Origin of the sequence: Pseudomonas knackmussii B13 (assembly GCF_000689415.1) — a bacterium.
Taxonomy (GTDB): domain Bacteria; phylum Pseudomonadota; class Gammaproteobacteria; order Pseudomonadales; family Pseudomonadaceae; genus Pseudomonas; species Pseudomonas knackmussii.
On the sequence record NZ_HG322950.1, the window covers coordinates 5,412,981 to 5,469,466 of the forward strand.

The 56,486-nt window shown below is 66.3% G+C and carries 54 protein-coding genes (2 of these 54 cut by a window edge); 39 read left to right on the forward strand and 15 right to left on the reverse strand.

Going from position 1 to position 56,486, the window contains the following annotated elements:
* Positions 1 to 35 carry the 3' portion of a MocR-like pyridoxine biosynthesis transcription factor PdxR gene (gene pdxR / locus PKB_RS25405; protein WP_043255607.1) on the forward strand. It extends 1,384 nt beyond the left edge of the window, so only the last 35 of its 1,419 coding nucleotides appear in the window; the start codon falls outside the window, past its left edge; its stop codon occupies positions 33 to 35.
* Between the two features lie 118 nt (positions 36 to 153).
* On the opposite strand, the gene speA is transcribed toward pdxR, so the two are convergent.
* From speA to PKB_RS25425, 4 genes are all read right to left on the reverse strand, one after another.
* Positions 154 to 2,067, reverse strand: a complete 1,914-nt coding sequence (speA, locus tag PKB_RS25410) for an arginine decarboxylase (protein WP_043255609.1) — start codon at positions 2,065 to 2,067, stop codon at positions 154 to 156.
* Between the two features lie 230 nt (positions 2,068 to 2,297).
* On the reverse strand, positions 2,298 to 2,669 hold the full coding sequence (locus tag PKB_RS25415; RefSeq protein ID WP_043255611.1) for a translation initiation factor Sui1: 372 nt from the start codon (positions 2,667 to 2,669) through the stop codon (positions 2,298 to 2,300).
* A 242-nt stretch (positions 2,670 to 2,911) separates the two neighbouring features.
* A complete protein-coding gene (locus PKB_RS25420; protein ID WP_043255612.1) occupies positions 2,912 to 3,451 on the reverse strand; it encodes an NUDIX hydrolase in 540 nt (179 codons plus the stop codon).
* Positions 3,451 to 4,518 (reverse strand): DUF2333 family protein, encoded by a 1,068-nt coding sequence (locus PKB_RS25425; RefSeq protein WP_043255614.1) that lies wholly within the window; start codon positions 4,516 to 4,518, stop codon positions 3,451 to 3,453. The genes PKB_RS25420 and PKB_RS25425 overlap by 1 nt, the downstream gene beginning before the upstream one ends.
* Positions 4,519 to 4,769: 251 nt before the next feature.
* Here PKB_RS25425 and PKB_RS25430 point away from each other — a divergent pair, with 251 nt between their 5' ends.
* Entirely contained in the window at positions 4,770 to 6,389 is a 1,620-nt protein-coding gene (locus tag PKB_RS25430; protein ID WP_043255615.1) for a GGDEF domain-containing response regulator, read from the forward strand.
* Between the two features lie 100 nt (positions 6,390 to 6,489).
* Here PKB_RS25430 and speB read toward each other — a convergent pair whose 3' ends face one another.
* Positions 6,490 to 7,455 carry an agmatinase gene (gene speB / locus PKB_RS25435; RefSeq protein WP_043255616.1) on the reverse strand — a complete coding sequence of 322 codons (966 nt, stop codon included), beginning with the start codon at positions 7,453 to 7,455 and terminating at the stop codon, positions 6,490 to 6,492.
* Positions 7,456 to 7,598: 143 nt separating this feature from the next.
* Between speB and PKB_RS25440 the strand changes: the two genes are divergently transcribed.
* From PKB_RS25440 to ureC, 23 genes are all read left to right on the forward strand, one after another.
* Entirely contained in the window at positions 7,599 to 8,513 is a 915-nt protein-coding gene (locus PKB_RS25440; protein ID WP_043255618.1) for a LysR family transcriptional regulator, read from the forward strand.
* A 141-nt stretch (positions 8,514 to 8,654) separates the two neighbouring features.
* Positions 8,655 to 10,517: a protein-disulfide reductase DsbD gene (gene dsbD / locus PKB_RS25445; RefSeq protein WP_043257796.1), complete on the forward strand. Its 1,863-nt coding sequence runs from the start codon at positions 8,655 to 8,657 to the stop codon at positions 10,515 to 10,517.
* A 142-nt stretch (positions 10,518 to 10,659) separates the two neighbouring features.
* Positions 10,660 to 11,103, forward strand: a complete 444-nt coding sequence (gene aroQ / locus PKB_RS25450; RefSeq protein WP_043255620.1) for a type II 3-dehydroquinate dehydratase — start codon at positions 10,660 to 10,662, stop codon at positions 11,101 to 11,103.
* Between the two features lie 25 nt (positions 11,104 to 11,128).
* Positions 11,129 to 11,596, forward strand: a complete 468-nt coding sequence (gene accB / locus PKB_RS25455; protein ID WP_043255622.1) for an acetyl-CoA carboxylase biotin carboxyl carrier protein — start codon at positions 11,129 to 11,131, stop codon at positions 11,594 to 11,596.
* 18 nt (positions 11,597 to 11,614) lie between these two features.
* A complete protein-coding gene (gene accC, locus PKB_RS25460; RefSeq protein ID WP_043255623.1) occupies positions 11,615 to 12,964 on the forward strand; it encodes an acetyl-CoA carboxylase biotin carboxylase subunit in 1,350 nt (449 codons plus the stop codon).
* Between the two features lie 90 nt (positions 12,965 to 13,054).
* Positions 13,055 to 13,933 carry a 50S ribosomal protein L11 methyltransferase gene (gene prmA, locus PKB_RS25465; protein WP_043255625.1) on the forward strand — a complete coding sequence of 293 codons (879 nt, stop codon included), beginning with the start codon at positions 13,055 to 13,057 and terminating at the stop codon, positions 13,931 to 13,933.
* Between the two features lie 76 nt (positions 13,934 to 14,009).
* On the forward strand, positions 14,010 to 15,494 hold the full coding sequence (locus tag PKB_RS25470) for a DUF3426 domain-containing protein (protein WP_043255626.1): 1,485 nt from the start codon (positions 14,010 to 14,012) through the stop codon (positions 15,492 to 15,494).
* A 229-nt stretch (positions 15,495 to 15,723) separates the two neighbouring features.
* Complete coding sequence (dusB, locus tag PKB_RS25475; protein ID WP_043255628.1) at positions 15,724 to 16,722, forward strand: tRNA dihydrouridine synthase DusB; 999 nt, start codon at positions 15,724 to 15,726, stop codon at positions 16,720 to 16,722.
* The gene (fis, locus tag PKB_RS25480; RefSeq protein WP_026078947.1) at positions 16,719 to 17,039 is read left to right on the forward strand and encodes a DNA-binding transcriptional regulator Fis; all 321 of its coding nucleotides are present in this window, start codon (positions 16,719 to 16,721) and stop codon (positions 17,037 to 17,039) included. The genes dusB and fis overlap by 4 nt, the downstream gene beginning before the upstream one ends.
* A 112-nt stretch (positions 17,040 to 17,151) precedes the next feature.
* Complete coding sequence (gene purH, locus PKB_RS25485; protein WP_043255631.1) at positions 17,152 to 18,759, forward strand: bifunctional phosphoribosylaminoimidazolecarboxamide formyltransferase/IMP cyclohydrolase; 1,608 nt, start codon at positions 17,152 to 17,154, stop codon at positions 18,757 to 18,759.
* A gap of 236 nt (positions 18,760 to 18,995) precedes the next feature.
* On the forward strand, positions 18,996 to 20,285 hold the full coding sequence (gene purD / locus PKB_RS25490) for a phosphoribosylamine--glycine ligase (protein WP_043255633.1): 1,290 nt from the start codon (positions 18,996 to 18,998) through the stop codon (positions 20,283 to 20,285).
* A 150-nt stretch (positions 20,286 to 20,435) separates the two neighbouring features.
* Positions 20,436 to 23,240 (forward strand): hybrid sensor histidine kinase/response regulator, encoded by a 2,805-nt coding sequence (locus PKB_RS25495; RefSeq protein WP_043255634.1) that lies wholly within the window; start codon positions 20,436 to 20,438, stop codon positions 23,238 to 23,240.
* Between the two features lie 204 nt (positions 23,241 to 23,444).
* On the forward strand, positions 23,445 to 24,041 hold the full coding sequence (locus PKB_RS25500) for a MarC family protein (protein WP_043255636.1): 597 nt from the start codon (positions 23,445 to 23,447) through the stop codon (positions 24,039 to 24,041).
* Positions 24,042 to 24,295: 254 nt separating this feature from the next.
* On the forward strand, positions 24,296 to 25,564 hold the full coding sequence (urtA, locus tag PKB_RS25505; RefSeq protein WP_043255638.1) for an urea ABC transporter substrate-binding protein: 1,269 nt from the start codon (positions 24,296 to 24,298) through the stop codon (positions 25,562 to 25,564).
* Between the two features lie 75 nt (positions 25,565 to 25,639).
* On the forward strand, positions 25,640 to 27,226 hold the full coding sequence (gene urtB / locus PKB_RS25510; RefSeq protein WP_043255640.1) for an urea ABC transporter permease subunit UrtB: 1,587 nt from the start codon (positions 25,640 to 25,642) through the stop codon (positions 27,224 to 27,226).
* Entirely contained in the window at positions 27,223 to 28,302 is a 1,080-nt protein-coding gene (gene urtC / locus PKB_RS25515) for an urea ABC transporter permease subunit UrtC (protein WP_043255642.1), read from the forward strand. Before urtB ends, urtC begins: the two co-directional genes overlap by 4 nt.
* A complete protein-coding gene (urtD, locus tag PKB_RS25520) occupies positions 28,299 to 29,144 on the forward strand; it encodes an urea ABC transporter ATP-binding protein UrtD (RefSeq protein WP_156958078.1) in 846 nt (281 codons plus the stop codon). The genes urtC and urtD overlap by 4 nt, the downstream gene beginning before the upstream one ends.
* A gap of 76 nt (positions 29,145 to 29,220) precedes the next feature.
* A complete protein-coding gene (urtE, locus tag PKB_RS25525) occupies positions 29,221 to 29,919 on the forward strand; it encodes an urea ABC transporter ATP-binding subunit UrtE (RefSeq protein ID WP_043255644.1) in 699 nt (232 codons plus the stop codon).
* A 282-nt stretch (positions 29,920 to 30,201) separates the two neighbouring features.
* A complete protein-coding gene (locus PKB_RS25530; protein WP_043255645.1) occupies positions 30,202 to 31,035 on the forward strand; it encodes an urease accessory protein UreD in 834 nt (277 codons plus the stop codon).
* A gap of 214 nt (positions 31,036 to 31,249) precedes the next feature.
* On the forward strand, positions 31,250 to 31,552 hold the full coding sequence (locus PKB_RS25535; protein WP_043255646.1) for an urease subunit gamma: 303 nt from the start codon (positions 31,250 to 31,252) through the stop codon (positions 31,550 to 31,552).
* 49 nt (positions 31,553 to 31,601) lie between these two features.
* Positions 31,602 to 32,114: a GNAT family N-acetyltransferase gene (locus PKB_RS25540; protein WP_156958079.1), complete on the forward strand. Its 513-nt coding sequence runs from the start codon at positions 31,602 to 31,604 to the stop codon at positions 32,112 to 32,114.
* Positions 32,111 to 32,416 carry an urease subunit beta gene (locus PKB_RS25545; RefSeq protein WP_043255649.1) on the forward strand — a complete coding sequence of 102 codons (306 nt, stop codon included), beginning with the start codon at positions 32,111 to 32,113 and terminating at the stop codon, positions 32,414 to 32,416. The genes PKB_RS25540 and PKB_RS25545 overlap by 4 nt, the downstream gene beginning before the upstream one ends.
* Before the next feature lie 34 nt (positions 32,417 to 32,450).
* On the forward strand, positions 32,451 to 34,151 hold the full coding sequence (gene ureC / locus PKB_RS25550; protein ID WP_043255651.1) for an urease subunit alpha: 1,701 nt from the start codon (positions 32,451 to 32,453) through the stop codon (positions 34,149 to 34,151).
* 174 nt (positions 34,152 to 34,325) lie between these two features.
* Here the strand turns inward: ureC and PKB_RS25555 are convergent, their stop codons facing one another.
* Positions 34,326 to 34,592, reverse strand: a complete 267-nt coding sequence (locus PKB_RS25555; RefSeq protein ID WP_043255653.1) for a DksA/TraR family C4-type zinc finger protein — start codon at positions 34,590 to 34,592, stop codon at positions 34,326 to 34,328.
* 177 nt (positions 34,593 to 34,769) lie between these two features.
* Here PKB_RS25555 and PKB_RS25560 point away from each other — a divergent pair, with 177 nt between their 5' ends.
* Entirely contained in the window at positions 34,770 to 35,438 is a 669-nt protein-coding gene (locus tag PKB_RS25560) for a type III effector HrpK domain-containing protein (protein WP_043255655.1), read from the forward strand.
* A gap of 284 nt (positions 35,439 to 35,722) precedes the next feature.
* Entirely contained in the window at positions 35,723 to 36,385 is a 663-nt protein-coding gene (locus PKB_RS25565) for a hypothetical protein (RefSeq protein ID WP_043255657.1), read from the forward strand.
* A gap of 4 nt (positions 36,386 to 36,389) precedes the next feature.
* Here the strand turns inward: PKB_RS25565 and PKB_RS25570 are convergent, their stop codons facing one another.
* Positions 36,390 to 37,253, reverse strand: coding sequence for an isocitrate lyase/PEP mutase family protein (locus PKB_RS25570; RefSeq protein ID WP_043255658.1), 864 nt, complete (start codon positions 37,251 to 37,253; stop codon positions 36,390 to 36,392).
* 216 nt (positions 37,254 to 37,469) lie between these two features.
* On the opposite strand from PKB_RS25570, the gene PKB_RS25575 reads away from it, so the two are divergent.
* From PKB_RS25575 to PKB_RS25585, 3 genes are all read left to right on the forward strand, one after another.
* Entirely contained in the window at positions 37,470 to 38,735 is a 1,266-nt protein-coding gene (locus tag PKB_RS25575) for an Hsp70 family protein (RefSeq protein WP_043255660.1), read from the forward strand.
* Positions 38,736 to 38,946: 211 nt separating this feature from the next.
* Positions 38,947 to 39,153, forward strand: coding sequence for a hypothetical protein (locus PKB_RS25580; RefSeq protein WP_043255662.1), 207 nt, complete (start codon positions 38,947 to 38,949; stop codon positions 39,151 to 39,153).
* A 31-nt stretch (positions 39,154 to 39,184) separates the two neighbouring features.
* Positions 39,185 to 39,634, forward strand: a complete 450-nt coding sequence (locus tag PKB_RS25585; protein WP_043255664.1) for a GyrI-like domain-containing protein — start codon at positions 39,185 to 39,187, stop codon at positions 39,632 to 39,634.
* 3 nt (positions 39,635 to 39,637) lie between these two features.
* Here PKB_RS25585 and PKB_RS25590 read toward each other — a convergent pair whose 3' ends face one another.
* A complete protein-coding gene (locus PKB_RS25590; RefSeq protein WP_043255665.1) occupies positions 39,638 to 41,695 on the reverse strand; it encodes an AsmA family protein in 2,058 nt (685 codons plus the stop codon).
* A gap of 470 nt (positions 41,696 to 42,165) precedes the next feature.
* On the opposite strand from PKB_RS25590, the gene PKB_RS25595 reads away from it, so the two are divergent.
* Entirely contained in the window at positions 42,166 to 42,774 is a 609-nt protein-coding gene (locus PKB_RS25595; protein ID WP_043255666.1) for a hypothetical protein, read from the forward strand.
* 320 nt (positions 42,775 to 43,094) lie between these two features.
* Complete coding sequence (locus PKB_RS25600; protein ID WP_043255667.1) at positions 43,095 to 43,652, forward strand: hypothetical protein; 558 nt, start codon at positions 43,095 to 43,097, stop codon at positions 43,650 to 43,652.
* 303 nt (positions 43,653 to 43,955) lie between these two features.
* Here the strand turns inward: PKB_RS25600 and PKB_RS30630 are convergent, their stop codons facing one another.
* Together PKB_RS30630 and PKB_RS25610 are read right to left on the reverse strand one after the other, a co-directional pair.
* Positions 43,956 to 44,915, reverse strand: a complete 960-nt coding sequence (locus PKB_RS30630; RefSeq protein ID WP_156958080.1) for a hypothetical protein — start codon at positions 44,913 to 44,915, stop codon at positions 43,956 to 43,958.
* 84 nt (positions 44,916 to 44,999) lie between these two features.
* Positions 45,000 to 46,301, reverse strand: a complete 1,302-nt coding sequence (locus tag PKB_RS25610) for an MFS transporter (RefSeq protein ID WP_043255668.1) — start codon at positions 46,299 to 46,301, stop codon at positions 45,000 to 45,002.
* A gap of 204 nt (positions 46,302 to 46,505) precedes the next feature.
* Here PKB_RS25610 and PKB_RS25615 point away from each other — a divergent pair, with 204 nt between their 5' ends.
* The 3 genes from PKB_RS25615 (at position 46,506) to PKB_RS25625 (ending at position 49,241) form a co-directional block, all read left to right on the forward strand.
* Entirely contained in the window at positions 46,506 to 46,751 is a 246-nt protein-coding gene (locus PKB_RS25615) for a DUF6868 family protein (RefSeq protein WP_043257801.1), read from the forward strand.
* Positions 46,752 to 47,144: 393 nt separating this feature from the next.
* Positions 47,145 to 47,597 (forward strand): BRO-N domain-containing protein, encoded by a 453-nt coding sequence (locus tag PKB_RS25620; protein ID WP_043255670.1) that lies wholly within the window; start codon positions 47,145 to 47,147, stop codon positions 47,595 to 47,597.
* Positions 47,598 to 47,855: 258 nt separating this feature from the next.
* A complete protein-coding gene (locus PKB_RS25625) occupies positions 47,856 to 49,241 on the forward strand; it encodes an APC family permease (RefSeq protein WP_043255672.1) in 1,386 nt (461 codons plus the stop codon).
* Positions 49,242 to 49,310: 69 nt separating this feature from the next.
* Here the strand turns inward: PKB_RS25625 and PKB_RS25630 are convergent, their stop codons facing one another.
* The 5 genes from PKB_RS25630 to PKB_RS25650 all read right to left on the reverse strand — a co-directional run bounded on the left by PKB_RS25630 (position 49,311) and on the right by PKB_RS25650 (position 53,937).
* Positions 49,311 to 49,571 (reverse strand): BrnA antitoxin family protein, encoded by a 261-nt coding sequence (locus tag PKB_RS25630; protein ID WP_043255673.1) that lies wholly within the window; start codon positions 49,569 to 49,571, stop codon positions 49,311 to 49,313.
* Positions 49,549 to 49,827 (reverse strand): BrnT family toxin, encoded by a 279-nt coding sequence (locus PKB_RS25635; RefSeq protein ID WP_043255675.1) that lies wholly within the window; start codon positions 49,825 to 49,827, stop codon positions 49,549 to 49,551. The genes PKB_RS25630 and PKB_RS25635 overlap by 23 nt, the downstream gene beginning before the upstream one ends.
* Before the next feature lie 94 nt (positions 49,828 to 49,921).
* Positions 49,922 to 51,613, reverse strand: a complete 1,692-nt coding sequence (locus PKB_RS25640) for a ShlB/FhaC/HecB family hemolysin secretion/activation protein (protein WP_043255676.1) — start codon at positions 51,611 to 51,613, stop codon at positions 49,922 to 49,924.
* A gap of 126 nt (positions 51,614 to 51,739) precedes the next feature.
* Entirely contained in the window at positions 51,740 to 52,819 is a 1,080-nt protein-coding gene (locus tag PKB_RS25645) for a fatty acid desaturase family protein (protein WP_043255678.1), read from the reverse strand.
* A gap of 20 nt (positions 52,820 to 52,839) precedes the next feature.
* Positions 52,840 to 53,937, reverse strand: a complete 1,098-nt coding sequence (locus PKB_RS25650; RefSeq protein ID WP_043255680.1) for a ferredoxin reductase — start codon at positions 53,935 to 53,937, stop codon at positions 52,840 to 52,842.
* Between the two features lie 147 nt (positions 53,938 to 54,084).
* On the opposite strand from PKB_RS25650, the gene PKB_RS25655 reads away from it, so the two are divergent.
* From PKB_RS25655 to ureG, 4 genes are all read left to right on the forward strand, one after another.
* Positions 54,085 to 54,720, forward strand: a complete 636-nt coding sequence (locus PKB_RS25655) for a TetR family transcriptional regulator (RefSeq protein ID WP_043255681.1) — start codon at positions 54,085 to 54,087, stop codon at positions 54,718 to 54,720.
* Between the two features lie 321 nt (positions 54,721 to 55,041).
* Positions 55,042 to 55,542, forward strand: a complete 501-nt coding sequence (ureE, locus tag PKB_RS25660) for an urease accessory protein UreE (RefSeq protein WP_043255683.1) — start codon at positions 55,042 to 55,044, stop codon at positions 55,540 to 55,542.
* A complete protein-coding gene (locus tag PKB_RS25665; RefSeq protein WP_043257802.1) occupies positions 55,542 to 56,213 on the forward strand; it encodes an urease accessory protein UreF in 672 nt (223 codons plus the stop codon). Before ureE ends, PKB_RS25665 begins: the two co-directional genes overlap by 1 nt.
* A gap of 11 nt (positions 56,214 to 56,224) precedes the next feature.
* On the forward strand, positions 56,225 to 56,486 hold the beginning of the coding sequence (gene ureG, locus PKB_RS25670; RefSeq protein ID WP_043255684.1) for an urease accessory protein UreG. The gene runs 353 nt beyond the window's last position; only the first 262 of its 615 coding nucleotides appear in the window; its start codon is at positions 56,225 to 56,227; its stop codon lies off the right edge, out of view.

A 56,486-nucleotide genomic window follows, 5' to 3' on the forward strand; every position in this document is an offset into this window, starting at 1 on the left:
TGGCCAAGCGCGTGGCGGAGGTGATGGAAATGTAGGAGCGAGCTTGCTCGCGAACGGCTCCTTCGCGGAGCTCGGTTCGCGAGCAAGCTCGCTCCTACGAAGAGCAAGAGCCGCGCCGCAAAGGAAAGGCCCCGCCGAGGCGGGGCTTTTTCATCAGGACGACAGGTACGCCGAACGGGTCAGGCCCAGGCGCAGCGCGTCGAGGAACTGCGTGCGTTCGCGCGCGGTGAGCTTGGCCCCGGCCACCTTGTCGCGGTAGTGGGTCATCAGCTCCTCGGGCGACAGGTGCACGTAGCGCAGCATGTCCTCGATGGTGTCGTGGGTCTCGATGCCGGCGTGGGAGAAGCTGCCGTCGGCGTTCTGGTAGACGTTCACCGAGTCGGTGTCGCCGAACAGGTTGTGCATGTCGCCGAGGATCTCCTGGTAGGCGCCGACCAGGAACACGCCGATCATGTAGTCCTCGCCTTCCTTCACGTCGTGCACCGGCAGGCTGGTCTCGATGCTCTGCTCGTCGACGTACTGGGTGATCTTGCCGTCGGAGTCGCAGGTCAGGTCCTGCAGCACCGCGCGGCGCAGCGGCTCCTCGTCCAGGCGATGGATCGGCAGGATCGGCAGCACCTGCCCGATCGCCCAGGTGTCCGGCAGGCTCTGGAACACCGAGAAGTTGCAGATGTACTTGTCGGCGAGCTTGTCGTTGAGCTCGTCGATCACCTGGCGGTGCGAGCGCTGGCGGGCCTTGAGCTGGTTGTGCAGGCGCCGGCAGATGGCGAAGTAGCACTGCTCGGCCAGGGCCTTCTGCGCCAGGTTGATCTTGCCCTCGGCGTACTGCGCGGCGGCATCGCTCATGTAGTGGGTGGCGCGCCAGTAGGTCTCGGTGACCATCTCGGCGTCGGTCGGGCCGAGCAGGTCGGCCAGCCACTGGACGATTTCCGGCTGTTCGGCGAGATCGCTGATCTTGGGTTGCTCGTCGTTGTGCCGCTCGACGTCGGTGACCTGGGTGATCAGCACCGCGTGGTGCGCGGTCAGCGCGCGGCCGCTTTCGGAGAAGATGTGCGGATGCGGCAGGCCCTGCGCGTCGCAGAACTCCTTGAGCATGCCGACCACCACACCGGCGTAGTCGTCGATGTCGTAGTTGATCGAGCTGGCATTGCGCGAGTGGGTGCCGTCGTAGTCCACGCCCAGGCCGCCGCCGACGTCCACGTGGTCCACCGGCAGGCCGAGGGCACGCAGTTCGCCGTAGTAGCGGATGGCTTCCTTGAAGCCGTGCTGGTAGTCGGCCAGGTTGGCGATCTGCGAGCCCATGTGGAAGTGCAGCAGGCGCACGCCCTGGTCCAGGCCGGCCGCGCGGAAGCGCTCGACCACCGACAGCAGCTGCGCGGCGGAAAGACCGAACTTGGCCTTCTCGCCACCGGTATCGGCCCATTTCGAGGACGCCAGCGAGGACAGCCGCACGCGCAGGCCAACCTGCGGCAGCACGCCGATGTGCTCGGCTTCCTCGATCACCAGCTGAACCTCGGACTCCTTCTCGATGACGATGAAGACGTTGTGCCCGAGCTTCTGCCCCATCAGCGCCAGCTTGATGAACTCGCGGTCCTTGTAGCCGTTGCAAACGATGGTGCCGCCCTTGGGCGCCAGCGCCAGCACCGCCATGAGCTCCGGCTTGGAGCCGGCTTCCAGGCCGATGGAGACGTTCTGCGTGGCGATGATGCTTTCCACCACCGCTTCCTGCTGGTTGACCTTGATCGGGTACAGCGCGGTGTAGCGGCTGCTGTACTCCAGGCGCGCGATGTTGGCGTCGAAGGCGCCGGTCAGCTTGCGCACGCGGTCCTGCAGGATGTCGGGGAAGCGCACCAGCAGCGGCAGCGACAGGCCCGCCTCACGCAACTGGCCGACCAGCGCGTGAAGATCGATCGGCTGGGAGTCGGAGCCCTGCGGGCGCACCTCGACATTGCCGGCTTCGTTGATCGCGAAGTAGCCAGCGCCCCAATGGCGAATTCCATACATGCTGCGGCTGTCCGCCACAGTCCAGTTGCTGCCGTCGTCTTTGCGGGTCCGTCTAGCGGCCATGCGCGCGTGTCTCCTCAAAAAAGGTCGGGCGCCCGGCGGGATGTGCGCGGGCACCGATAAGCCTAAACGTCGGGTATGACGTTGCCGTGTTGACCACCACCACTGGCGGTAGTTTAGGAAAGCGCGACGAACTCGCGAGCGCGACGCATCTCCCATCTAGGGAACGGGCTGGCCGGTGTGCGCGACAAAAGCCACGACACCTAACCCGTTCCCTGCAGGGGAGAGGCGGATCAGCCGCCGGATTTCTTCGCCTTGAGCCCGCGCTTGGTCAGCTCTTCGAGGAGCAGTTCGACGTGGTCGCCCTGGATCTCGATGATGCCGTCCTTCAGCGCGCCACCCGTTCCGCAGCGTTTCTTCAGGGCGGTGGCCAGGTCCTTCAGGGCGTCTTCGGCCAGCGGCACGCCGCTCACCGTGGTCACGGTCTTGCCACCGCGGCCCTTGGTTTCACGGCGCACGCGGGCAATGCCGTCGCCGGCCGGGATCACGGCCTGCTTGCAGATGCACGCAGCAATGGGCTGATTGCAGTCCGGGCAATGCCGGCCGGAATCAGTGGAGTAGACGAGCCCGCCAAGGGCGGACAGGGAGGAAGCTTTCTTGACCACCGGGCGTTTCCCCAGGATTGGCCTCTAAGGGCCAGGTCAACGAATGATCGGCTGGCGCCGACCGCGACGCCCCACTCAGGCAGGGGCTGCGCTATTCCCGCCGGAGGACCCGGGCGGAAAGGTCGCGCAATGTACCAGCATTGCGGCCGATTGCTAAGGGCAGAAATGCGTCATTGATCGGTGATTTGGCGACATGTCCGAAAACGCCCTCTCCCGCGAGCGGGAGAGGCGCTCTAGAGAATTCAGACCTGCGACAGATAAAGCCGCAGCGATTGCAGCGAGTCCGGGCAGTAGAGCGCACCGGCCTCGGCTTCGGCGAGGGCCAGCCGCGGTTCGATGAACTTCGCCTCCAGCACTTCTTCCGGCTGCAGCCGCAGCGGACCGTCCCAGACCGCGGAGAACACCGCGCACCACAGGCGGTTGCCCGGCTCGTCGAAGAGGAAGGTGCCGTGCTCGCGCAGCTCGACGCCACTCACACCCAGCTCCTCTTCCAGCTCGCGGCTGGCCGACAGCGCGTAGCTTTCGTCGGCCTGCACCATGCCGCCGGCGGCGGCGTCCCAGTAGCCCGGGTACACCGCCTTGCTCAGGCTGCGCCGGTGCACGCAGAGCTGCCCGGCGGAATTGAACAGCAGGATGAAGGTGCCACGGCCGATCAGCCCGCGTTCGCGCAGCTCGGCGCGCGGCAGCGAACCGAGCAGTTGGTCACGCTCGTCGACCCAGGCGATCTGCTCGCGGTCCGAGGCCGCGCGATGGGCGGCCTCGGCAGCGCTGATGAGGTCCATCAACCCTGCGCCAGCAGTTGCCGCAGATCGATGATCGCGGCGTTGGCGCGGGAGATGTAGTTCGCCATCACCAGCGAGTGGTTGGCCAGCACGCCGAAGCCACTGCCATTGAGCACCATCGGGCTCCACAGCGGCTCCTGGGTCGCCTCCAGTTCGCGGATGATCTGGCGCACGCTGACGGTGGCGTTCTTCTTCGCCAGCACGTCGGCGAAGTCGACCTCGATGGCGCGCAGCAGGTGCGACAGCGCCCAGGCCTGGCCGCGCGCTTCGTAGAAGACGTTGTCGATCTGCAGCCACGGGGTTTCCTGCAGCTCTTCGTCGACTTGCGGCGCCTGGCCGGGAGCCAGCGGCGTGGTGGGCTTGATGTTGGTGTTCAGCTTGACCCGGCCGACGCTGGCCGAGAGCCGCTGCGACATCGAGCCCAGACGGGTGGAAACGTCGCCCAGCCAGTTGTTCAGGCTGTCGGCGCGAGCATAGAACTGCGCCTTGGGCTCTTGCGCGGAAAGCCGCACGAGGTACCGATCGAGCGATTTGACGCCTTCGCCGTACTCCGACTCGGAAGACGGCAGCGCCCAGCTCTTGTTGTCGAAGTTGAAGCGCGGTTCGGCGCGCGCGAGGTCAGCGTCCTCGGTGGACTGCGACTGCGAACGGGCGAAGTCCTTGCGCAAGGCGCGGGAGAAGTCGCGCACCTGGACCAGCACGCCGTATTCCCAGCTGGGCATGTTGTCCAGCCACAGGCCCGGCGGGAAGATGTCGTTGGAGAGGTAGCCGCCCGGCTTGTTCAGCAGGACCGTGACCACTTCCTTAAGGGTTTCCACGGTGGTGTAGCCCACCACCATCTGCCGGCTGGCACGCTCGGCCGCCTGCTGCGCATGCTGCTGCACGGGGAAGAGATCCGGCTCGCGGCTCCAGTACCAGCCGACCAGGCCGGCGGCGACCAGGTAGGCGCCCAGCAGGCCGCCGAGCACTCGGGTCAGCCAGGGGCCGCCGAAATAGGCGCGCACATCGTCAACCCTGTCGTCGACCTGTTCGCGCACCGAGCTGCGGCGATTCTTCCAGTTCCACATGGCAAAGTCCTTGCGTATCGAATAACGGAAAGGGTTGGACCACGCATCGCGCCAGCGGTTGCCCACGACGCCCGGCGATCCAGGGGCCACTAGGATGCCGCACTCGGCTCCCGAAGGGCAGCCTACCCTCTGCATGGCCTGTGTGACGATCCTTGACCGACATCACTGGCATTGCCCGCGCCAACTGGTAGCATGATGCCATCATAGCGGCCGTTTCCCCGACGGCCGCGCCATTTTATAAGAAGCGCGCCATGACCGAGCACGACGATCCCAGCCGCGACCGTTTGAAGCACCATTTCGCCCAACGCGTGATTCACCAGGCCCGACACCTGCTGGAGATCTGGCAGAACCTCTCGCGCTCGGAATGGAACAGCGCCGGCATGGCCGACCTGCGCGAGGCCGCCCTGCGCCTGCAGCGCCACGCCGAGCGCTTCGAGCAGGCCGAGCACGCGCAGCTGGCAGCATCGGTATGCGCTTGCCTGGATGCGGTGCAGGACAACCGCGGCCGCCTGACCAGCGAGCTGATCAGCGAATTCAACCGCCTGATGCAGCGCCTCTCGCGCACCGGGCTGCGGCATGGCGACCAGCTCGAACAGACCCAGCTGCCGCCCCTGCGCAAGCCGGTCTACCTGGCGCTGCAGGACGTCGAACGCGCTGAGCGCCTGAGCCAGCAGCTGGAGTTCTTCGGCCTGCACGCGCAGCCCTGCGACAGCGCCAACGCCTTCCGCTCGGCCATGGCCGAACGGCATCCCGCCGCGCTGGTGATGGACATCGACTTCGCTGGCGCCGGCAACGGCCTGGGCCTGGCCGAGGAAGTCCAGGCAGGCCTGGCGCATAAACTGCCGGTGCTGTTCTTCAGCCACACCGAGACCGACACGCCGACCCGCCTGGCAGCCGCGCGCGCCGGCGGCCAGGACTTCTTCAGCGGCACCCTGGACGCTTCTGGGGTCCTGGAGAAGATCGAGACCCTGACCCGCGTCGCCCACTACGACCCGTTCCGCGTACTCATCGTCGATGACTCGCGGGCCCAGGCCACGCACACGGAAATGGTCCTCAACGGCGCCGGTATCGTCACCCGCGCCCTCACCGCGCCGCTGTCGGTGATGGCCGAACTCGCCGAGTTCCAGCCCGACCTGATCATCCTCGACATGTACATGCCCGAGTGCCTGGGCACCGAGCTGGCCAAGGTGATCCGCCAGCACGAGCGCTACGTCAGCGTGCCGATCATCTACCTGTCGGCCGAGGACGACCTGGACAAGCAGCTGGACGCCATGAGCGAAGGCGGCGACGACTTCCTCACCAAGCCGATCAAGCCGCGCCACCTGATCGCCACCGTGCGCAACCGCGCGGCGCGCGCCCGCAGCCTGAAGGCGCGGATGGTGCGCGACAGCCTCACCGGGCTGTTCAACCACACCCACACCCTGCAGCTGCTCGACGACGCCTGCTATCGCTCGCGCCGCGAAGGCCAGCCGCTGACCTTCGCCATGCTCGATATCGACCACTTCAAGAAGGTCAACGACACCTACGGCCACCCCATGGGCGACCGCGTGATCAAGAGCCTGGCGCTGTTCCTCAAGCAACGGCTGCGCAAGACCGACCACATCGGCCGCTATGGCGGCGAGGAGTTCGCCGTGGTGCTGCCGGACACCGACGCAGAGTCCGCGGTACGGGTGCTGGAGGAAATCCGCCAGCGCTTCGCCGAGATCCGCTACCCGGCACACCCCAACGACCTGACCTGCACCTTCAGCTGCGGCATCGCCCAACTGATCGACCCGATGGACGTCACCACCCTGGCCAAGCGCGCCGACGAGGCGCTGTACCGCGCCAAGCACGGCGGGCGCAACCGGGTGGAGCTGTTCGAACACCTGTAGGAGCGAGCTTGCTCGCGAACGGGCCTCGCTGCGGAATCGGTTCGCGAGCCAGCTCGCTCCTACGAAGAGCCCGCCATTTGCGGCTTTACGCCGTCGTCTATCAGGTGCGCTCGCCCAGCTTGTGCCGCGCCGCGTACAGGCAAACCATCTCCATCGCCAGGGTCGCACCGGCCAGCGCGGTGATCTCGGCGTTGTCGTAAGGCGGCGCCACTTCGACCACATCCATGCCCACCACGTTGATGCCGCGCAGGCCGCGGAGGATCTCCAGCGCCTGGCTCGAAGTCAGGCCGCCGCACACCGGCGTGCCGGTACCGGGGGCGAAGGCCGGGTCCAGGCAGTCGATGTCGAAGGTCAGGTACACCGGGTTGTCACCGACCCGCGCGCGGATCAGCTCGGCGATCTGCTCGGGGCCCTGGCGATGCACCTGGCGCGCATCCAGCACCTGGAAGCCCATCACGTCATCGTTGGTGGTGCGCAGCCCCACCTGCACCGAGCGGGACGGGTCGACCAATCCCTCGCGGGCCGCGTGATAGAACATGGTGCCGTGGTCGATGCGCTGCACTTCCTCGTCCGGCCAGGTATCGCTGTGCGCATCGAAGTGGATCAGCGACAGCGGGCCGTGCTTGGCGGCGTGGGCCTTGAGCAGCGGATAGCTGATGAAATGGTCGCCGCCCAGGGTCAGCAGGCCGCAGCCGGCGTCGAGGATGCGCGCGGCGTGAGCCTGGATGGCCGCCGGGGTGTCCTGCGGGGTGCCGTGGTCGAAGGCACAGTCGCCGTAGTCGATCACTGCAAGGTGATCGAAGGGATCGAACTCCCAGGGATAATGCCGGGCCCAGGCCATCTGCACCGAAGCCGCACGAATCGCCCGCGGTCCGAAACGGCTGCCCGGACGGTTGGTGGTGGCGGTGTCGAAGGGCACGCCGCTGACCACCAGGTCGACGCCGCGCAGGTCGCGGCTGTAGCGCCGGCGCATGAAGCTGGTGATGCCGGCATAGGTGGATTCCGCAGCGGTGCCGTAGAGGCTGTCGCGGGTGAGCGCCTGGTCGTTTTCGTGGGCCTGGTCCATGGGATTCCTCAGCTAGGCAGTCATTTCGAATAGGGGCTTCCGTCGAAGCGGGCCTTGGGGACAAGATGCCCGGCGCTTTACTTTGCAAAAATACAAAGTTAATAAATTTGGCATTTCGCCAAGCCAATGATTGGAATCCCGCCATGCTCAGCCAAGTGCGCGACCTCGACCTGCAGCTGCTGCGCCTCTTCGTCACCGTCGTCGAATGCGGCGGCTTCAGCGCCGCCCAGGGCGAGCTTGGGCTGAGCCAGCCGAGCATCAGCATCCAGATGGCCAAGCTGGAGACACGCCTGGGCTACCGCCTGTGCGAACGCGGCAAGGGCGGCTTCCGCCTGACCACCAAGGGCGAAAGCCTGCTGCAGGCCACGCGACGACTGTTCGTCGCCATCGAAGGTTTTCGAAGCGAGGCCCAGGGCGTCGCCGAGAAACTCCTCGGCGAGGTGCGCATCGGCATCTCCGAAGGGCTGGACGCCAGCGTGCTGCTGAAGGTCTCCGAGGCCATCCGCGTATTCCGCCAGCGCGACCAAGCGGTAACCCTGGAGCTTCTTAGCGGCATGCCGGCTGAGCTCGAACGCCTGCTGCTGCAGGGGCGCCTGCACCTGGCCATCGGCTATTTCTCCGGCTACCAGGGCGCGCTGCAGCACCAGCCGCTATTCGTCGAACAGCAGTCTCTGTACTGCGGCAAAGGCCATCCGCTGTTCGAGCAGGATGAGCCGGCGCCCGAGTTGATCGCCGAAGCCGACATGGTCCGCCACCCCTACCGCTTCGTCGCCGCCGCCGAGCCGCTGCAGGCCCGCCTGAGCAGCGCGCGCAGCGAACAGGTGGACGGCTGCCTGGCCTTCATCCTCTCGGGCCAGCACATCGGCTACCTACCGGTGCACGTCGCCGCGCCCTGGGTCGAACGCGGACTGTTGCGCGCGCTGCGTCCGGGCGAGCTGGATTTCCGCGTGTCCTTCAGCCTCACCCGGCACCGCGGACGACAAGCCGATGCGGCCGAGCGCGCGTTCGTCGAAGACCTCTGCGCAACCTTCGGCGTCGAGCCCGGCGCGGCGGAATGACGCGGCTGGGGAACCCCGAGGCGCCAACGCCTGTCGCACTGCCGCCGCCCACTCCCTGACACACCCGCGCCTCGCCGGGCTGGCCAGGGCCCGGGCGCATTCGGCTATCATGCCGCCACCCGGAAAGACCGCGAGATGTCCATGCGCCGCCTGTTGCCTCTTCTCCTGCTCCTCCTTGCCCTGCCCGCCAGCGCCGGCCTGTTCGACAAGCCCGCCCCGAGCAGCGGCGGCTTCAGCGTCTCGGCGCCAGCCGAAGGCAAGTTCCTGCCGGTGGCCGAGGCCTTCCGCCTGAGCGTCGAGGACAGCGACAGCCAGCAGGTGCAACTGCGCTTCATCAACGCCGAGGGCTACTACCTCTACCGCCACCGCATGAAGTTCCAGGTCGAACCGGCCTCGGTGACGCTAGGCGACGTGCAACTGCCCGCGGGCAAGGCGCACCACGACGAGTACTTCGGCGATTCCCAGGTCTATTACGCGATCACCGACGTCAAGGTGCCGGTGAACAACCCTCAGAAACTGCCGTTCCGCCTGACCGTCAGCTACCAGGGCTGCGCCGACAAGGGACTGTGCTACGCGCCGGAAACCGCTCACGTGGATGTCTCTGCCGACGGCCAGGCGCGCCTCGCCGGCAAGACCGCCCCCGCCCCGCAAGCCAGCGCGGCCGCGCCTTCGGGCGAGCCTGGCGTGGTCGACGACCTGCTGGCGATGCTCAAGGGCGAAGGCAACGGCAAGGTCCACAAGCTCGGCCGTGGCCTGCTGATCGCCTTCCTCGCCGGCCTCACCCTGACCTTCACGCCCTGCGTGCTGCCGATGCTGCCGATTCTTTCCGGCGTGGTCCTGCGCGGCCGCCCCGGCGGCATGCGCGGCTTCACCCTGTCGCTGGCCTACGTGCTGCCGATGGCCGTCTGCTACGCCGTGCTCGGCGCGCTGATGGGCCTGTTTGGCGCCAAGCTCAACCTGCAGGCGATGCTGCAGTCGCCCTGGGTACTGGTACCCTTCGCCGCCTTCTTCGTGGCCTTCGCCGTGGCCATGTTCGGTGTCTTCGAACTGCGCCTGCCGGGCTTCCTGCGCGAACGCCTGGACCGCATGGCGGCCGACACCCGCGGCGGCTCCATCGCCGGTGCCGCAACCCTCGGCGTGCTTTCCAGCCTGCTGGTCTCGCCCTGCGTCTCGGCGCCGCTGGCGGGCCTGCTTCTTTATATCGGCAGCACCGGTGACGCCCTTGGCGGCGGCCTGCTGCTGTTCGCCCTGGGCCTGGGCATGGGCACGCCGCTGGTGATCTTCGGCGCCGGTGGCGGCGCCGTGCTGCCAAAAAGCGGCGCGTGGATGACCCACGTGCGCAACTTCTTCGGCGTGCTGTTGCTGGCGGTGGCCATCTGGCTGCTCGAGCGCGTGCTCTCCGGCCCGGTGAGCCTGGCCCTGTGGGGTGCGCTGGCCGGCGGCATCGCCCTGGCCATGGGCACCCTGGAGCTGGTCAAGAAGACCCCGCTGCAGCGCGCCGCGCAGCTCGTCGGCCTGATGTTCCTGGTCTACGCCCTGGCCGCCTGGACCGGCGCCCTGCGCGGCGAGTCGGACCCGACGCACCCCCTGGGCCGCTTCGAACCCTCCGCGCATGCCGGCCCACCCAGCTCCGTGCCCGGCCAATGGCAGAACCTCACCACCCCCGCACAACTCGCCGCGGCGCTGGACGCGGCGCGCGCCGCCGGTCGGCCGGTGCTGCTCGACTGGTACGCCGACTGGTGCATCAGCTGCAAGATCATCGAGCGCCAGGTGCTGCCCGCCGAGGAAGTCCAGAGCCAACTCGGCAAATACCAGCTACTGCGCTTCGACATGACCGCCAGCACCGAGGAACAGCGCGCGCTGCTGGATCGCTACAACCTCTTCGGCCCGCCGGCGATCCTGCTGTTCGCCGCCGACGGACGGGAGCACAGCGATCTGCGGATCATCGGCGAAACCGACGCGACCACCCTCTCCAAGCGTCTGCGCGAGGCCGCTTCGCGCTGATCCGCGCCTCATATTTCTGCAGCAATCATCAGGCAACATGCCGACATCTACAGCAAAACCGGCATGACTGGACAGTCACGCCGGCTTTCCGGCATAGTCCCGGCCTATTCCTACCCCGTCCGAACGAGAGAACAAGACCCAGATGGCCACCTTACTGGTATTGCACGGGCCCAACCTCAACCTGCTGGGCACCCGCGAACCCGGGGTCTACGGCTCGGTCACCCTCGAGCAGATCAACCTGGACCTGGAGCGCCGCGCCCGCGAAGCCGGCCATCACCTGATGTACCTGCAGAGCAATGCCGAGTACGAACTGATCGACCGCATCCATGCCGCGCGCAGCGAAGGTGTGGACTTCATCATCATCAATCCGGCGGCTTTCACGCATACAAGTGTCGCGCTACGTGACGCATTGCTCGCAGTGAGCATCCCATTCATCGAAGTGCACCTGTCCAACGTGCACAAACGCGAACCTTTCCGGCATCACTCCTACTTCTCCGACGTAGCGGTAGGGGTGATCTGCGGCCTGGGAGCCACAGGCTACCGCCTGGCCCTGGAGTCCGCCCTCGAACAACTTGAACGCCCGTGACCATTACCTGGGAGTGCGAACGCTAATGGACATCCGTAAAGTCAAAAAACTGATCGAACTGCTCGAAGAATCCGGTATCGACGAGCTGGAAATCAAAGAAGGCGAAGAGTCGGTACGCATCAGCCGCCACAGCAAGACCGCCGCTCAGCCGATCTACGCCGCCGCCCCGGCCTACGCCGCTCCGGCCGCTGCTCCGGCCCCGGTTGCCGCCGCTGCCGCCCCGGCCGCTGAAGCTGCTCCGGCAGCCGCCAAGCTGAACGGCAACGTGGTCCGTTCGCCGATGGTCGGCACCTTCTACCGTTCGCCGTCGCCGACCGCCGCTCCCTTCGTGGAAGTCGGCCAGAGCGTGAAGAAAGGCGACATCCTGTGCATCGTCGAAGCCATGAAGATGATGAACCACATCGAGGCGGAAACCAGCGGCACCATCGGCGAAGTCCTGGTCGAAAGCGGCCAGCCGGTCGAGTACGACCAGCCGCTGTTCACCATCGTCTAAGCCGCGGGGAGCCCTGCGATGTTGGAAAAAGTACTGATCGCCAACCGCGGCGAAATCGCCCTGCGGATCCTGCGCGCCTGCAAGGAACTGGGCATCAAGACGGTCGCGGTGCACTCCACCGCCGACCGTGAGCTGATGCACCTGTCGCTGGCCGACGAAGCCGTCTGCATCGGCCCGGCCCCGGCCGGCCAGTCGTACCTGCACATCCCGGCAATCATCGCCGCCGCCGAAGTCACCGGCGCCAACGGCATTCACCCGGGCTACGGCTTCCTCGCCGAGAACGCCGACTTCGCCGAGCAAGTGGAGCGTTCCGGCTTCACCTTCATCGGCCCGAACGCCGACGTGATCCGCCTGATGGGCGACAAGGTCTCGGCCAAGGACGCCATGAAGAAAGCCGGCGTCCCGACCGTACCGGGCTCCGACGGCCCGCTGCCCGAAGACGAGGAGACCGCCCTGGCGATCGCCCGCGAGGTCGGCTACCCGGTGATCATCAAGGCCGCCGGTGGCGGTGGTGGTCGCGGCATGCGCGTGGTGCACAGCGAGGAAGACCTGATCAAGTCGGCCAAGCTGACCCGCACCGAAGCGGGCGCTGCCTTCGGCAACTCCATGGTCTATCTGGAGAAGTTCCTGACCAACCCGCGTCACGTGGAAGTTCAGGTCCTCTCCGACGGCCAAGGCAATGCCATCCACCTGGGCGACCGCGACTGCTCGCTGCAGCGTCGTCACCAGAAGGTTCTCGAAGAAGCGCCTGCTCCGGGCATCGACGAGAAGGCCCGCCAGGAAGTCCTCGAGCGCTGCGTTCGCGCGTGCATCGAGATCGGCTATCGCGGCGCCGGCACCTTCGAGTTCCTCTACGAGAACGGCCGCTTCTACTTCATCGAGATGAACACCCGCGTACAGGTGGAGCACCCGGTGTCGGAGATGGTCACCGGTATCGATATCGTCAAGGAGATGCTCAGCATCGCCTCGGGCAACAAGCTGTCGTTCAAGCAGGAAGACGTGGTCATCCGTGGCCATGCACTGGAATGCCGGATCAACGCCGAGGACCCGAAGACCTTCCTGCCCAGCCCCGGCAAGGTCAAGCACTTCCACGCCCCGGGCGGCAACGGCGTGCGCGTCGATTCGCACCTGTACAGCGGCTATGCCGTACCGCCGAACTACGATTCGCTGGTGGGCAAGATCATTGCCTACGGCAAGGATCGTGACGAAGCCCTGGCGCGGATGCGCAATGCCCTGGACGAGCTGATCGTCGACGGTATCAAGACCAACACCGAGCTGCACAAGGAGCTGGTCCGCGACAAGGAGTTCTGCAAGGGCGGCGTGAACATCCATTACCTGGAGAAGAAGCTGGGTATGGATAAGCACTGAGGCCCGGACGGCGCTATCATGTGCACCCCCGAAGGAGCGGCCTGGCCGCTCCTTCGCATTTCTACCGCCTGGAAATTCCGGAGATCACACATGCCCTGGGTTCAAGTCCGCCTCGCCATCACCCCGGATCAGGCAGAAACCTACGAAGACGCCCTGCTCGAAGTCGGCGCCGTATCGGTGACCTTCATGGATGCCGAGGACCAGCCGATCTTCGAACCCGACCTGGGCACCACCCCGCTGTGGAGCCACACCCACCTGCTCGCGCTGTTCGAAGACGGCACCGACGAAGCCGCGCTGGTCGCCCATCTGCAGCTGCTGACCGGCGGTGACCTGCCACAGCACGAGATCGAGCGCGTCGAGGACCAGGACTGGGAGCGCAGCTGGATGGACAACTTCCAGCCGATGCGTTTCGGCCGCCGCCTGTGGATCGTGCCGAGTTGGCATGAGGCGCCAGAGCCGGACGCGGTGAACCTGCTGCTCGACCCGGGCCTGGCCTTCGGCACTGGCACCCATCCGACCACCGCACTGTGCCTGGAATGGCTGGACGGCCAGGAGCTGGCCGGCGATACCGTGCTCGACTTCGGCTGCGGCTCCGGCATTCTCGCCATCGCCGCACTGCTGCTCGGCGCCGAGCAGGCGCTGGGCACCGATATCGACCCGCAGGCCCTGGAAGCATCGCGCGACAACGCCACGCGCAACGGCATCGACCCGGCAAAATTCCCCGTCTACCTGCCCGCCGACCTGCCGCAGCAGCCGGCCGACGTGGTGGTGGCGAACATTCTGGCCGGCCCGCTGGTCTCACTGGCAGGCCAGCTGACCTCGCTGGTCAAGCCCGGCGGCCGCCTGGCACTGTCCGGCATCCTCGCCGAGCAGGCCGAGGAAGTGCGCGCTGCCTACGCGGACGCCTTCGACCTCGACCCGACTGCCGAGCGCGATGGCTGGATTCGCATCAGCGGCCGTCGCCGCTGAGTTCGCGAACTGGCCATCTGCCTGCCCTGCAGGCCTTGAGGTAGACTAAGCGACTGATTTCGAGCCGGACCGCCGCATGAGCGATAGTTTCATCACACAGTGCCCGCATTGCCACACCAGCTTCCGCGTCAATCAGGCGCAGTTGGGTGCGGCCAATGGCGCTGTGCGCTGCGGCTCCTGCCTCAAGGTGTTCAACGCGCTGCAGCACATGCAGCGCCCCGCCGGCCAGGCGCCCGCGCCCATTCCGGCGCCGGTTCCCGTACCTGCCCCCGAACGCGTCGCGCAGCCGGCTGTCAGCGCCCCGCCACAGCCTGCACCGCAGCCGCCAGCTCCGCGCCCCGTTGCTCCGGCTACGCCAGTCAGCCCGCCCGTCGGCGCCACCCTGGGTTGGCCGCTGGCTCCGCACAGCGCGCGCCCGGCAGCCGACAGCAATGCCGCCGAGCCTGCACCTGCACCTGCACCTGCACCTGCACCTGACGCAACTACCAGCATCCCGACCAAGCTCGTCGACGAGACGCTGTGGATCCACGACGACCTCGACCTGGACAGCCTCAACCTCGACGAGGAACTGGCCAAGCTCGACGAATTCGAGCTCTCCCAGGAATTCCGCGAGCTGAAGGCCGCGCCCAAGCCCGCCGACGCCCTGCTCGGCGCGCAGCACAAGCCGCGCGATCCGCACGACGAGCGCTGGGCCGAAGCCCTGCTGGAAGACGAACGTCACGCCCCCGGCGCGCGCCAGGAGCCGAGCCTGGGCACCCCCGAAGCGGAACCCGAGGAGCTGCCAGAAGCCCCACAGCCGATCGAACCCGAGCCCGTCGTCACCAGCGAAAGCGAGCCCGAAGAGGACGACGAGCCCCTGCCTGCGTTGAGCGCCCGACGCGACGACGACGAAATCGCCGAGCCGCTGGACGAAGACGACGAAGGGCGCGAACCGACGATCGAGGCCAACGACGAGCCTGACGAAGACGAAAAGCCGCACGTTGTGCAATCGATACGCAACGAACCGGCCCTGCGCGACGAGAGCCTGCGCGAGCTGAGCGACGAGCCGCTGCAGCTGGACTGGCAAAAGCCCAAGGGTCGCTGGGGCCGTCGCCTGCTCTGGACGCTGCTGATCCTGCTGGCCGCCGGCGGCCTGGGCGCGCAGTACGTGGTCTATCACTTCGACGAACTGGCCCGCGAGGACGCCTATCGTCCCTGGTTCGCCGAATTCTGCCCGCAGATCGGCTGCAGCCTGCCGTCGAAGGTCGACGTCGAGCAGATCCGCAGCAGCAACCTGGTGGTGCGCAGCCATCCGGACTTCAGCGGCGCGCTGGTGGTGGACGCGATCATCTACAACCGTGCCAGCTTCTCGCAGCCTTTCCCGCTGCTGGAGCTGCGTTTCGCCGACATCAACGGCCAGCTTCTCGCCAGCCGCAGCTTCAAACCCAGCGAGTACCTGGGCGGAGAACTGGCCGGTCAGACCGAGATGCCGCCGCAGACGCCGATTCACATCTCGCTCGACATCCTCGACCCCGGTCCCAAGGCGGTCAATTACAGCCTCAGCTTCCACTCCCCGGAGTAAGCGCGCACCTAGCGCAGAAGGCGATGCGGCGCCAGTTCCGCTCGTCTTCCAACCGTCGGCAATAAGCAATCTGCTGTTCAGAATTTATCCAAATTCGCCTTTATCCGGTCATCGAGAGCGGGTATCATGCCCTCCCTTTTTTGCATGCACCGGTGGCTCTTCACCGTCGCCTCCCCGAGTAGTTGACCCGCGGGAGCGGCTGGCGATTGCGCCCCATAACAGGGAAGCGATGTCGGTGGTTCGCATCGGCTCTTACACACTGCCCAACAGACTGATCCTGGCGCCCATGGCTGGCGTGACCGATCGCCCGTTCCGCCAGCTGTGCCGTCGTCTCGGCGCCGGCATGGTGGTATCGGAGATGGTCACCAGCGACGTGCGCCTGTGGAACACCCGCAAGTCGCGCCTGCGCCTGGTGCACGACGGCGAGGATCAGCCGCGCTCGGTGCAGATAGCCGGGGGCGACCCGCAGATGCTCGCCGATGCCGCGCGCGCCAACGTCGAGTTGGGCGCGCAGATCATCGACATCAACATGGGCTGCCCGGCGAAGAAGGTATGCAACAAAGCGGCAGGTTCTGCCCTGCTCAAGGATGAGGTCCTGGTGGCCGAGATCCTCGAAGCCGTGGTGGCCGCCGTCGAGGTGCCGGTGACCCTGAAGATTCGCACCGGCTGGGACCGCGACAACCGCAATGGCGTGACCATCGCGCGCATTGCCGAGCAGTCCGGTATCCAGGCGCTGGCCGTGCATGGCCGTACCCGCGCCGACCTCTACACCGGCGAAGCCGAATACGAAACCATCGCTGCGATCAAGCAGGCGGTTTCCATTCCGGTCTTCGCCAATGGTGACATCGACTCGCCGGAAAAGGCCGAACGCGTGCTCGCGCTGACCGGGGTGGATGCCCTGCTGATCGGCCGTGCCGCCCAGGGACGGCCTTGGATATTCCGCGAGATCGATCATTACCTGAGCACCGGCGAGAGATTGCCGGCGCCATCCTTGGGCGAAGTGGAAAGCATCTTGCTTGAGCACCTCGCCGCATTGCACGCGTTCTATGGGGAAGAGCTGGGTGTTCGTATTGCCCGCAAGCATGTGGGCTGGTACCTGGCGACGTTACCGGGGGCGGCGGAGTTCCGCGCCCAGTTCAATCGTTTGCAGAACACGGATGCACAGAGCGCCAGCGTCAGGCAGTTCTTCGCCGAGCGCCACAATAACGGAGAAGGGGTGGCCGCATGACAACGATGACCGAGACATTAGTGAGTGGAATGACACCCGTGAGCGACAACGCGAACCTCAAACAGCACCTGACCACACCGACGCAGGAAGGGCAGACCCTCCGCGACAGCGTGGAAAAGGCACTGCACAACTATTTTGCCCATCTCGAAGGGCAGCCGGTCACGGACGTATACAACATGGTGCTCTGCGAAGTGGAAGCACCGCTGCTGGAAACCGTCATGAATTACGTGAAGGGTAACCAGACCAAGGCCTCCGAGCTGCTCGGCCTGAACCGCGGCACGCTGCGCAAGAAACTCAAGCAATACGATCTGCTCTAACGAGCCGCACTCGCCCGTGGTCATCCGAAGCCGGGGTCGAACCCGGCTTCGAGCTTCTGGCCCGGGGCACGCGACTCCTCCCTGATCTTTCTCTCTGGACGATGGCTCTCAGATGACCGACCAAACCACCCGCCTGCCCATCCGCCGCGCGCTGATCAGCGTTTCCGACAAGACCGGCGTCGTCGACTTCGCCCGCGAACTGGCCGCCCTCGGCGTGGAAATCCTCTCCACCGGCGGCACCTACAAGCTGCTCAAGGACAACGCCATCGCCGCCGTGGAAGTGGCCGACTACACCGGCTTCCCGGAAATGATGGACGGCCGCGTGAAGACCCTGCACCCGAAAGTGCACGGCGGCATCCTCGGTCGTCGCGACATCGACGGCGCGGTGATGGAAGAGCACGGCATCAAGCCGATCGACCTGGTGGCGGTCAACCTGTACCCGTTCGAGGCCACCGTGGCCAAGCCGGACTGCGACCTGCCGACCGCCATCGAGAACATCGACATCGGCGGCCCGACCATGGTCCGCAGCGCGGCGAAGAACCACAAGGACGTTGCCATCGTGGTCAATGCCGGTGACTACGCCGGCGTCGTCGCGGCCCTGAAAGCCGGCGGCCTGACCTACGCCCAGCGCTTCGACCTGGCCCTGAAGGCCTTCGAGCACACCTCGGCCTACGACGGCATGATCGCCAACTACCTGGGCACCATCGACCAGGCGCGCGACACCCTGTCCACCGAAGGCCGCGGCGCCTTCCCGCGTACCTTCAACAGCCAGTTCATCAAGGCGCAGGAAATGCGCTACGGCGAGAACCCGCACCAGAGCGCGGCCTTCTACGTCGAGGCGAAGAAGGGCGAGGCCAGCGTCTCCACCGCGATCCAGCTGCAGGGCAAGGAACTGTCGTTCAACAACGTGGCCGACACCGACGCCGCGCTGGAGTGCGTGAAGAGTTTCGTCAAGCCGGCCTGCGTCATCGTCAAGCACGCCAACCCGTGCGGCGTGGCCGTGGTTCCGGAAAACGAAGGCGGCATCCGCAAGGCCTACGACCTGGCCTACGCCACCGACACCGAGTCGGCCTTCGGCGGCATCATCGCCTTCAACCGCGAGCTGGACGGCGAGACCGCCAAGGCCATCGTCGAGCGCCAGTTCGTCGAAGTCATCATCGCCCCGAAAGTCTCCGCCGCTGCCCGTGAAGTGGTCGCTGCGAAGGCCAACGTGCGCCTGCTCGAGTGCGGCGAATGGCCGGCCGAACGCGCCGCTGGCTGGGACTTCAAGCGCGTCAACGGCGGCCTGCTGGTACAGAGCCGCGACATCGGCATGATCACCGAGGCCGACCTGAAGATCGTCACCCAGCGCGCGCCGAGCGAGCAGGAAATCCACGACCTGATCTTCGCCTGGAAAGTGGCCAAGTTCGTCAAGTCCAACGCCATCGTCTACGCCAAGAACCGCCAGACCGTCGGTGTCGGCGCCGGCCAGATGAGCCGCGTCAACTCCGCCCGCATCGCCGCCATCAAGGCCGAGCACGCTGGCCTGGAAGTCAAAGGCGCGGTCATGGCCTCGGACGCCTTCTTCCCGTTCCGCGACGGCATCGACAATGCGGCCAAGGCCGGCATCACCGCGGTGATCCAGCCGGGCGGTTCGATGCGTGACAACGAGGTGATCGCGGCAGCCGACGAAGCCGGCATCGCGATGGTATTCACCGGTATGCGTCACTTCCGCCACTAAGGTGGATCGGACGCGCTGAAGCAGGCATCTGCGGCGTTGCCCGAACGTTCCCCAATGCTCATTGCCAGAAGGCAACTCCGCTTGGTGAACGCTCGGGCGCCTTGCATCTACCAGCTTCATCGCGCCCCTTGAGATCAGTTCGTGAAGAGCGGACTGATCGTGAGAATTCGTAGGTTGGGTGGAGCGAAGCGATACCCAACGATCCGGCTGGTCCGGAACTGTTCAGGAGAATTCCAATGAACGTACTCATCATCGGCAGCGGCGGCCGTGAACACGCCCTGGCCTGGAAAGTCGCCCAGGACCCGCGCGTCGAGAAGGTCTTCGTCGCCCCGGGCAACGCCGGCACCGCCACCGAAGCCAAGTGCGAGAACGTCGCCATCGACGTGCTGGCCCTGGAGCAACTGGCCGACTTCGCCGCGAAGAACGTGCAGCTGACCATCGTCGGCCCCGAAGCGCCGCTGGTGAAAGGCGTGGTCGACCTGTTCCGCAGCCGTGGCCTGGACATCTTCGGACCGACCGCCGGCGCCGCCCAGCTGGAAGGCTCCAAGGCCTTCACCAAGGACTTCCTCGCGCGCCACAAGATCCCCACCGCCGACTACCAGAACTTCACCGAAGTCGAGCCGGCGCTGGCCTACCTGCGCGAGAAGGGTGCGCCCATCGTGATCAAGGCCGACGGCCTGGCCGCGGGCAAGGGCGTGATCGTCGCCATGACCCTGGCCGAAGCCGAGGAAGCCGTGCGCGACATGCTCGCCGGCAACGCCTTCGGTGACGCCGGTTCGCGCGTGGTGATCGAAGAGTTCCTCGACGGCGAGGAAGCCAGCTTCATCGTCATGGTCGACGGCAAGAGCGTGCTGCCCATGGCCACCAGCCAGGACCACAAGCGCGTCGGCGACGCCGATACCGGCCCGAACACCGGCGGCATGGGTGCCTACTCGCCCGCTCCGGTCGTGACCCCGGACGTGCACCAGCGCGTGATGGACGAAGTCATCTACCCGACCGTGCGCGGCATGGCCGAGGAAGGCAACGTCTACACCGGCTTCCTCTATGCCGGCCTGATGATCGACAAGAGCGGCGCACCCAAGGTCATCGAGTTCAACTGCCGCTTCGGCGACCCGGAAACCCAGCCGATCATGGTTCGCCTGGAAAGCTCCCTGGTCCTGCTGGTCGAGGCCGCCCTGGCCAAGGCGCTGGACAAGGTCGAGGCGACCTGGGATCCGCGTCCGACCGTGGGCGTCGTGCTGGCCGCTGGCGGCTACCCGGGCGACTACGCCAAGGGTGACGTCATCGAAGGCCTGGACGCAGCCGCCGAGCTCGACGGCAAGGTGTTCCACGCCGGTACCGCGCTGAAGGACGGCCAGGTCGTCACCAGCGGCGGCCGCGTGCTCTGCGCCACCGCCATCGGCCCGACCGTCTCCTCGGCCCAGCAGCAGGCCTACCGCCTGGCGGAGCAGATCCGCTGGAACGGCTGCTTCTACCGCAAGGACATCGGCTACCGCGCCATCGCCCGCGAACGCGGCGAAGGCTGATAGCCGAGCGTGGGGAGGCGGTTGCAAGGCCGCCTCCCCCACTCCCCGCCGACCTGCAGTCGGAGTGCGATTGGCGGCGGGCACGGACGGATTACGGCGTACCTAGCACTTGGCTATAATCCGGCCACTCACCATCGAAGGGACCTCGCCGTGCGCCGGCTCTGGATTGCCACAGGACTCCTCGTTTGCCTGCTGCTGACCGCCCTGGTCGCCGGCCCGAGTCCGGCTTGGGCACAGGAGGCTGGCGGCTGGTCGCAACTGCAGGACCGCGACGGTCAGCTGCAACTCCAGGACGTCATCTCCCCTCGCCTGCGCCCCCTGTTCAGTCCCCTCGCGATCGAAGACCTGCACGCCCCAGCCGGCCCCGGCGCCACCTGGCTGCACTATCGCCTGCAACCCAGCGACACCCCGCGCCAGCTGCGCCTCTTCGCCCCGAGCCTGGACAGCCTGCAGCTCTACCTGCTGCACGACACGCAACTGCTCGAAGAGCGCCAGGCCGGCAACCTCTTCCCCGGCCAGCGCCCGCTGCTCAACAGCGACATCCTGCTCCCCCTGCGCAACAGCGCGCAGCCGCTGGACCTTTACGTGCGCCTGAGCACTTCGCAGAGCCTGCGACCGAACATCGCCCTGGAAAGCGTCGAGTATCCCGGCGGCCAACAGCGCCAGCTGCAATTCGGCGTGCTGCTCGGCTGCCTGGGCATGCTGCTCTACAACCTGGTGCGCTTCGCCTACTCCCGCGTGCGCAGCGGCCTCTGGCTGGCCGGCATGCACCTCGGCCTGCTGGTCGCCTGCCTGACCCTGTTCGGCCTGCTCAGCCCCTGGTACGGCACCCACCAGCTCTGGCAACCGCTGACCGCACAGCTGGCCCTGCTGCTGGTGCTGGCCTGCGCGCTCGGCTTCACCGCGGCCTTCTTCCGTGGCCAGCCACCGCACCTGCCGCTCAAGCGCCTGCTGTTCGGCGGTAGCGCCGGCTTGCTGCTGTTCGGCCTGCTGCTGCGCTGGACCTTCGAGCTCGCGCCCAGCGACGTGCTCTACGGCCTGGTCGCAGTGATCGCCATCGGCCTGTTCCTGGTCGCCGCCTACCACCTGCGCCAGGGCTACCGCCCGGCGCGCCTGGTGACCTTGGCCTTCGGCCTGTTCCTTGCGGTCTGGCTGATCTGCCTGCCGGCCCTGCTCGGCTATGTGGCGACCCGCAGCGACTGGCTCGGCACCGGCCTGCTCGGGCTGACCGCCGCGGTCGGTTTCCTGCTCAGCCTGGCGCTCGCCGAACGCCAGCGCCTGCGCCAGGAAGAAAGCTTCGACGCCAGCCGCCGCCGCGCCGCGACCCTGGCCGAGCTCAAGGCCAAGGGCGAATTCCTGGCGAAGATCAGCCACGAGATCCGCACACCCATGAACGGCGTGCAGGGCATGACTGAACTGCTCCTCGGCACGCCGCTTTCGGCCAAGCAGCGTGACTACGTGCAAACCATCCACAGCGCCGGCAACGAATTGCTGGCGCTGATCAACGAAATCCTCGACATCTCCAAGCTGGAGTCCGGGCAGATCGAACTGGACGAAGTGCAGTTCGACCTCGGCGCGCTGCTCGAGGATTGCCTGGCGACCTTCCGCAGCCGCGCCGAACAGCAGCAGATCGAGCTCATCAGCTTCACCCAGCCGCAGGTGCCGCGCGTCATCAGCGGCGACCCCACGCGCCTGCGCCAGGTGCTGCTGAGCCTGCTCGACAACGCCTTCAAGCAGACCGAGGAAGGCGAGATCCTGCTGGTCGTCGCCCTCGAAGGCGCACCGGCAGAGCCGCGCCTGCGCATCGCCGTGCAGGACAGCGGCCGGCCGCTGGATGCCAACGAGCGCCAGGCGCTGCTGACCACCGAACTGCACAGCCGCGACTTCCTCTCGGCCACCCGCCTGAGCGGGCGCCTCGGCCTGATCATCGCGCGCCAGCTGATCAGCCTGATGGCCGGCAAGCTCGGTATCGAGAGCGGCACCGACAGCGGCAGCGAAGCCGGCAATACCCTGTGGTTCAGCCTGCCGCTGGACCGGCAGATGCTCGACCACCCCACCGCCGACCTCGACAGCCCGCTGCAAGGCGCGCGCCTGCTGGTGGTGGACGACAACCAGACCTGCCGCAAGGTCGTGGTGCAGCAGTGCAGCGCCTGGGGCATGAACGTCAGCGCCGCCGCCTCCGGCAAGGAAGCGCTGGCGCAGCTGCGCACCAAGGCGCACCTGCGCGAGTACTTCGACGTGGTCCTGCTCGACCAGGACATGCCGGGCATGACCGGCATGCAGCTGGCGACCAAGATCCAGGAAGACCCCAACCTCAACCACGACATCCTGCTGATCATGCTCACCGGCATCAGCAACGCGCCGAGCAAGATCATCGCGCGCAACGCCGGGATCAAACGCATCCTGGCCAAGCCGGTGGCCGGCTACACGCTCAAGGCGACCCTCGCCGACGAACTCGCCCAGCGCGGCCCCAGCGGCGTCAGCAACTACCTGCCGCCGAGCGAGCCGGAACCGACGCCGCTACCCCCTCCCGGCGACTTCCGCGTGCTGGTCGCCGAGGACAACAGCATCTCCACCAAGGTCATCCGCGGCATGCTCGGCAAGCTCAACCTGCAGCCGGATACCGCCAGCAACGGCGAGGAAGCCCTGGCCGCGATGAAGGCCACGCAGTACGACCTGGTGCTGATGGACTGCGAGATGCCGGTGCTCGACGGCTTCTCCGCCACCGAACGCCTGCGCGCCTGGGAAGCCAGCGAACACCGCCCGCACACCCCGGTGGTGGCCCTCACCGCGCACATCCTCAGCGAACACAAGGAACGCGCCCGCCTGGTCGGCATGGACGGCCACATGGCCAAGCCGGTGGAGCTCTCCCAACTGCGCGACCTGGTGACCTACTGGGTCGGCGAGCGCGACAAGCGCCAGCGCCAGCAGAAGGACGAGGCGCTGCCGTCCTGACGACGGAGTTTCCCCTGTAGGAGCGGATCTCATCCGCGAATGACGCCGCACCCCAAGCAATCGCGGACAAGGTCCGCTCCTACAAAGTGCCACCCCCTTGGCCTATTTAGCACCAGGCCATGACCCCGCCCGCCGAGCCCGCTATGCTTGCGCCCCAGCCACGCCGCCGCGCGTGAGACATCTCATCTGGACGAGTTGCCCCCCATGCATGTGCTGTTCAGCGTGTACCTGAAGATGCTGGTGCTCTACAGCCCCTTCTTCGTGCTTTCCTGCTTCATCAGCCTCAGCCGCGGCTTCGCCCCGCGCGACCGCAAGCGCATGGCCTGGCGCGTGGCCCTGGCCGCGCTGATCGCCAGCGTGCTGCTGTACCTGTTCGGCCGCTACATCTTCACCCTCTTCGGCATCACCGCCGACGCCTTCCGCATCGGCGCGGGCTCGGTGCTGTTCATCTCCGCGCTGGGCATGGCGCAAGGGCGCTCGGCGGTGCAGAGCGACAACGTGCAGCAAGACGTCACCATCGTCCCGCTGACCATCCCCATCACCGTCGGCCCCGGCACCATCGGTGCACTGCTGGTGATGGGCGTCGGCCAGCCATGGGAGGACAAGCTGCTGGCCATCGCTGCCATCCTCGTGGCCTGCCTCACCCTCGGCGTCACCCTCTACCTCTCCGACAAGATCGAGAAGATCCTCGGCGAACAGGGCCTGCAGATCGTCAGCCGGCTGATGGGCCTGTTCGTCTGCGCACTGGCCGCGCAGATCATCATGACCGGCGTGCGCGGCTACTTCCTGCCGCCCACCTGATGCGCCCGAATGGGGTGCGAACGGCGACGATGGCCGCCGTTCGCACCAAAGCGGCGCACCAAAAACCCTGACCATTCCGGCAGAAATTCCCGCCGAGGCCTTCTACGACAAGACTTTGCGCTGCTTGGCACGGATGCTGCGATAGCCCTCCCGACCCGCAGGGGTCCCCTACCCACTTCGGGAGGCTGCTCGGATGGCGGCGCACACGCCGCCCGGCGCCCTCCTCGTGTCAGGAAGCCAAGGAGGCTGCCGCGATGAAACGTCGTCCCCTGTTGAAAAGCGCTCTGGCAGTGAGCGCGCTCATGCTCACCGGTCTGTTCCCCTTCAGTTCCCATGCCGCCGACACCATCAAGGTCGGCATCCTGCATTCGCTCTCCGGCACCATGGCGATCTCCGAGACCTCGCTGAAAGACATGGCGCTGATGACCATCGACGAGATCAACGCCAAGGGCGGCGTGAACGGCAAGAAACTGGAGCCGGTGGTGGTCGACCCGGCCTCCAACTGGCCGTTGTTCGCCGAGAAGGCTCGCCAGCTGCTGACCCAGGACAAGGTGGCGGTGGTCTTCGGCTGCTGGACCAGCGTGTCGCGCAAATCCGTGCTGCCGGTGTTCGAGGAACTCAACGGCCTACTCTTCTACCCGGTGCAATACGAGGGTGAAGAGCTCTCGCCGAACGTCTTCTACACCGGCGCCGCGCCGAACCAGCAAGCCATCCCGGCGGTGGAATACCTGATGAGCGAGGACGGCGGCGGCGCCAAGCGCTTCTTCCTGCTCGGCACCGACTACGTCTACCCGCGCACCACCAACAAGATCCTGCGCGCCTTCCTGCACAGCAAGGGCGTGGCCGACAAGGACATCCAGGAGGTCTACACGCCGTTCGGCCACAGCGACTACCAAACCATCGTCGCGGACATCAAGAAGTTCTCCGCCGGCGGCAAGACCGCGGTGATCTCCACGGTCAACGGCGACTCCAACGTGCCCTTCTACAAGGAGCTGGCCAACCAGGGCGTGGAAGCCACCGAAGTGCCGGTGGTGGCCTTCTCGGTCGGCGAGGAAGAGCTGCGCGGCATCGACACCAAGCCGCTGGTGGGCAACCTCGCGGCCTGGAACTACTTCGAGTCAGTGAAGAACCCGGAGAACGAGAAGTTCGTCGCCGCCTGGAAGGCCTACGCCAAGGCGAAGAACCTGCCGAACTACAGCACCGCCGTGACCAACGACCCGATGGAGGCCACCTACGTCGGCATCCACATGTGGGCGCAGGCCGTGGAGAAGGCCGGCACCACCGACGTCGACAAGGTTCGCGAAGCCATGGCCGGGCAGAGCTTCAAGGCGCCATCGGGCTTCACCCTGACCATGGACAAGAGCAACCACCACCTGCACAAGCCGGTGATGATCGGCGAGATCCAGGACGACGGTCAGTTCAACGTGGTCTGGAAGACCGCCGAGCCGATCCGCGCCCAGCCCTGGAGCCCGTTCATTCCGGGCAACGACAAGAAGCCGGACTACGCGGTGCGCAGCAAGTAACGCCGCAGCCCCCAGGCCGCGCTTGCCCTGCAGGCGCGGCCTGGGCCTCCGCCTACGCCGCACCGGGATGACCGCATGCCCACTGCCCTCACTCGCCTTATCCACAGCTGCGCGCTGATCCTCGCCGCGTTGCTACCCCTGTCGGCCCTCGCCGGCCCCGCCCAGGACTTCGCCTCCGCCGACAACGACGCGCGCGGCAAGCTGCTCGAACAATGGGCCGCCGCCCCTGAAGCTGACCGCCTGCCGCTGCTCGAAGCGCTGCTGGCCGGCAAGTTCGCCGTCGACAGCCAGAACCACGCCTTCCTGCTCGGCGACGACAAGCAGTACCACGCCGCCGAAGGCGATGCCGCGCCCGCCGGCGAGCCCGACAAGCTGCGCCTGAACAACCGCCTGCGCGGCCTGCTCAACACCGCCCTGGCCAGCCACCAACTGGTGGCGAAAGCCCCGGCCGTGCGCCTGGAAGCCGCGCGCCAGTTGCAGAAGACCGCCAAGCCCGCGCAGCGCAACCTGCTCGCCTACCGCGTCGGCCTGGAGCCGGACGACTCGGTGAAGGCCGCCCTGCAGCTCGCCCTGGCCAAACTGCAACTGGCCGACAGCGATCCGCAGGTGCGCCTTTCCGCCGTGCGCCTGCTCGGCGAATCCGGCGATCCGCTGGCCCTCACTCGCCTGCAGAACCTGCTCGACCCGACCGCCGAAGCCGACGACCAAGTGCGCACCGCCGCCGCCACCAGCCTGGCCCAGGTAAAACGCCGGCTGATGGTCGGCGACCTCCTCGGCCAAGCCTTCAGCGGCCTGTCGCTGGGCTCGATCCTGCTGCTCGCCGCGCTTGGCCTGGCGATCACCTACGGCCTGCTCGGGGTGATCAACATGGCCCACGGCGAGATGCTGATGCTCGGCGCCTACTCCACCTACGTGGTGCAGACGCTGTTGCAACGCTTCGCGCCCGGCCTGCTTGAGTTCTATCCGCTGCTCGCGCTGCCGGTGGCCTTCCTGGTCACCGCCGCCATCGGCATGGCCCTGGAGCGCACGGTGATCCGCCACCTCTATGGCCGCCCGCTGGAAACCCTGCTCGCCACCTGGGGCATCAGCCTGGTGCTGATCCAACTGGTGCGCGCACTGTTCGGCGCGCAGAACGTCGAGGTCGCCAACCCGGCCTGGCTGTCCGGTGGCATCCAGGTGCTGCCAAACCTCGTGCTGCCGTGGAACCGCATCGTCATCATCGGCTTCGCGCTCTTCGTGCTGGCGCTCACCTGGCTGCTGCTCAACCGCACGCGGCTGGGCCTGAACGTCCGCGCGGTGACCCAGAACCGCAACATGGCGGCCTGCTGCGGCGTGCCCACCGGGCGCGTGGACATGCTCGCCTTCGGCCTCGGCTCGGGCATCGCCGGGCTGGGAGGCGTGGCCCTGTCGCAGGTCGGCAACGTCGGCCCGGACCTCGGCCAGAGCTACATCATCGACTCCTTCCTGGTGGTGGTGCTCGGCGGCGTTGGCCAGCTCGCCGGCAGCGTCTGCGCCGCCTTCGGCCTGGGCGTGGCGAACAAGATCCTCGAACCGCAGATCGGCGCGGTGCTGGGCAAGATCCTGATCCTCGCGCTGATCATCCTGTTCATCCAGAAGCGCCCGCAGGGCCTCTTCGCCCTCAAGGGGAGGTTCGTCGAATGAACCAGCCACTGACCGTCAGCGCCGCGCAGAAGGCCGGGCCGAAGCTGACCCTCGGCCTCGCCGGGCTGGCCTTCGCCGTGTTCCTGGCGCTGCCGCTGCTGCACCTGCTGCCGGAAGGCAGCGCGCTGCACCTGTCCGCCTACGGCCTGACGCTGACCGGCAAGATCCTCTGCTACGCCATAGTCGCGCTGGCCCTGGACCTGGTCTGGGGCTATGCCGGCCTGCTGTCCCTCGGCCACGGCCTGTTCTTCGCCCTGGGCGGCTACGCCATGGGCATGTACCTGATGCGCGAAGCCTCGGGCGACAGCCTGCCGGCGTTCATGACCTTCCTCTCCTGGACGCAGCTGCCCTGGTACTGGCAAGGCACCCAGCACTTCCTCTGGGCGCTGTGCCTGGTGGTCCTGGCGCCGGGACTGCTGGCCTTCGTGTTCGGCTTCTTCGCCTTCCGCTCGCGGATCAAGGGCGTGTACTTCTCGATCATGACCCAGGCCCTGACCTACGCCGGCATGCTGCTGTTCTTCCGCAACGAGACCGGCTTCGGCGGCAACAACGGCTTCACCGACTTCCGCAGCATCCTTGGCTTCCCGATCACCGCGCCGGGCACCCGTGCCGCGCTGTTCCTGGCCATCGTCCTGCTGCTGGCGGCGAGCCTGGCGCTGGGCTTCGCCCTGGCGCGCAGCAAGTTCGGCCGGGTGCTCACCGCCCTGCGCGATGCCGAGAACCGCCTGATGTTCTGTGGCTACGACCCGCGCGGCTACAAGCTCTTCGTCTGGACCCTGTCAGCAGTGATCTGCGGCCTGGCCGGCGCGCTATTCGTGCCTCTAGTAGGAATCATCAACCCCAGCGAGATGTCGCCGACCAACTCCATCGAGGCCGCCGTCTGGGTCGCCCTCGGCGGGCGCGGCAGCCTGATCGGCCCGCTGCTCGGCGCCGGCGTGGTAAACGGCGCGAAGAGCTGGTTCACCGTGGCCTTCCCGGAATACTGGCTGTTCTTCCTCGGCGCCCTGTTCATCGTCGTCACCCTGTACCTGCCCCGGGGCATCCTCGGGCTGATCAAGCGGGAGAAAGCGCAATGAGAGCCGTGCCCCACCTGATGCTCGAACCGGCCTTCGACCCCAGCGCCGCCAGCCGCGACGCTGTCGGCCTCGGCTCCAGTGCCGACGGCAGCCTCGACGTACGCCACGGCACCGTACTGACCCTGGAAGACATCAACGTCAGCTTCGACGGCTTCAAGGCCCTGCGCGACCTGACGCTGTACATCGGCCTCGGCGAACTGCGCTGCATCATCGGCCCCAACGGCGCCGGCAAGACCACGTTGATGGACGTGATCACCGGCAAGACCCGCCCCGACAGCGGCAAGGCCTACTTCGGCGAAACCCTCGACCTCACACGCATGAGCGAAGTGGAAATCGCCCAGGCCGGTATCGGCCGCAAGTTCCAGAAACCCACGGTGTTCGAGGCGCTCAGCGTGTTCGAGAACCTGGAGCTGGCGCAGAAGGCCGACAAGTCCGTGTGGGCCAGCCTGCGGGCGAAGCTCACCGGCGAGCAGAAGGACCGCATCGAAGAAGTGCTCACCACCATCCGCCTGCGCGAGTCGCGCAACCGCCCGGCCGGGCTGCTCTCCCATGGCCAGAAGCAGTTCCTCGAGATCGGCATGCTGCTGGTGCAGGAGCCGCAGCTGCTGCTGCTCGACGAGCCGGTGGCGGGCATGACCGACGCCGAGACCGAGTTCACCGCCGAGCTGTTCAAGTCCCTCGCCGGCAAGCACTCGCTGATGGTGGTGGAGCACGACATGGGCTTCGTCGGCAGCATCGCCGACCACGTCAGCGTGCTGCACCAGGGCCACGTGCTGGCCGAGGGTTCGCTGGACGAGGTGCAGGCCAACAAGCAGGTCATCGAGGTTTACCTCGGGCGTTGAGGCGCCCACCCGAGAACCGGAACCGTAGGGCGAATGAGGCTACGCCTTATCCGCCGCCAAACGCAGGGAAGAACCCATGCTGCAAGTCGACAAACTCCACCAGTACTACGGCGGCAGCCACATCCTCCGTGGCCTGTCGTTCGACGCGAAGATCGGCGAAGTCACCTGCCTGCTCGGACGCAACGGCGTCGGCAAGACCACCCTGCTGCGCTGCCTGATGGGCCTGGTGCCGGCGCGCGAGGGCAGCGTCGCCTGGGAAGGCAAGACCATCACCGGCTTCAAGCCGCACCAGCGGGTGCACGCCGGCATCGCCTACGTACCCCAGGGCCGCGAGATCTTCCCGCGCCTGTCGGTCGAGGAAAACCTGCTGATGGGCCTCTCACGCTTCAGCGCCAAGGAAGCCAAGGCGGTGCCGGACTTCATCTACGAACTCTTCCCGGTGCTGCGCGAGATGAAGCAGCGCCGCGGCGGCGACCTTTCCGGCGGCCAGCAGCAACAACTGGCCATCGGCCGCGCCTTGGCCAGCCGCCCGCGCCTGCTGATCCTCGACGAACCCACCGAAGGCATCCAGCCCTCGGTGATCAAGGAGATCGGCGCGGTGATCAAGAAGCTCGCCCAGCGCGGCGACATGGCCATCCTGCTGGTGGAACAGTTCTACGACTTCGCCGCCGAACTGGCCGACCAGTACCTGGTGATGGCGCGCGGCGAGATCGTCCAGCAAGGGCGCGGGGCGGATATGGAAAGCGAGGGCGTGCGCGGGCTCGTGGCCATCTGATGCTGAAGAGCACTGCCTTCTGGGTTCCCGCGTTCGCGGGAATGACGTTGGGGAAATACGATCTTGACCCCGTCTTCCCCGCGAACGCGGGGACCCAGAAACACATCCGCACCAGAGTAGTGCATGGCAATTACACCACGCACCGCAACCGCGCCCATAGCTGACCGATCGGACAACCGCCGCCCCGCGCAGAACCAGGCCTTCCGGGGATCGCGCACTATCCTGGCGCAGAAGGCACGCCAATTGCTCTGACCACGGCTATCTCCCGCACGGCCCATGCCCATGAACGCCCCCGCCAACCTCTTCCACCCCGCCTGGCACGCCGAGCTGGAGCTGGCCTATGCCCGCTTCGGCGACGGCACGCGGCCGGTGAAGCGGCGCCACCTCGGCCCGCTGCGGGTGCAGAAGCACCTCTACGCCGAGGGCCCGGAGGTCTGCCAGCACATAGTCGTGCACCCGCCCGGCGGAATCGCTGGCGGCGACACCCTCGACCTAGATATCCACGCTGGCGGGAACGCCTGGGCGCAGCTCACCAGCCCCGGCGCCGCCAAGTGGTATCGCGCGGCCTGCCCGGCGCGGCAATCGCTGCGCATTCGCGTTGAACCCGGCGCGACCCTGGAATGGCTGCCGCAGGAAACCATCGTCTTCTCCGGCGCCCAGACCGAGCTGCACACCGAGATCGACCTCACCGGCGACGCCCGCCTGTTCTACTGGGACGTGGTCGCCCTCGGCCGCCCGGCCAGCGGCGAACGCTTCAACCAGGGCCGCTTCAGCGCCGCCCTCGACATCCGCCGCGACGGTCGCCGCCTCTGGCACGAGCGCCAGCGCATCGAAGGCGGCGACCGCCTGCTCGACTCGCCCATCGGCCTCGCCGGCCAACCGGTGATGGCCACCCTGATCGCCAGCGGGCAGCTCGACGCCGAGCTGCTGGAAGCCTGCCGCGCGCTGCCTTGCCAGGGCCGCGGCAACCTGACCCAATTGCCCGGCCTGGTGGTCGCCCGCTGCCTGGCCGCCGAGGCGCTGCACGCCCGCGCCTGGCTGATCGAACTCTGGCGCCTGCTGCGGCCGGCGCTGCTCGGCCGCGAGGCCGTACCTCCCCGAATCTGGAGCACGTAGGCGAGGCCATCAGCCGTTCCGATCAGCGCGCCTGTAATTCATTTGGAGAACAGCATGAACGATCTTGAATACCGGCCCTTCGGGTTGCGGCCTGGCGACTCGCCATGCTGCGTTGCGCGCCTAGGAAAGGGAACAACCCTTCCCGTCGGCACGCGCCTTGCCTGACAAGCCGCCAGACCACAACGCACTGACCTGAACGACTGAAGGACTCGCCATGGATCTCACGCCCCGCGAGAAAGACAAGCTGCTGATCTTCACCGCCGGCCTGGTCGCCGAGCGGCGCCTGGCCCGCGGCCTGAAGCTGAACTACCCGGAAGCCATGGCGCTGATCTCCGCCGCGCTGCTCGAAGGCGCGCGCGACGGCCGCACCGTCGCCGAGCTGATGCACTACGGCACCACCCTGCTGACCCGCGAACAGGTGATGGAAGGCGTGCCGGAGATGATCCCGGAGATCCAGGTGGAAGCCACCTTCCCCGACGGCACCAAGCTGGTCACCGTGCACCAGCCTATCGCCTGACAGCCGGCGCAGACCGGCGACCCCACGACTGAACCTGCCTGAAGGACGAATCCAAGTGCTTATCCGCGAAGCCACCCCCGCCGACCTCGAAGCCCTGCGCGACATCTACAACGACGCCGTGCTCAACACCACCGCGATCTGGAACGAGATCGCCATCGACGTGGAGAACCGCCGCGCCTGGCTGGAACTGCGCGCCCAGCAGGGCTTCCCGGTGCTGGTCTGCGAAGACGGCGGCGAAGTGGTCGGCTATTCGAGCTACGGCCCCTGGCGCGCCTTCGACGGCTTCCGCGAGACGGTCGAGCACTCGGTCTACGTGCGCGCCGACCAGCGCGGAAAAGGCCTCGGCGTGGTGCTCCTGCAAGCGCTGGTCGAGCGCGCCCGCGCCCAGGGCCTGCACGTGATGGTGGCCGCCATCGAGAGCGGCAACGCCGCCTCGATCCGCCTGCACGAGCGCCTCGGTTTCGTCACCACCGGGCAGATGCCGCAAGTCGGCCAGAAGTTCGGCCGCTGGCTCGACCTGACCTTCATGCAACTGATCCTCGACCCAAGGAGCGCCCCATGATCCCTGGCGAATACGACATCCAGCCCGGCGAGATCGAACTCAACGCCGGCCGCCGCACCCTCGCGCTGACGGTGGCCAACAGCGGCGACCGACCGATCCAGGTCGGCTCGCACTACCACTTCTTCGAGACCAACGACGCCCTGCAATTCGACCGCGCCGCCACCCGCGGCATGCGTCTGAACATCCCCGCCGGCACCGCGGTGCGCTTCGAACCCGGGCAGAGCCGCGAGGTCGAGCTGGTCGAACTGGCTGGCGCGCGGCGGGTTTACGGATTTGCCGGACGAGTGATGGGCGACCTCTGAACGCCCCGCCCAGACAATCATCAAGGAGCGCTGGATGAAGATCAGCAGACAAGCCTACGCCGACATGTTCGGCCCCACCGTCGGCGACCGCGTGCGCCTGGCCGACACCGAGCTGTGGATCGAGGTGGAGAAGGACTTCACCGTCTACGGCGAAGAGGTGAAGTTCGGCGGCGGCAAGGTCATCCGCGACGGCATGGGCCAGGGCCAGCTGCCGGCCGCAGAGGTGGTCGACACCGTGATCACCAACGCGCTGATCCTCGACCACTGGGGCATCGTGAAGGCCGACGTCGGCCTGAAGCACGGTCGCATCGCCGCCATCGGCAAGGCCGGCAACCCGGACATCCAGCCCGGCGTCACCATCGCCCTCGGCGCCAGCACCGAAGTCATCGCCGGCGAAGGCATGATCCTCACCGCCGGCGGCATCGACACGCACATCCACTTCATCTGCCCGCAGCAGATCGAAGAGGCGCTGATGAGCGGGGTGACCACCATGATCGGCGGCGGCACCGGGCCGGCCACCGGCACCAACGCCACCACCTGCACCTCCGGGCCCTGGCACATGGCGCGCATGCTCCAGGCCGCCGACGCCTTCCCGATGAACCTCGGCTTCACCGGCAAGGGCAACGCCAGCCTGCCGCTGCCACTGGAGGAACAGGTGCGCGCCGGTGCCATCGGCCTGAAGCTGCACGAAGACTGGGGCACCACACCGGCGGCGATCGACAACTGCCTGGGCGTGGCCGATCGCTTCGACGTGCAGGTGGCGATCCACACCGACACCCTCAACGAGTCCGGCTTCGTCGAAACCACCCTCGCCGCCTTCAAGGGCCGCACCATCCACACCTACCACACCGAGGGCGCCGGCGGCGGCCACGCGCCGGACATCATCAAGGCCTGCGGCTTCGCCAACGTGCTGCCCAGCTCGACCAACCCGACCCGGCCGTTCACCCGCAACACCATCGACGAACACCTGGACATGCTCATGGTCTGCCACCACCTCGACCCGAGCATCGCCGAGGACGTGGCCTTCGCCGAGTCGCGCATCCGCCGCGAGACCATCGCCGCCGAGGACATCCTCCACGACCTCGGCGCCTTCAGCATGATCAGCTCCGACAGCCAGGCCATGGGCCGCGTCGGCGAAGTCATCACGCGCACCTGGCAGACCGCCGACAAGATGAAGAAGCAGCGCGGCGCCCTGGACGGCGACGGCGCGCGCAACGACAACTTCCGCGCCAAGCGCTACATCGCCAAGTACACGATCAACCCGGCGATCACCCACGGCGTCAGCCACGAAGTGGGCAGCATCGAAGTGGGCAAGCTGGCCGACCTGGTGCTCTGGCGCCCGGCCTTCTTCGGCGTGAAGCCGAGCCTGATCCTCAAGGGCGGCGCCATCGCCGCAAGCCTGATGGGCGACGCCAACGCCTCCATCCCGACCCCGCAGCCGGTGCACTACCGGCCGATGTTCGCCAGCTACGCCGGCAGCCGCCACGCCACCAGCCTGACCTTCATCAGCCAGGCCGCGTTCGAGGCCGGCCTGCCGCAGCAACTCGGCCTGCAGAAGCGCATCGGCGTGGTCCAGGGCTGCCGCACGGTGCAGAAGACCGACCTGATCCACAACGCCTACCTGCCGCACATCGAGGTCGACCCGCAGAACTACCAGGTACGCGCCGACGGCCAGTTGCTCTGGTGCGAGCCGGCCGACGTGCTGCCAATGGCGCAGCGGTATTTCCTGTTCTGAGGGAGTGCGCGGGACAGCTGTAGGAGCGGCCCATGGCCGCGAATCGCGCGCATGGCGCGCTCCTACAAGGGGCATTGCTGCGAGGATTTCGCGGATGAGATCCGCTCCTACGACAGACCGTAGGGCGAATAACCCCGAAGGGGTTATCCGCCAATCAATCCGTACAGGAGCGAGCTAGCGCAGCTGGCTGTCCTTGCTCCCGCGCCGGTTGTAACCGGCATAGGCTGCCTGCTCCTTGTCGTGCGCGGCCTGGCAGTTCACGCACAGGTGCACGCCGGGCACGGCCTTACGCCGCGCCTCGGGAATGACTGCATCGCACTCTTCGCAATGCGTCAGGCTTTCGCCTGTGGGCATCTGGCTGCGGGCGCGCGCGATGGCGTCTTCGATGGTGCTGTCGATCTGTTCCTGCACGGCGCCGTCGTTCGCCCAACCGCTGGCCATGGCAACCTCCGATCAAAATTTGTACAGACTGCAGATATGGCGCTCATGCGCCGGCATTGCAAGAGGCGCCCATCGCGGCGCTTTTTCGCGCGATAACGCACGCCGCTCTGGAATGGGGCTTCCCCGCGCGCCGCGCAACGAGAACAATAGCGCGCTTTGCCGTTCTGGACGTTCTCGATGCGAATCCCCTCTACCCATCTCCGCCGCTGGCTGCCGCTGGCTCTTCTCACCCTGCTCGGCGCCCAGGCACAGGCCGCCGCGCCCGTCAGCAGCCAGGCCAGCCTGATCGACGCCAACCGCTACCTGCTGCTGCTCAGCGCCACCGGCGACGAGCGCTTCCAGACCTACATGGAAAACACCGGCAAGCGCCTCGACGCGAGCCTGGCCGCCAACCAGGACCCCGCGCTGCGCGAGCTGTGGAGCAACTTCCAGCAAGGCAGCCGCAAGCTGGTCGGCAGCTTCGCCACGCAGAAGCTCACGGCCCAACAGAAGATGAGCCAGAGCCTGGCGCTGGAAGAACCCGTCACCGCCTACCTCAAGGCGCATCCGCAGGCCACGCCGACCCTGGCCGACAACCTGCGCCTGCGCGCCCTGCTCGCCGCCCGCGAGGCCAACCTGCGCAGCGCCGATCCGAAGCAGGCCGACGCCGAGGCCGAGCAGATCAAGGCGCTGGACGCCGGCATCCAGCAGCAAATCGACGGGCTGGCGAAGGCCGACCCGACCCTGCACGCCGACCTGAGCAACCGCTGGCACTACCTGCAGGTCAGCCAGAAGAACGGCAAGCTGCTGCCCTACCCGTTCAACGCGCAGATCGACGCCATGCTCGGCAAGCTGGACGCGCGCTGACTCGATTCGTACGGAGAGAATCAGACTTTTCCGATATCTCCGACAGCCAACGGAGAGCAGAATGACAGCCCCCCGCGAGCCGGGACCGCCCCTCCGGCACCGGTTCGCGCATGTACTCCTTTTGGTGCTCGCCCACTGGGCGAGCCGTCTTTTTCCGCTTGCGGAATCCGGACCGGCCGCTCCCTCGGGCGCACTGAAAGTACGCCGGGACCGCAGTGCGGGCTCGCTCCACTCGCCTGCCTCCCGGCAGACGACTGACGAGCCCCCCAAGCGGACCTGCCACCATGCCTACCCGACTGTCCTCCCTCTTCCGCAACTTGCTGTTGGCTGCACTGACGCTACCCGGCCTGAGCCTGGCCGCCGGCAATGAAACCGCCTACATCCTGCAGGATGCTCAGCGCTGCCTGCTGCTGTTCGCCGCCACCGGCGACGAACACTTCCTCCGCTCGCTGCCGAGCCTGGCCGAACGCTACGAGAAGCAGCTCGCCGACCAACCGGGCGCCACCGCCATGTCGCTGTGGAATGTCTGGCTGTTACATCAGAAGTCAGTCGCAGACGCCAGGGCGCATTACGCGCCGGGCAGTCCGCAACTGCTGGACGCGGTGCGCCAAGCCGGCAAGGCCGTCGATCTGTTGCCAAGATTCCTGCCGGTGGTGCAGGACGAAACACCGCCAACGCTGACGGAGAACTTGCGGCAACTGGCGCTACTGGAGGCCCAGGGCGCCAACCAGAAGCTGCTGGGCGGCGACGAGCAGGCGCGGCGCGAAGCGATTGCCGGCCTGCAAGGGCGCATCGAGGAACAATTGACCGCGCTCCCTGCGAGCCCCGAGAACGAGGCCCTGCGCAGCCACTGGCGTTACCTGCGGCTGAGCGAGCACGAGTCTGCGACCCTGCTCTACCCGTTCAACGCGCAGCTGGAATACCTGCTCGCGCGCCTGAACGACTGAGCGCTTACTCCTTCACTTCCATGTATTCCCTGGCGAAGATCTGGTACTCCTCCGGCAGGGTGTACTTCTTCGCCAGCTCCGAAGCGGTCAGGTCGGAAGCGTCTACGCCGCGCTGCTCGCGCAGGCAGTCGTAGGTGGCCTTGATCGCGGCGAAGTAGGCGGCATGGCCGTCCACCACGATGCGCACGCCGAGCTTGGCCAGGCGCTGGTCGTCGCGCAGCGCCGGGTTGCCGTAGGACACCAGCATCAGCGGCACGCTCAGGTGGCGGGCGATCTGCTCCAGGTGCTCGAAGTCGCGGATGCCGACCATGCAGATGCCGTCGGCGCCGGCGGCCTGGTAGGCCAGGGTACGACGGATCACGTCATCCACTTCCAGTACCTCGGCGTTGGTCCGCGCGATGATCGCCATCTCCTGATCCACCCGCGCTTCCAGCGCAGCACGGATCTTGCCGACGCCCTCTTCGACGCTGATCAGGTCGGTGGACTTGCGGCCGAACTGCGCCGGCAACAGCGTGTCCTCGATGGTCAGCGCGGCGACGCCGGCACGTTCCAGCTCGACGATGGTGCGCATCACGTTGAGCGCGTTGCCGTAGCCGTGGTCGGCGTCGGCAATCACCGGCAGGCGCGCAACGCGACCGATGCGGGTGGCCTGCTCGACGAACTCGCTGAGGGTGATGAGTGCGAAGTCGGGGGCAGCCAGAACTTGTAGCGAAGCTACAGAACCACCCAGGATGCCGACTTCAAAGCCCAGGTCCCCGGCGATGCGTGCGGACATCGGATCGAACACCGAGGCGGTGTGATAGCAGGAGGAGGAGTTCAGCAACGCCCGGAAACTCTGGCGTAGCTCGTGGTGGGAGGCTCTGTGCATGGCGGGATCCAACTGCGATCTGGGGTGGGAAAAGGACTTCGACGGAATCGGAAAACTCGTGTAGCAAAACTACAGGGACGCCAAATGTAGCAAAACTACAAGACCTTCCCAAGCACTCTAGCGCTTCCACCGTCCAGCGGCGCGCGAGCCGATAACCGAGCGTCCCGTCGCGCACTCGCGTATAGTGCGCGGCCGTTTTTTCTCCGGACCTGCGCCATGCCTCACTCCCAAGCCGCCCGCGCCCTGGGCATCGACTTCGGCACCTCCAACTCCACCGTCGGCTGGTGGCGCGACGGGGTGGAACCGCTGATCGAGCTGGAAGACGGCAAGATCACCCTGCCCTCGGTGATCTTCTTCAACGCCGAAGAACGCCGCCCGGTGTACGGCCGCCTGGCCCTGCACGAATACCTCGAAGGCTACGAAGGCCGCCTGATGCGCTCGCTCAAGAGCCTGCTGGGCTCGGCCCTGCTCAAGAGCGAAACCACCGTGCTGGGCAGCGCGCTGCCGTTCAAAGACCTGCTCGGGCTGTTCCTCGGCGAGCTGAAGAAGCGCGCCGAAGCCGTCGCCGGCCACGAATTCGAATCGGTGGTGCTGGGCCGCCCGGTGTTCTTCGTCGACGACGACGAAAAAGCCGACCGCGAAGCCCAGGACACCCTGGTCGCCGTGGCGCAGAAGCTCGGCTTCAAGGACATCTCCTTCCAGTACGAACCTCTCGCCGCAGCCTTCGACTACGAACGCAGCATCACGCGCGAAGAGCTGGTGCTGATCGTCGACATCGGTGGCGGCACCTCGGACTTCTCGCTGGTGCGCCTGGCGCCGGAACGCCGCGAAGTGGCCGACCGCCAGGCCGACATCCTCGCCACCGGCGGCGTGCACATCGGCGGCACCGACTTCGACAAGCAGCTCAGCCTGCAGGGCGTGATGCCGCTGTTCGGCTACGGCAGCAAGATGAAGAGCGACGCGCTGATGCCGACCAGCTACCACCTGAACCTGGCGACCTGGCACACCATCAACGCGGTCTACGCGCAGAAGTCGCAGCTGGCGCTGAAGAACATGCGCTACGACATCGTCGATGCCACCGGCATCGACCGCCTGTTCCGCCTGATCGAGCAGCGCGCCGGGCACTGGCTGGCGATGCAGGTTGAGGCCAGCAAGATCGAGCTGAGCGACAGCCAGCGCCGCGACATCGACCTCGCCCGCATTGAGCCGGCGCTGGTCGCCGAGCTGCCCCGTGAGCTCTTCGAGGGCGCCATCGAGCCCCTGCTGGAACGTGTGCGCGGCGGCGTGATGCGTCTGCTGGGCGACGCCGATGTGGACCCGGCCAAGGTCGACACCGTGTTCTTCACCGGCGGCTCCAGCGGCGTGCCGGCGCTGCGCCAGAGCGTGGCGGCCATGCTGCCCAACGCCCGCCACGTCGACGGCGACCGCTTTGGCGGCATCGGCAACGGCCTGGCCATCGAGGCGTTCAAGCGCTACGGCTGATGCCCGGCGGCGGATAACCGCTTCGCGGTTATTCGCCCTACACAAAGCAAGGCCACCACTCACCCCAACCCTATACGTAGGGTGCATAACCCCAAGGGGGTTATGCGCCGCAGCCCCAATCGGCGGATAACCGCGAACGGTTATTCGCCCTACGTTCTAGGCACCCAGCGCGGGCTTGGCTAGGCTTGTCTCACTCGCCAGGAGCCCCGTGATGCCTCAACTCCGTATTGCCTTCCTCTTCACCCTCGCCCTGCCGCTCGCCGGCTGTGGCCTCGGCGAAACCGCCGCCACCGCCGAACTGCAGGCCAAGCAGGCTGCCCAGGCGCAGCAGCAGATGCAGCAAGTCACACAGCAGATCGACCAGGCCAACGCCCAGGAGCAGCAGCGCCGGGACGAGGCCGAGAAAGCCGCGCAGTAAGCCCACCCATCGGCCAAGGAGGCCTGACGCCATGAAACACCGGATCCTCGAGCTGCCCGCCTTCGATCTCGTCGGCATGGAGTTCAAGCCCGCCAGCGACGGCAGTATTCGCGCGCTGTGGCAACGCTTCCTGCCGCAGGCGCCGCAGCTCGCCAACCGCACCGACGCCCAGGTGCTCTATGGCCTGTGCACCCACGACGAACGCGGCGAGTTCCGCTATATCGCCGGCGCCCAGGTGTCGCCTGCCGAGGTGCCGCCGGGCATGTTGCAGATCCGCGTGCCGGCGCAGAAGTACGCGGTGTTCGTCCATCGCGGCACCGTCGACGAGATGCCCGACAGCTTCCAGCGCATCTACTCCGAACTGCTCGCCCTGCGCGGCCTCGAACCGCGCCAGGCGCCGGCCTTCGAGCGCTACGACGAGCACTTCAAAGGCCCGGACGACCCCGCCTCCGAGGTCGAGCTGTACATCCCCGTCTACTGAGACTCAGTGCTTGGCTGGCGCCTTCAGTTGCGCCAGCAGCGGCGCGCACTCGTTGTCGTCGCTCTTGCTCGGCGCGATCAGCGCCAGCAACCCGGCCGCCGGCCCGGCCACCACGCCCAGCGCGACCATGCCGGCGCCGCGCGCCAGCAGCGGCCCGGTATGCACGCCGGCCTGCGGGTTCTTGAAGGTGCCGTGCACGTATAGAGGCGAGCGCAACGAGAACAGCCGCACGCCCTTGCTGTGTGGAATCACATCGAGGTCCAGCTTCTCGTTGGCGAAGTTGGCGGTGCCCTCGACGTTGATGATCGCGTTCTCGGTATCGAAGGCGAACAGCCGTGGCGCGGCCAGGCCCTTGGTGACGCCGACGTCGGCCACCGCGCAATTGATCTTCACGTCGTCGTCGCCGAACAGCTTGGCCACGACATAGTTGCCGACGTTCAGCCCGGCGATCTCCATCAGCCCCTTGCTGATCCGCCCGTCATTGATCACCAGCCTCATGTCCCCATTGGCGCCGCCCAGGATGGTCGCCACCGAGTTGCCGGTGCCGTTCAGGTTGGCGTCGCCATTGAGCTCGCCGTAGCTGGTCTGCATCTGCTGGACGTTCGGGAACAACTGCTTGAGCTTGAGCGCGCGCATCTGCAACTGCAGCTTGCTCTGCATCGGCGTCTTGCCGCCATCCAGCTGTGCCTGCGCGCTCAGGCTGCCGCCGGCGACGCCGAAGCGCAGCGGGTCCAGGCGCAACAGGCCGTCTTCGAGCAACAGGTGGGTCTGCAGGTCGCTGATCGGCAGCTTGTCGCTGTGGATGATGCGCTTGCCGCTGAACTGCACGTCGGCGTCCATCGCGCGCCAGCGCTCGGTGCGGAACGCCTCCACCGGCAGCAGCTTGTCCGTCGGCTGGCGAGTCGTCTGCCCGCGCGCCTGCTTGGCCGAGTTGGAGTCGGCGCCGATCAGCGGGCCGAGGTCGGCCATGCGCAGCTGCTCGGAAGTGAGCTTGCCGCTGAGCTTGGGCCGCGGCTGGGCATTGATGAAGGTCAGGCTGCCGTGCAAGTCGCTCTCGCCCACCTTGCCGTTGAAGTTCTGGTACTCGAAACGCGCGCCCGCCGGGTCTTTCAGCTGCGCTTGCAGGCGCCCGTCGGTGGCGTAGGCCGGAGTGTCCGGCAGGGTCACGCCGGTCAGCGGATAGAGGTTGGCCATGCTGTTGCCGGCCAGCTTCAGGCGCAGGTCGAGCGCGCCCAGGTTCAACGGATCGGTGAGGGTGCCGACCACGCTTGCGCGGGTGTCGCCGATCTTCACCTCGGCCTGCAACGGGAATGGCCGGCTGGCATCTTCCAGCGCCAGCACGCCGCCGACCTTGCCGGCGCCCTCCAGCGGCAGGCCCTTGTAGCTGCCTTGAGCTTTCCAGCCGAACACATAGTCCTGGGTCGCCTGCGCCAACTCGCCGCCCACGCCCTTGCCGGCCAGTTCGGCGAAGGGCACCGGCTTGCCGAGGGTGTTCACCTGCAGATCCAGGCGGGTTTTCAGGCTCTGGTCGTCGAGGTTGATCCGGCCCTGGTCGAAGCCGATCTCGCCGATGGACAGCGTCCACGGCGAAGGCTGCTCGCTGCCGTCCTTCGCCGGCAGGGTGAAGACCCAGTTGGCGCGGCCATCGGCCAGGCGCAGGAGATCGGCGCTCGGTTTGCTCAGGCGGACCTGCGGGATCACCACTTCATGCCACAGCAGCGGCAGCGGCGAGAGGCGGAACTCCACGCGCTCCAGGCTGGCGAACTGCGCGGCGCGGGTCTTGCCCTGCGTCCAGTCGGGGTTGCCCAACGTGAGGTCGCTGGCGCTGAAATGCGGCCACGGCACCAGCGCGCGCCAGCCGCCCTGCTCCGGCTCGCGCTGCCAGAGCACCTGCAAGTCACCATTGATGGCGAAGGGGCGGCCGAGCGCGGCGGAAACCTTCTCGTTGATCAAAGGCCGCACGCCGTTCCAGTCGAAGGTAGCGATGAACACCAGCGCCGCCCCTCCCAGGGCGAGCAGGCCGGCAAGGCCGAACAGACAGATCTTGTGACCGCGGGTCATGCGGAACTCCTTGTCGCCGCGCCGGGAAGACAGCCCCCGGCACATCCGCCCGACAGTGTGGGCAATCACGCCGGTCGAAGCCAGACACCGGCCATTGTGGCCTTGGACACGCCGAGCGGGCGGATGCTCCCGCTTGCGCCGGCAATCGGCCAAGGCGCGCGGCTCGCGCAGCAATCGATCAACCGCCTCACAAACATCGATATCGACGGAAAAGCCCAGGCTAGAGCCATTCCCACGGTTTCGCTCAAAATAAATCAACTATTTAGATAAAAGCAATTAGACCAATAACACCCATCAAGGCCATTGATAGAAGTCATTTTTTAAACTCAAGTTATTGTTTTTATTAGTACAAATTCATAATCAACGCTGTCGATATCGACTATGCAGCGGGTTCGTTTTTCAATCGATATTCCAGAACAGATACTAGCCCCGTGTCCAACGAACTCCCCACTCTCTTCTGGAGCCACATCATGAAACGCACTCTCGTACTTGGCTTTGCCCTCTCCGTACTTGCAGCTAATGCCGCTTTCGCTGGCTCGCAGCAAGAGACCCCGGTCCTGAACGCCACCCAGATCCAGGTTCTGGCCCAAGACGGCGGCGAACGCACCCTCGACCAACAGCACAAGCAACTCGAAGCCGCCAAAGCCCGCTTCGCTGAAAACGGTTCGAGCAAGACCATCGACCAACTGCACCAGCAAATGGGCGTAGCGGAAAATGGCTCCAGCCAGACTGTTGACCGCCTGCACAGCCAACTGGGCGTAGCCGAAAACGGCTCCAGCCAGACTGTTGACCGTCTGCACAGCCAACTGGGTGTCGCTGAAAACGGTTCCAGCCAGACTGTTGACCGCCTGCACAGCCAACTGGGCGTAGCCGAAAACGGCTCCAGCCAGACCGTCGACAAACTGCACAGCCAACTGGGTGTCGCTGAAAACGGTTCGAGCCAGACCGTCGACCGTCTGCACAGCCAACTGGGCGTAGCCGAGAACGGTTCCAGCCAGACCATCGACAAACTGCATAGCGACATGAGTGTTGCCGAAGCCGGTGGCGACATCGTCTTCAACACCCACCTGAAGGCCTAAGCGCCACGCAGTACACCGCAAGGTGAAAGAAAAGCCCGGTTAGTGCCGGGCTTTCTTAGTTCCGCCCCGCTCCATTCCACATCGAATAATCCAGGGTCGCCCCGGCCCGCCCCATCCTGCCCCAAATCCCCTCTGAAACGCCCGCTCCAGAGCGCCTCGGCGCATTCCATCATTTATGGCGATAGTAGAAATTAGCCGGCTAAATAATCGACATCGTTGATCTACAGCATTGATGGGCATCGTTTTTAAATCGATTTATCCGAAGGGAAAATAAGCCTGTACCGGATCAAAACCTCTTCCCCCTTGCGGAGCTACTCAAAATGAAAACCCGAATCGCCCTCAGCCTTGCCCTCTCCCTGCTGGCCGCCAACATGGCCTTCGCCGCCCCCGCGCCGACCAGCGCTTCCGCCATCGCCCAGCCGCAAATCGCCCAGGACGGTTCGGATCGCACCATCGACAAACTGCATCAACGCCAGGCCGCCGACGCCCGCGTTGCCGAGAACGGCAGCAAACACAGCATCGACCGTCTGCACAAAGAAATGGGTAGCGAAGCCCGCGTCGCCGAAAACGGTTCCAGCCGCACCGTCGACAAACTGCACGAGCAAATGGGCGTCGCCGAGAACGGCACCAGCCAGACCGTCGACAAGCTGCACCAACAAATGGGCGTTGCCGAAAACGGCACCAGCCAGACCGTCGACAAACTGCACCAACAAATGGGTGTTGCTGAAAACGGTTCCAGCAAAACCATCGACCGTCTGCACAGCGACATGAGCGTTGCCGAGAACGGTTCCAGCAAAACCATCGACCGCCTGCACAGCGACATGAGCGTTGCCGAAGCCGGTGGTGACATCGTCTTCAACGCCCACCTGAAGGCCTAAACGCCACGCAGTACACCGCAAGGTGAATGAAAAGCCCGGCTGATCTGCCGGGCTTTCTTATTTCCGTCGCTCGAATGATTTACCCGGGAATGCTCACGACCAACCTTTCCCGCCCCACACCCCGCGCAAACGCCCGATCCAGAGCCCTTCGACGAACGCAATCATCGACAGCGATAGTTGCAATCGGACCGGTAAATAATCGAGCTCGTCGATCCTCTGTATTGAGGAGCATCGTTTTTAAATCGATTTCTCCGAAGGGAAAATGAACCTGTACCGGATCAACAGCCCCTACCCCTTTCGGAGCTAACCAAAATGAAAACTCGAATCGCCCTCAGCCTTGCCCTCTCCCTCCTGGCCGCCAACATCGCCTTCGCCCAGGACGGCTCTGATCACATCCATGCCGCCGCAGCCCGTGTAGCCGAAAACGGTTCCAGCCAGACCGTTGACCGCCTGCACAGCCAACTGGGCGTAGCCGAAAACGGTTCCAGCCAAACCGTCGACAAACTGCACAGCCAACTGGGTGTAGCCGAAAACGGTTCCAGCCAAACCGTTGACCGTCTGCACAGCCAACTGGGCGTTGCCGAAAACGGCTCCAGCCAAACCGTTGACCGCCTGCACAGCCAACTGGGTGTTGCCGAAAACGGCTCCAGCCAAACCGTTGACCGCCTGCACAGCCAACTGGGTGTTGCCGAAAACGGCTCCAGCCAAACCGTTGACCGCCTGCACAGCCAACTGGGTGTTGCCGAAAACGGCTCCAGCCAAACCGTTGACCGCCTGCACAGCCAACTGGGTGTTGCCGAAAACGGCTCCAGCCAAACCGTTGACCGCCTGCACAGCCAACTGGGTGTTGCCGAAAACGGCTCCAGCCAAACCGTTGACCGCCTGCACAGCCAACTGGGTGTTGCCGAAAACGGCTCCAGCCAAACCGTTGACCGCCTGCACAGCCAACTGGGTGTTGCCGAAAACGGCTCCAGCCAAACCGTTGACCGCCTGCACAGCCAACTGGGTGTTGCCGAAAACGGCTCCAGCCAAACCGTTGACCGCCTGCACAGCCAACTGGGCGTAGCCGAAAACGGTTCCAGCCAAACCGTCGACAAACTGCACAGCCAACTGGGCGTAGCCGAAAACGGTTCCAGCCAAACCGTTGACCGTCTGCACAGCCAACTGGGCGTAGCCGAGAACGGATCCAGCCAAACCATCGACAAACTGCACGGCGAAATGAACGTAGCCGAAGCCGGTGGCGACATCGTCTTCAACGCCCACCTCAAGGCGTAAGCCTCACGCAGTACACCGCAAGGTGAAAGAAAAGCCCGGCATCTGCCGGGCTTTCTCATTTCCGCGAAGGGTTCAGCTTGCCTTGTCCGGCGCACCGTCGGAGCGGCCGATGTTCGGTGGCGCCTCCACCACAAGCTCTTCCGGCACTTCTTCCACGCGCGGGTCGAGAGTCGCCGACATCGGGCTGACCGTATCGGGCATGGCGACGTGATGCAGCGGCGCCTCGTCGACCCGGTGCAGGCCGGTCACGCGCTTGGGCTGCACCCAGAAGATCAGCAGCACGGCGTAGGCCGACACCAGCATGTAGAACATGCCCGGGCCGAAGCGATGCATCAGCGCACCGGCGAACAGCGGGCCGATGCACGCGCCGACGCCGTAGGTGGTCAGCAGCATGGCCGAGAGCGCTACGCGGCGCGGCTGCTCGACGTGGTCGTTGGCCAGCGCGACCGCCAGCGGGTAGAGGGTGAACAGCAGCATGCCGGTGACGAAACCATTGGCCAGCAACGCCCAGTACGGCAGCTGGATCAGCCCCCACATCGGCACGGCGGCGGCGCACAGCAGCAGCGCATTGCCGCGAATCAGCCAGGCCCGGTTGACCCGGTCCGACAACCAGCCCAGCGGCCACTGCGCGCAGAAGCCGGCGACGATGCACATGCCGACGAACAGGCTCGACTGCGCGGTGTCCAGGCCGTTGCGGTTGGCGTAAACCGGCGCCAGGCCGTAGAAGGCGCCGACCATCAGGCCGGCGACGAAAATGGTGCCCAGCGATTGCGGCACGCGCTTCCAGAAGAAGCCGATCTCCAGCGGCGCCGCCACCAGCTTGGCCGGGTGCACGCGGCGGGTCATGGCCAGCGGGATCAGGCAGGAGGCGAAGCAGATCGCCACCAGCAGCAACGGCTTGTAATCCAGCGCCGGGCTTGCGGCGAGCAGGCCCTGGCCGACCACCAGGCCCAGGTCCACCGCCACCATGTAGCCGGCGAACACCTTGCCGCGCTGGTGGCTCTCGGCCTGCTCGTTGAGCCAGCTCTCGATCACCATGTACTGGTTCATCATCACCGCGCCCAGGACGAAGCGCAGCACGATCCAGATGGCCAGGCTGTCGACCAACGCATGCAGCAGCACCACCACGGTGGCGATCCCGGCGCAGGCCACGTAGGAGCGGATGTGGCCGAAGCTGGCGATCAGCTTGTGGCCGAACTTGCCGCCGCAGACCAGGCCGAAGTAGTAGGCCGCCATCAGCCCGCCGACCCAGAGGTCACCCGCGCCTTCGGCGGTCAGGCGCAAGCCCATGTAGGTGGTGAACAGGCCGGAGCCGGCGAGCATGAGCAAGGTGGCGGTATAGAGCGCCGGGAAGGTGACGAGCGGGCTGAACATGGTGCTTCCTGGCCGCGCAGATGGGCGCGGCGAGCGAGAGTGACTAAGAAGAAAACGCGATGACCGCGGAACGGCCAGGCCGCAAGGCGCAGGCCGGGAGCCGCGCATTATCCACTCCCGCTCCGCGTGCCGCCATTGGCCGCGACACCCGGCCGCCCCGGGATGCTTCAATCAACAGGTAGGAAAATGCTGAAGGAGACGACCATGCCCTTCCATGACCATCGCGAAATCCTGCTCTGGTACCTGCTGCTCAACTACGCCGTGCTGCTGCTCTGGTTCGCCGTGTTCTGCTTCGCCCACGACTGGCTCTATCGCCTGCACAGCCAATGGTTCCGCCTTTCGCCGGAGACCTTCGACGCCCTGCACTACGCCGGCATGGCGATCTACAAGATCGGCGTGCTGCTGTTCGTCCTGGTGCCGCTGCTGGCGCTGTGGATAACCGGCGCGTGAGGCGCGCTGACTGATCGGCTGCGAACGCCAATCGGCGAGCATGGGCGCGGATGCCTGTAGGAGAAATTTTCTCGGCCCCGACAACCGCCGGCGCATTTGGGAAAGGTCCTACACTGCGACTGCATTGCCATCCTACAAGCCCTCTGCGTAGGGTTCCGCCCGCCACGAATTTGCCGTGGCCAGGAGTGGAATCCTGGGTAGTACACCTTGCAGTTCGCTGTAGCAGAGCGCGGCCGGCCTTACGCAGACCGAGCCCTGGCAGTCTATGGCGGACCGTGCAAGGCGGGCGCGAGCCCGACCGGATTGGTGTACTCCGGCGATTCCACCCTTGCACGGTCCGCCTCCATCCACACCCGGATGGGGGCGGTTCCTGATCGGAAAAGGAGCCCCGAAGTGCAAGACGTCTACCTCCCCACTTTCTTCCCCCGTCACCTGCGCACCCTGCGCGCGACCATGATCGACAACCAACCCTGGTTCGCCGCCGTCGACCTCGCCCGACTGCTCGCGGTGAGGTACCCGCACAGCTTCCACCAGCGCTTCCAACCCTACGAAACCCGCAACGTCCTTCTGCAATACGAAAGCGGCCGCGAAGAGCCGGTCGACATGCTCAGCGAGCCCGCGCTCTACAAAGCCCTGGTCCGCTTCGGCCACCCGGAGCTGCGCAGCCTCGAACACTGGCTCAGCCACGAGGTCATCCCCACCCTGCGCGACCTGCACAGCGCCGACGACTACCTGCCGCGCCGCGTGGTGATGAGCCTGCAGCAGCAACGCATGACGCTGCTCGAATGGCAGGGCGAATTGTGGGTGCCGCTGGAGAACGTGCCGAGGCTGATGCAGGCCCGCTGAAAGGGCATTCGGGGGCGGGATTGGACCGGCTGCAAGGCGATCGCGAAGCCCCGTTGCAGAGCGGAAAGCAGTCCCTTTCACGCCCGCCAATCTCGACCGACCAGGCCGCTTTGCCGTTGGAAATCAATCGGTTCGCTTTGCGGCTCGGCGATTTTTTTTATGGGTCCCGAGCATATTTTTAATAATTTTCCTCGGCCGGAAGCTGAAGCACCATCGCCCGCCCCGAAAGGTCTTGCGTTCAGCTTCCACGAGTCAGCAATGAAAAAAACAACAAACGCTTCCGATACCTCAATCCCTGCCCATCAACCGCATTCCAATGCGAGCGCGCCCAGAGCGTTTCGCAAATCCCTAGGCATCACCGCGCTCGTTCTCTTCGGGCTGGCGTACATGGTGCCGCTGGCGGTCTTCACGACCTACGGCCTGGTTACCCGGCTGACCATGGGTCATTTATCCACCGCCTATGTGATCACCCTGGCGGCGATGCTGCTCACCGCCTACAGCTACGGGCGCATGGTCCAGGCGCATCCGTTCTCCGGCTCGGTCTACACCTACACGCGCAAGACCTTCGGCGCCTATTTCGGCTTCATGGCCGGCTGGACGCTGCTGCTCGACTACATCTTCCTGCCGCTGCTCAGCTACCTGCTGATCGGCATCTACATGGCCGAGTACTTCCCGGCGGTGCCCGCCGCAACCTGGATCCTCGGCTCGATCGCGCTGGTGACCTTCCTCAACCTCGTCGGCATCGAGTCCATCACCCGCGTGAACTGGATTCTGATCGTCGCCCAGGGCGTATTCATCGTGGTGTTCATCGCCCTTTCGGTGAGCCACCTGAACGGCCAGGCCGAACCGATTTCGCTGCTCAAGCCAATCTATGGCGAGCACTTCGACTTCTCGCTGGTGATGTCGGGCGCGGCCATGCTCTGCCTGTCGTTCCTCGGCTTCGATGCCGTGTCGACCATGGCCGAGGAAACGCCGAACCCGAAGCGCCAGATTCCCCGAGCCATCATGCTGGTGACGTTGATCGGCGGCCTGCTGTTCATCGTCCCAGCCTATTTCGGCCAGCTGGTCTTCCCGGAATGGAGCGCCCTCACCGACGCCGACTCCGCTGCGCTGGACGTCATGCGCCGCATCGGCGGCGAAGGCCTGGTGACCTTCTTCACCGCGACCTATGTGGCCGGCTGCTTCGCTTCGGCGATGGTGTCCCAGGCCAGTGTGTCGCGCGTGCTGTTCGCCATGGGTCGGGACGGGGCGATTCCCCGGGTGTTCGGCAAGCTGGTGTCGAAGAAGCGCGTACCCGCCACGGCGATCATGCTCATCAGCCTGCTCTCGCTGATCGCGCTGTTCGTCACCCTGGATACGGTCGCCAACATGATCAGCTTCGGCGCGCTCTTCGCCTTCTCGGCGGTGAACCTGGCCGTCATCAAGCATTACCTGATCGACGAGAAGCGCAGCGGCCTGCGTGATTACCTGAGCTACGGCGTACTGCCGGCGGCGGGCTTCCTCAGCACCATCTGGCTGTGGTCGAGCCTGTCGGGCATGACCTTCATGATCGGCTTCGGCTGGATGGCCCTGGGCTTCATCTGCCTGCTCAGCGCCACCCGCCTGTTCCGCGAGCAACTGCCGGAACTGCAGATGGCCGAGTGATGAATCGCCGGAGCACCTGCCCCGGCAGAACGAAAGGGGACGGAAGAATGCTTCCGTCCCCCTTTGCCGTCAGCGGCCCTTGCGGCTCAGCTGGGCCTGCATGTACTGGCGCAGCAGCTGGTTGATGCGGGTCTGGTAACCGGCGCCCTGCTCCTTGAACCAGGCGAGCACGTCGGCGTCCAGGCGGATGGTCACCGACTGTTTCGCCGGCACGTGCAGCTCGGCCTGCTCGAAGAAGGCGTCGCCCAGCTCGGGGATTTCGCTGGTGTCGATGTCCTTGTCGGCCTGTTTGGCCAGGCGGTCCCAATCAGTTTTCGATGCGTTTGGCATAGCGTCTGGCCTCTTCTCGAGTGGCTTTGCGGGCGGAGATGATGCGAATCGTCTCGCCGCTTCGTTCGCAGTACACGACCACCGCGAACAGCGCCATCAGCCTGCCCAGGCCGATCCAGCGCTCCTCGCCGTAGTCGATCCGGTCATCGCGCAGCACCAGCATCGGATGCTGGAACATGTCCGGCACGTCGCTGAAGTCGATGCCGTGCTTGCGGATGTTCGCCCGGTTCTTGGCTTCGTCCCATTCAAAGAACATGGGACTCACCGTAATTACATGTGTACATACACTACTCCACTTTTGGGGATTGTGCAGCCGCCTTGCCGCCGGCGACCGACAACCGGTTGCTGGCTCAGAAAAACAGCTCGGCGCGGAAGTACACCGGGCGCTCGCGCCGCTCGATGACGGCGGGTCGCTCCAACGAGCGGGCGAAACTCAGCGCAGCCGCCAGGTGGCGACCGCGAGCGCGAAACTCCAGCGCGTGGCCGCTCAGGCGGCCATGCAGGTCGGGGTTGTAGCGGCCGTGGGCGATGGCACCGAAGTCGTAGCCGTAGCCCACGCCGTACTCCTGCAGCCATGGCCCCCACGCCAGAGGGCGGCGCCAGCGCAGCTGGTTGCGCCAGTAGTAGCCGGAGTCGCCGGCAAGGCTCTGCTCCTTAAAGCCGCGCACCGAGTTGAGCCCGCCGAGGCTGATGCGCTGCGGGCCGTTCAGGACGTCTTCGCTACGCTGCGCGGTGGCCAGTGCGTCGAAGCTGAAGCGCTCGCCCCACAGCTGGAACGGCTGCAGGTAGCTCAGGGTCAGCGTGTACTTGTCGTAACGCGCGTGCGGCTCGCCGGGTTGCGGGTCGCGCTCGGCCTGGGCGCCAAGCGCCCCAATGCCTTGCTGCCAGCCGGCATCGAAGTTGATGAAGGCCCCGCCGATGCGCCGGCCGTGGCCGAACCCGAGCTGCGCCTCGGTGATCTCGCTGCTGGCTATGCCTATCTCCTCGCCATCGATGTAGGTGCGCGAGGACATCCAGGCCAGGCCAAGGTTGAGCGATGTCCTGCTCACCGCGTCGCGATGCAGCACCCGCTCGCCGCCCAGGCGCTGCACCTGGCTGTCGCCATCCAGCGTGAAGGCGTAGCCATAGCCCTGGCTGCGGGTGCGGTAGGCGCTGCGCTGGTAGCCGTAGCTGAAGGTCCACCAGCCGTAGGGCAAGCTGTAGAACAGCCCCTGGTGATCGGAAGCTTTCCAGCGATCACTCACGACATCCTGGCCGGCGCGCAGGGCAAGCTGGTCGGCGAGGCCCAGCGGGCTGTCCCAATCCAGACCGACGCCGGCCTGCTGCTCACCGCTGCTGCGTTCGCCGCTGTTGTCGCGGAAGGCGGAGACGCGCCAGGGCTTGTCACGCTCGCCTGCTACCCGCACGCGGCTGCCGCCGATTTCCTGGCCGGGCACCAGCTCCAGCTGCGCCTGGCGCGAAGGCAGGCGGTTGAGGTGCTCGACCAATTGCTCCAGCTCGCGCAGGTCGAGCAGTTCGCCGGGGCGGCCGGGAAAGGCCATGCCCAGTTCGCGGTCGCTGGCGAGGCTGGAGTTATCGAAGCCCTCCAGGTGACCTTCGACCACTCGGATCTGCAGCGCGCCTGTGGAGAGGTCCTGCTGCGGCAGGTAGACACGCGTGGTGACCAGGCCGCGCGCCAGGTAGTGATCGGTGATCGCCTTAAGCAGCCCGTCGAGCTGATGGGCGCTCAAACACTGGCCGCGATGGGCGGCCAGCAATCGCTCACGGGTGGACAGGTCGAGATGCTCGGCGCCTTGCAGGTTGATGCTGCGGACAACCACACAGCGGCTATCGCCTGCGCTTTCTTCCGGCGATTGCGGCGCGGCCTCGCCGGGTAGCTGCTGCAGCTCCAGCAGCCGCCTTTCCTGCTCGCGCAGCAGTTGCTCCTGGCGTTCGTGCTGGTAATCGCGCTCGCCCGGTGTCGCGGGGAGCGACGCAGCCTGGGTGTCCAGATTGGCGAAGCAGGCGGCGGCAAGCGCCCAATGGCAAGACGATGCTTTCATCCCGGCGAACCCTCGAATGGCGAAGACTGGGCGCGGGATTACAACAAGGCGTGGCCGCTGGCAGACCAGACGGCGGCGAAGGCGGCGGCAATTCGGATTTGGCCTGCGCGCCCTCGCCCGGTTTCGTCAGGGCTGGGTTACGGGCTCCGACGGCAGGCGGTAGATCCAGATGCGCTTGAGCACGGTGCCGAACTGCCGCGCGAAGCTGCCGCTGTTGTAGGTCTGCCCGTAGCGCGCGGCGATCTCGCGTACTTCGCGCGCAAGTTCCGCGTAGCGGCGGGCTGGTAGGTCGGGGTACAGGTGATGCTCGATCTGGTGGCTGAGGTTGCCGGTGAGGATGTGCAGCAGCTTGCCGCCCTCGAAGTTACTGGAGCCACGCAGCTGACGCAGATACCAGTGCCCGCGGGTTTCGCCCTCCAGCACGCTCGCTGGGAACACCGCGGCCTTCTCGGTGAAGTGGCCGCAGAAGATCACCGTGAAGGTCCACAGGTTGCGCAGCAGATTGGCCAGCAGGTTGCCGCCCAGCACCGCGCCGAAGCCGCCGCCAAACAGGCCGAGCAGCGGGAAGAACAGGTAATCCTTGATCCACTGGCGGCCCACTTTTGCATTGAACTGGCGCAGCAGCGGGCGCAGCTCGTCCTTGCTCATCCGCCCCTTGAAGTACTTATCCAGGCGCAGGTGCTGGACCGCCACGGCGTACTGGAAGAGCGCCGCCTGGAGCGTCACCCACAGCGGCTGCCAGCGGTAGAAGGGCTTCCACTTCTGCTCGGGGAAGAGGCGCACCACGCCGTAGCCAACGTCGTCGTCCTTGCCCAGCACATTGGTGTAGGTGTGGTGGATGTGGTTGTGCGTGTGCCGCCAGAAATCGGCCGGGCCGACGATATCCCACTCGTACTGGCGGCCGGCGAGTTCCGGATCGTTCATCCAGTCGTACTGGCCGTGCATGACGTTGTGGCCGAGCTCCATGTTCTCGAGGATCTTGCCCAGCCCCAGGAGCAGGCTGCCGAGCAGCCAGGTCGGCGGGAACCAGCCGAACATCAACAGCACGCGGCCGCTCCAGCAGCAGGCGCGCACAGCAGCGCGCACTCGGCGGATGTAGCGTGCGTCGCTCTCGCCGAGGTCGTTCAGGGTGCGCAGGCGCAGGGCATCAAGTTCGGCGCCGAAGGCGGCCAGTTCGGCCGGAGTGAGGTCGCGGTCTTCGCGCATTGCAGAGGTTCCGGAAGAAATTAGAGGTCGAGGCTGACGTCGCCCTGCGGGGCGCTGACGCACAGGCGGATCGGCTGTTGCGGCTCGCTGTGTAGCTCGCCGCTGCGCAGGTCGCGCACGCTGCCGGAAAGCAGGGTGCAGGTGCAGCTGGCGCAGATGCCCTGGCGGCAACCGTGGGCCGGGCGCAGGCCGGCGGTTTCGGCCTGTTCGAGCAGGCTGCGTTGGTTGTCGCCGAGGGATTGCTGGCCGCTGCGGGCGAAGTGCAGGCGCACTTCGTGCCGAGTTTCATAGCCACTCCAGGCGGGAGCGCTGAAGGCTTCCCATTGCAGACTGGCCGCGCGTTCGGCCAGCGATTCGCGCACGGCCTCGACGAAGCCGGCCGGGCCGCAGGCCAGCACATGCTCACCTGCCAGGTCTTGCAGATGCTCGTGGCGGAAGCGCCCGTGCAGATCGCCGGCGTCGGCTTCGGCGCCGCTGATGGCCCAGCGCGGAGTGAAGTTGGGGAACTGCTCGGCGAGCGCCTGCAGCTGGTCATGGAAGGCGCGCTGGCCGCGCTCGCGCACGTAATGCAGCAGCGTGATCGGGCCGTGATAGCCGTCGGCCAATGCCTGGCGCAGCATCCCGAGCAGTGGCGTCAGGCCGCTGCCAGCAGCGAGCAGCAGCACACCGCGTTCGTCCTGCGGCCACTGCAGATCGCCGCCGGGCGCGCCCAGTTCGAGCACATCGCCCACGCACAACTGACCCACCAACAGCGGCGAGACGCGCCCGTCCGGCTGCCGCTTCACGGCGATCTCCTGGCAACCGTCCTTCTCACCGATCAGGCTGTAGCTGCGCCCCAGGCGCACACCGTCGTGCTCGATGAACAGCTGCAGATGCTGTCCGGGCCGCGCGCCGCGCCAGTTGGCGTTGGCTCGCAGGCGCAACGCGAGCATGTCGTCGGCGACCCATTGCCGCGCCTCGACACGGGCGAACACCCGGTTCAGTGCCCAGGCGGGATTGAGCGCGGCGAGCACGGCGTCGACGTCGGCCTCGCGCAGCCAGCCGTCGCGCGCCAGCACGCGCAAGGGGGCGAGCAGCGGGCGCAAGGGCCGCAGCCAGTTCAGGGGAAGCAGGGACATGCCGATACCAGAAGAGTAAACACTTGTTCACTAAACTGGCATGCCGCCCTCTTTCAGTCAACATTCGTTCACTGAAAAGACCGGCACGGCTCACCGTTTTGCCTGGTCATTTGCTAGAGTGCCGCAGCCCCCGCCACGGAAGCCTCCATGTCCTCTCCCCGCGCCGAACAGAAACTGCAGACCCGCCAGGCCCTGATGGACGCCGCGCGCGGCCTGATGGACAGCGGCCGCGGTTTCAGCGCCCTGAGCCTGCGCGAGGTGGCGCGCGCCGCCGGCATCGTTCCGGCAGGCTTCTACCGGCACTTCGCCGACATGGACGCGCTGGGCCTGGCGCTGGTCGCCGACGTCGACGAGACCTTCCGCCAGACCCTGCGCGTGGTACGCCACAACGAGTTCGAGATGGGCGGGGTGATCGAGGCCTCGGTGCGCATCTTCCTCGACGCAGTCACCGCCAACCGCACCCAGTTCCTGTTCCTCGCCCGCGAGCAGTACGGCGGCTCGCTGGTGATCCGCCAGGCCATCGGCACCCTGCGCCAGCGCATCACCGACGACCTCGCCGCCGATCTCGCGCTGCTCAACAAGCTGCCGCACCTGAAGACGGCGGACCTCGACGTGATCGCCGACCTGGTGGTGAAGACGGTGTTCGCCACCCTCCCCGAGCTGATCGACCCGCCGCACGACACGCTGCCGGCACACCTGACTCCGGAAGCCAAGGTCACCCAGCAGCTGCGCTTCATCATGATCGGCGCGAAGCACTGGCTGGGCATCGACCCGCGCGGGTAAGCCGCGCGGCCCTGTAGGAGCGGACCTTGTCCGCGAATCGCGCGCATGGCGCGCTCCTACACGGGATATCGGCGCAGGGATTTTCGCGGATGAGATCCGCTCCTACCCAGTGCTCTGGGTCCCCGCGTTCGCGGGGATGACGCAGGAGAAATCGAATCCGAACCCCTTCACGCCCCCGAACGGTGCGCACCATTTGCGTGCGCACCAGTAGCGCGCACCCGCACCATTCCTGATCGTTCGGACAGCCCGTGATTGCTGGTCGCGAGCAGCCTGGCAAGGCCCTTGCTGTAGCTACGCCATTGCCTGCCTACGGACACCGCCATGCTGGTCATCCACCAACGCACAGAACCCCGCGAGCGCTGGGACGCCGAACTGCACCTGAACTACGAAGCCCGCAGCAAAAGCCGCCTGCGCTGCTTCAGCCGCGACGGCGAGGATGTCGGCCTGTTCCTCGAACGCGGCCAGCCGCCGCTTGCCGATGGCGACTTCCTGCTGGCCAACGACGGCCGCGCGGTGCGCGTGTGCGCGGCACCCGAACAGTTGATGCATGTGACCTGCGCCAACCCGCGCGAGCTGAACCGTGCGGCCTATCACCTGGGCAACCGCCACGTCGCCCTGCAGGTCGGCGAAGGCTGGCTGCGGTTGCTCGACGATTACGTGCTCAAGGCCATGCTCGACCAGCTCGGCGCCACGGTGGAAAGCATCGAGGCGCCCTTCCAGCCCGAGCACGGCGCCTACGGCGGCGGCCATCACCATTCGCACCACGGCGAAGCGGAGTTCAACTACGCGCCGAAGCTGCACCAGTTCGGAGTACGCAAGTGATCGCAGCCGGCTTCTGGAGCCTGCTGCGCCTGGCCAGCCCGCAGCTGCCCATCGGCGGTTACAGCTATTCGCAAGGCCTGGAAGCGGCGCTGGAGCATGGCCTGGTGAAGGACGCCGACAGCGCCTTCGCCTGGCTCGCCGATCAGTTGCACCTGAACCTCGCCCGCTTCGAAGGCCCCTTGCTGGCGGAGCTGCTGCGCGCCGCGCTGGCCTCCGACTGGAGCGCCCTTTCCGACGCCGCCGAGCGCCATCGCGCCAGCCGCGAAACCCGCGAGCTGGCCCAGGAGAGCCGGCAGATGGGCTTCTCCCTGGCGCAACTGCTGGACGCCCTGCCGGAGTTGGATGACGCCGCGCGCACCTGGCTCGCCGCCCAATCCGAACCTTCGCTGACCGCCACCTGGGCCCTAGCTGCTCGGGCGTGGGGGCTGAGCGTGGAGCAAGCCCTCGGCGCCTGGCTGTGGAGCTGGCTGGAGAACCAGCTCGCGGTGCTGATGAAGGCGCTGCCGCTGGGCCAGTTGGCCGCGCAGAAGCTCACCTCGCGCCTGCTCCCCGAACTAGACCGGGCCTGCTCGTCCGCGCTGGCCGAGGAGGCGCCCGGCAGTGCGCCCTTCGGCCTGGCGCTGGCGAGCATGGCCCATGAATCGCAATACAGCCGTCTGTTCCGTTCCTAGGAGAAATGCCCATGAACTCCCAACCCCTGCGCGTCGGCATCGGCGGCCCGGTGGGCTCCGGCAAGACCGCCCTGACCCTCGCCCTGTGCCGAGCCCTGCGCAACCGCTACAACCTCGCGGTGGTGACCAACGACATCTACACCCAGGAAGACGCGCAGTTCCTGGTGCGCAACGAGGCGCTCGACCCGGAGCGGATCATCGGCGTGGAAACCGGCGGCTGCCCGCACACGGCGATCCGCGAAGACGCCTCGATCAACCTGGAAGCGGTCGACC

Coding starts and splice junctions, on each gene's coding strand:
- PKB_RS25430 (WP_043255615.1), top strand. CDS start 4,770: ATGACCGAGCACGACGATCCCAGCCGCGACCGTTTGAAGCACCATTTC.
- PKB_RS25600 (WP_043255667.1), top strand. CDS start 43,095: ATGAAAACCCGAATCGCCCTCAGCCTTGCCCTCTCCCTGCTGGCCGCC.
- PKB_RS25580 (WP_043255662.1), top strand. CDS start 38,947: ATGCCTCAACTCCGTATTGCCTTCCTCTTCACCCTCGCCCTGCCGCTC.
- PKB_RS25570 (WP_043255658.1), bottom strand. CDS start 37,253: ATGCACAGAGCCTCCCACCACGAGCTACGCCAGAGTTTCCGGGCGTTG.
- ureC (WP_043255651.1), top strand. CDS start 32,451: ATGAAGATCAGCAGACAAGCCTACGCCGACATGTTCGGCCCCACCGTC.
- urtD (WP_156958078.1), top strand. CDS start 28,299: ATGAGAGCCGTGCCCCACCTGATGCTCGAACCGGCCTTCGACCCCAGC.
- PKB_RS25585 (WP_043255664.1), top strand. CDS start 39,185: ATGAAACACCGGATCCTCGAGCTGCCCGCCTTCGATCTCGTCGGCATG.
- PKB_RS25575 (WP_043255660.1), top strand. CDS start 37,470: ATGCCTCACTCCCAAGCCGCCCGCGCCCTGGGCATCGACTTCGGCACC.
- urtB (WP_043255640.1), top strand. CDS start 25,640: ATGCCCACTGCCCTCACTCGCCTTATCCACAGCTGCGCGCTGATCCTC.
- fis (WP_026078947.1), top strand. CDS start 16,719: ATGACAACGATGACCGAGACATTAGTGAGTGGAATGACACCCGTGAGC.
- PKB_RS25560 (WP_043255655.1), top strand. CDS start 34,770: ATGCGAATCCCCTCTACCCATCTCCGCCGCTGGCTGCCGCTGGCTCTT.
- PKB_RS25630 (WP_043255673.1), bottom strand. CDS start 49,571: ATGCCAAACGCATCGAAAACTGATTGGGACCGCCTGGCCAAACAGGCC.
- PKB_RS25545 (WP_043255649.1), top strand. CDS start 32,111: ATGATCCCTGGCGAATACGACATCCAGCCCGGCGAGATCGAACTCAAC.
- ureE (WP_043255683.1), top strand. CDS start 55,042: ATGCTGGTCATCCACCAACGCACAGAACCCCGCGAGCGCTGGGACGCC.
- PKB_RS25625 (WP_043255672.1), top strand. CDS start 47,856: ATGAAAAAAACAACAAACGCTTCCGATACCTCAATCCCTGCCCATCAA.
- dsbD (WP_043257796.1), top strand. CDS start 8,655: ATGCGCCGCCTGTTGCCTCTTCTCCTGCTCCTCCTTGCCCTGCCCGCC.
- PKB_RS25425 (WP_043255614.1), bottom strand. CDS start 4,518: ATGTGGAACTGGAAGAATCGCCGCAGCTCGGTGCGCGAACAGGTCGAC.
- accB (WP_043255622.1), top strand. CDS start 11,129: ATGGACATCCGTAAAGTCAAAAAACTGATCGAACTGCTCGAAGAATCC.
- PKB_RS25500 (WP_043255636.1), top strand. CDS start 23,445: ATGCATGTGCTGTTCAGCGTGTACCTGAAGATGCTGGTGCTCTACAGC.
- PKB_RS25555 (WP_043255653.1), bottom strand. CDS start 34,592: ATGGCCAGCGGTTGGGCGAACGACGGCGCCGTGCAGGAACAGATCGAC.
- urtC (WP_043255642.1), top strand. CDS start 27,223: ATGAACCAGCCACTGACCGTCAGCGCCGCGCAGAAGGCCGGGCCGAAG.
- PKB_RS25470 (WP_043255626.1), top strand. CDS start 14,010: ATGAGCGATAGTTTCATCACACAGTGCCCGCATTGCCACACCAGCTTC.
- PKB_RS25655 (WP_043255681.1), top strand. CDS start 54,085: ATGTCCTCTCCCCGCGCCGAACAGAAACTGCAGACCCGCCAGGCCCTG.
- PKB_RS25635 (WP_043255675.1), bottom strand. CDS start 49,827: ATGTTCTTTGAATGGGACGAAGCCAAGAACCGGGCGAACATCCGCAAG.
- PKB_RS25645 (WP_043255678.1), bottom strand. CDS start 52,819: ATGCGCGAAGACCGCGACCTCACTCCGGCCGAACTGGCCGCCTTCGGC.
- PKB_RS25590 (WP_043255665.1), bottom strand. CDS start 41,695: ATGACCCGCGGTCACAAGATCTGTCTGTTCGGCCTTGCCGGCCTGCTC.
- urtA (WP_043255638.1), top strand. CDS start 24,296: ATGAAACGTCGTCCCCTGTTGAAAAGCGCTCTGGCAGTGAGCGCGCTC.
- PKB_RS25530 (WP_043255645.1), top strand. CDS start 30,202: ATGAACGCCCCCGCCAACCTCTTCCACCCCGCCTGGCACGCCGAGCTG.
- PKB_RS25565 (WP_043255657.1), top strand. CDS start 35,723: ATGCCTACCCGACTGTCCTCCCTCTTCCGCAACTTGCTGTTGGCTGCA.
- speA (WP_043255609.1), bottom strand. CDS start 2,067: ATGGCCGCTAGACGGACCCGCAAAGACGACGGCAGCAACTGGACTGTG.
- PKB_RS25440 (WP_043255618.1), top strand. CDS start 7,599: ATGCTCAGCCAAGTGCGCGACCTCGACCTGCAGCTGCTGCGCCTCTTC.
- speB (WP_043255616.1), bottom strand. CDS start 7,455: ATGGACCAGGCCCACGAAAACGACCAGGCGCTCACCCGCGACAGCCTC.
- PKB_RS25615 (WP_043257801.1), top strand. CDS start 46,506: ATGCCCTTCCATGACCATCGCGAAATCCTGCTCTGGTACCTGCTGCTC.
- PKB_RS25640 (WP_043255676.1), bottom strand. CDS start 51,613: ATGAAAGCATCGTCTTGCCATTGGGCGCTTGCCGCCGCCTGCTTCGCC.
- prmA (WP_043255625.1), top strand. CDS start 13,055: ATGCCCTGGGTTCAAGTCCGCCTCGCCATCACCCCGGATCAGGCAGAA.
- accC (WP_043255623.1), top strand. CDS start 11,615: ATGTTGGAAAAAGTACTGATCGCCAACCGCGGCGAAATCGCCCTGCGG.
- PKB_RS25610 (WP_043255668.1), bottom strand. CDS start 46,301: ATGTTCAGCCCGCTCGTCACCTTCCCGGCGCTCTATACCGCCACCTTG.
- purH (WP_043255631.1), top strand. CDS start 17,152: ATGACCGACCAAACCACCCGCCTGCCCATCCGCCGCGCGCTGATCAGC.
- aroQ (WP_043255620.1), top strand. CDS start 10,660: ATGGCCACCTTACTGGTATTGCACGGGCCCAACCTCAACCTGCTGGGC.
- PKB_RS25650 (WP_043255680.1), bottom strand. CDS start 53,937: ATGTCCCTGCTTCCCCTGAACTGGCTGCGGCCCTTGCGCCCGCTGCTC.
- PKB_RS25420 (WP_043255612.1), bottom strand. CDS start 3,451: ATGGACCTCATCAGCGCTGCCGAGGCCGCCCATCGCGCGGCCTCGGAC.
- PKB_RS25595 (WP_043255666.1), top strand. CDS start 42,166: ATGAAACGCACTCTCGTACTTGGCTTTGCCCTCTCCGTACTTGCAGCT.
- purD (WP_043255633.1), top strand. CDS start 18,996: ATGAACGTACTCATCATCGGCAGCGGCGGCCGTGAACACGCCCTGGCC.
- urtE (WP_043255644.1), top strand. CDS start 29,221: ATGCTGCAAGTCGACAAACTCCACCAGTACTACGGCGGCAGCCACATC.
- PKB_RS25535 (WP_043255646.1), top strand. CDS start 31,250: ATGGATCTCACGCCCCGCGAGAAAGACAAGCTGCTGATCTTCACCGCC.
- dusB (WP_043255628.1), top strand. CDS start 15,724: ATGTCGGTGGTTCGCATCGGCTCTTACACACTGCCCAACAGACTGATC.